Raw genomic sequence first — 57157 nt, 5'->3', positions numbered from 1 at the left:
TCGAGGCCCGCGCGAGATCTCGTACTCCGACGTGCCCGACCCGGTGCTCACCGGACCGGACGGCGTGATCATCCGGGTCACCGCCACCGGTATCTGCGGCAGCGACCTGCACATCTATGCCGGGCACGGGTTCACCGACGGGACCGGTTACAGCGTCGGACACGAAGCGGTCGGCGAGATCGTCGAAATCGGCTCGGACGTCCGAGGTTTCGGGGTCGGTGACCGCGTGCTGGTCCCCGCCTCCGCGGGATGTGACCGGTGCGCGAACTGCCGGATCGGCATCGTCGCCGCCTGCGAGCGCACGCCCGCGGCGATCGACGCCTGCTACGGGCTCGGCGGTGCGCTGTCCGGCTGCCAGGCCCAGTATCTGGCCGTCGCGCACGCCGAAGGCAATGTGGTACGCCTGCCCGCGGGCGTCAGCGACGACGCCGCCGTCGCCCTCACCGACAACGCGCCGACCGCCTGGTACGGCGCACGCCGGGCCCGGATCGCGCCCGGGGAGACCGTGGTGGTGATCGGGCTGGGCCCGGTTGGACTGATGGCGGTGCAGTCCGCGTTCGCGATGGGCGCGTCCCGCGTGCTCGGCGTCGATCTCATCGCCGAACGCCGCAAACAAGCCGCCGAACTCGGCGCCGAACCGATCGACGCCGACGACCCCAAGCTCGCGATCCGCGAGTTGCTGGGCGGCGGCGCGGATGTCGCGATCGAGGCGGTCGGCGCCGACGCCACCATCAAACTCGCGATCAGCGCGGTCGGGCACCGCGGGCGGGTCAGCGTGATCGGCGTCAGCCAGAACCGGGCTTACCCTTTCCATATGCCGCTGGCACAGATCAAGGAGCTGGAGTTCCATATCGGCCTGTGCTCGATCCAATACGAGCTGGCCACCCTGCTACGGCTCACCGCAGCGGGCCGGCTGCGCCCCGAAGCGGTCATCACCCATCGACTCCCGATGTCCGACGGCGCGAACGCCTACCGGCTGTTCGCCGAACGCGCGGACGGCGTGAGCAAGGTCGTGCTGGACCCCGCGCGATGAGCACCGCGTCGCGCAGCAGGACGACGTCGGGCGATGCCGACGTCGTCCCGGCGCGGCGCCGCGGCCGCCCGCCCGCCTCCGCCGCCAACGCCGGTGACACCCGCGGACGTATTCTGCGGGCCGCACGGGAGTTGTTCGCGGAGAAAGGATTCCACGGCACGGGTGTCGCGGAGATCGGCGACCGCGCCGATGTCCAGCGCGGCGCGCTGTACTACCACATCGGCTCCAAAGAAGAGCTGCTCTGGCAGATCCTGCACGACTACATCCAGCTGATGCTGGTCGAGGCGGAACAGATCGTGGCGGGCGAGGACGATCCGATCAGTCAGCTGCGTCAGCTGATCCACAGCCACGTCCGGCTGATCATCGAGCACCGTAGCGAGGTCGCGATCCAGCTGCGCGACGTCACCGCCCTCACCGGCGAGCGCGGCGCCCAACTGCAAGAGCTGCGCGATCGCGTCCAGCAGTGCTGGCAGCGGGTGATCGACACCGGTTACGCCGCAGGTCTGCTGCGCACCGACGACCACGTGGTCACCAACAGCGTGCTCGGCATGCTCAACATGGTGACCTTCTGGTATCGCCCGCACGGCGAACACTCCCCCGCCGAGATCGCCCAGATTCTCGCCACCACGTTCCTCGACGGCGTGGTGACCACCACCGAACCGCACACGAAAGGCTGACCATGGCTTGGGATTTCGAGACCGACCCGGACTTCCAGAAGAAACTGGACTGGGCGGCGGAATTCGTCCGCACCGAGGTCGAGCCGCTCGACTCGCTGTACCCGAATCCGTACGACCGCAGCAACAAAGAAGCCATGGCGCTGATGCGGCCGCTGAAGGAACAGGTCAAGGAACAGGGGCTGTGGGCCTGCCACCTGGGCCCCGAACTCGGCGGCCAGGGCTACGGGCAGATGAAGCTCGCGCTGCTCAACGAGGTGCTCGGCACGTCGTTCTGGGCGCCGTCGGTATTCGGTTGCCAGGCACCGGATTCCGGCAACGCCGAGATCCTCGCCCACTACGGCACCGAGGAGCAGAAGGCGAAGTACCTGGCGCCCTTGCTCGCCGGTGACATCGGCTCCTGCTACGTGATGACCGAGCCCACCGGCGGTTCGGACCCCACCACGTTCAAGACCCGGGCGGTACGCGACGGCGACCACTGGGTGATCAACGGCGAGAAGTGGTTCAACTCGAACGCGCAGTTCGCCAGCTTCCACATCGTCATGGTGGTCACCAACCCGGATGTCAGCCCGTACCAGGGCATGTCGATGTTCATCGTGCCCGCCGACACCCCCGGCCTCGAGATCGTCAAGAACTTCCACGTGCACGGGTTCAGCGAGCACGAGGGCCATCTGCGGTTCACCGACGTCCGGGTGCCCGCCGACCATCTACTCGGCGCGGAGGGCCAGGGCTTCATCGTCGCGCAGACCCGGCTCGGCGGTGGGCGCGTCCATCACGCGATGCGCACGGTCGCGTTGGTGCGCAAGGCTTTCGACATGATGGCCGAGCGGGCCGTGTCCCGGCCGATGCGCAAGGGGCCGCTGGCCGGCCTGCAGATGACCCAGGAGCGCATCGCGGACAGCTGGATCGAGATGGAGCAGTTCCGGCTGCTCGTGCTGCGCACCGCGTGGCGCATCGACAAGGAACAGGATTACCTGAAGGTGCGCAAGGACATCGCCGCCATCAAGGTCGCCATGCCCAAGGTCATGCACGACATCGCCCAGCGCGCACTGCATCTGCACGGCGCCATCGGCGTCAGCACCGACCTCCCCTTCGTCGACATGATGAATTACGCCGAGGTGATGGCGATCGCCGACGGGCCCACCGAGGTGCACAAGATCACCCTCGCCAAGGAGGTGCTCAAGACCTACGAACCCGCAGATCCGGTCTACCCCAGCGGTTACCGCCCCACCCTCCGGGAAAAGGCCCGCGAGCACGTCGCCGAACGCCTCGAACACATCGTCGGCAACCTCTGATCGCGCGGTGACGTAGCGCGTCCGCGCACCGGCCTGCCGAGTCGCAGGTGGGTGCGCGGGCAGGCGCTGTCCAGGCCGATCACGAAGCGCGCGTGGTGAAGTCGACCGGCGCCGGAGTGACGTACGGGGCCATCGGGCTCAGCAGCAGCACCGAGGACATGCGGCGGGTCAGCGCGGTCGGGCCGATGAACGTCAGGCGGCCGGTCCGGATCGCCTGCGCCAGTGAGAGTCTGCCGAGCCACACCTGATACAGCGAACCGACGTCGGAGCTGATCGCCACGTCGACCGGATAACCCGGGTCGGCGTCGCAGACCGACGGGACACCCGACTCGACGACGATCCAGAAACGGTGCGGACGGTCGGTGAACCGGACAGCGAAAATCTGGCGTTTGCCGGGCAGCGCGGAGGTGTCCAGGCGGGTATGCATCCACCACACCAGCACCGCGGGATCGAGCTCCTCCGGCCGCGGGTCGCCGAAACTCCAGCGGGCGCCCCACGTGCCGAAGCCGAACAGGATCCGCTCGAGATCCCGGCCCGCGGCGGTCATCAGATACTCCGAGCCCACCTTGTCGAGCAGTCCGGCACGCTCGAACTGACGCAACCGCTTGGCCAGCAGGCTGCGGGACAGGCCGGGCAGGCCGCGCGCCAGATCGTTGAACCGGGTCGTACCCAGCAGCAGGTCGCGCACGATCAGCAGCGACCAGCGCTCGCCGAGCACGTCGAGCGCGCGAGAGATCGGACAGTACTGGCCGTAGCCCGGTGTCGTCATGGTCACCTCGTATTCGGGGTCCAGATACTGGACCGGCAGAGTCCACTTTCTGGACTATTCGGTTATCGCGGCCGTTCCTACCTTCGAAACATGACGACAACCTCTTCCGACATCCGCATCGACTGGATCGCCCGCGCTCGCGAGGTCGGCGCCGCCCTGCGCCCCGAGGTGGCGGCCAACGACCGCGCGGGCGAACTGTCCACCACCGCCTTCGACCTGCTGCGCAGCACCGGACTGTCCGCCGCGCTGGTCCCCGCCGAGTTCGGCGGCGGCGGTGCGACACATCGCCAGATGGGCGACGTACTGCGCGAACTCGGCCGCCACGACCCGTCCACCGCGGTCGCGTTCGCCATGCACACCCACCTCGTCGCCGCCCAGGTGTGGCGGCACCACCACGGCATCGACACGGCACCGCTGTTCGGCAAGGTGGTCGACGGCGCGATCCTGATCAGCACCGGCGCCTCCGACTGGGTCGCCTCCAGTGGCCGAGCCGAGCGGGTGGAGGGCGGCTATCGGGTGCACGCGCGCAAATCACCGGCCAGCGGTGTCGAGGCGGGTACCGTGCTCGTCACCAGCATCCGGTGGGCGGACGCACCCGAGGGCCCGCACGTGCTGCACTGCGCCGTCCCGATCACCGCGCCCGGTGTACGGATCGAAAAGACCTGGGACACACTCGGTCTGCGCGCGAGCGGCTCGCACACCGTGATCCTCGACGATGTCTTCGTACCCGACGCCGCGGTCTCCCTGGTGCGCCGCGCCGACGCCTGGCCGCCGCTGCTGAACGTGGTGATGGGCGCGGCGATGCCGCTGGTGATGGCCGCCTACCTCGGGATCGCCGACGGCGCGGTCGAACTCGCCGCCGCCCTGGTCGCCGGCCGGGACGACGCGCCCACCTTCCAACTGGCCGGCGAGATGGTCAACGCGCACACCACGGCCGCCGACCTGATCGACGCCATGTTCGCCGGTTCGGACAATCTGCGGTTCGACAACACCGACGCCTATGCCAGCCGCACCCTGAGCCGCAAGACCGCGGCCGCCGACGCGCTCATCCACACCGTCCGACTCGCCATCGAAACCGTTGGCGGACTGGGCTATTCACGCTCCTGCGAACTGGAGATGCGCTACCGCGACATCCACGGCTGTCTGTTCCATCCACTGCCGCGAGCCAAGCAGACCCGGTTCACCGGCCGCGTGCTGCTCGGACATTCGCCGCTCGGATGACGGTGCAGGCCGCGGACCAGTAGGCGCGGCAATCGCCAAGGGCACGAGACATGACGGCTCGCAGCAGCGCTACTCCACGTGAAAACTGCGGCACGGCGCTGCAATACGAGCATCGCGACGTCCTGCAGCGCTGCGATGCGGCCGCACACCGCCGCTGCCGACCGACGGGCGAAAATCCGTCAGGGTTTGTTCACACGTTTTCGCTCGTCAACGCGCGGTTGAAGGCGGGATTGCGGTGTTCAATGGTCGTATTGCTGGAACAGCTCGAAGGAGTACCCATGGTGTCGGCTCGGCGAATTGCGCGCTCCCCCATCACGTGGGCGTTGGCGGTGGTCCTGGTCGTCGGGCTCGGGGTGGGGCTGGCGCTGTTTCAACCGTGGCGGTTGTTCACGAACACCACGGTCGACGAGGCCGCGCCATCGCTCGCCGCACCGGCCGGGGCCGCGCCGCCGGGCGTCCCCGCCGAACCGCGCGTCCTCGCCCGCGGCACATTCATCTCCCATGAGCACACCACGTCCGGCACGGTCGCCGTCCTCCAACTACCCGACGGCAGCCGCGTCCTGCGCCTGGCGGACCTCGACACCTCCAACGGCCCCGACCTGCACGTGTGGCTCACCGACGCGCCGGTCATCGAAGGCAGCTCCGGCTGGTTCGTCTTCGACGACGGCAGGCACCTCGACCTCGGCAGCCTGAAAGGCAACAGGGGCAGCCAGAACTACGCCATCCCCGCCGACACCGACCTGGCGTCGCTCACCAGCGTCACCATCTGGTGCGATCGCTTCAACGTCTCCTTCGGCGCCGCCGAGCTGGGCGCTGCCTGAATCTGGCTACACGGTCAAAACCGTTGGGCCCGTTGCGCGTAGCGCGTCCACGACTTCGGGGGCGGCGGCCTGGTCGGTCACGACGGCGTGCAGGGCGGCGGCGGGGGCGGCGACGGCCAGGGCCGTGCGGGAGAACTTGGCCGATTCCGTGACCGCGATGACCCGCCGGGCGGAGGCGATGGCGGCCTGCTTGACCGCGGCGTCGTCCAGGTCGTGAGCGGTGAGACCGTCGGCGGCGGTCAGCCCGCAGCAGCCGATGACGGCGGTGTCGAACCTGATCGCGGCCAACGATGCGAGGGTCAACGGCCCGGTCAGCGCCAATTCGCCCGGGCGTGGCCTGCCGCCCGGCACCAACAGGGTCACCGCGGGCGCCGCCGACAGCGCGTTCACCGCGTGCAGGGACAGCGGCATCACCGTGAGCCGCCGTGCCGCCAGCACGTGCGCGACCTCGACACAGGTGGTCCCGCTGTCGAGGACCACGGACTCGCCGTCGGCGATCAGACCGGCCACGGCCGCGGCGAGCCGGCGCTTGGTCTCCATGCCCTCCCGCACCCGCAATGCGTACGGCGGTTCCTCGCCGCGCAGCAGCAGGGTCCTGGCACCGCCGCGGTAGCGCTCGAGCACGCCCTGACCGGCGAGGGTCTCCAGGTCTCGGCGAATGGTCATTTCCGAGGCGCCCGTCAGTTCGGCCAGCTCGGCGACGCCGAGACTGCCTGCCGCGCGCACGGCATCGGCGATCTGCGTAAGACGATCTGTGCTCACCACATCGGTATTCAAACATCTTCCATGTTCAAAAATCAACATTTCGAACAGTCAAAGCGTTCGTTATGTTCGAGAACATGCAAAGTACGTTGCGCGCCGCACGAGTGGCCACCTTCGCCTTCTTCGCGTTGAACGGATTCCTGATGGGCATGTGGGTCGTGCACATCCCGGCGATCGAACAGCGGACCGGCATCGGCCACGCGACACTCGGCTGGCTGCTCCTGCTCCTGGGTGCGGGCGCGTTCGCGGGCATGCAGATCGTCGGCCCGCTCGCCGATCGTTTCGGCGCCCGAGTCGTCGTCCCGGCGAGCGCGGCGCTCTGCGCGGCCGCCTTGGTGCCGCCCGGACTGGCCACCAACGGCTGGCTGCTCGGCGCGGCACTGTTCGGACTCGGGCTCGGCAACGGCTGTCTCGACGTCGCGATGAACTCGCACGCCGTCCAGGTCGAACACGGTTATCGGCGCGCGGTGATGTCGGCGTTCCACGCCACCTTCTCGCTGGGCGGCGTGCTCGCCGCGCTGATCGGCGCCCGCACGCTGAGCTGGGACTGGTCACCCGCCACCACGCTGGGCGTCGCGGCCCTGCTCGGGCTCGCCGTCGCGCTGTCCGCCGCGCCGTCCCTGCTTCGGACCGAAGCCGCCGGCACCGCAACCACTTCCGCAATAGGCGGCAAATACAAAGCGACACGGCGGATCTGGCTGCTCGCCGTTCTCGCGTTCCTGCTCATGCTCTGCGAAGGCGTCGCCAACGATTGGAGCACACTGCATCTACGCGATGTGCTCTCCGCCTCCCCCGCCACGGCCGCACTCGCCTACGGCGCCTTCGCCACGGCAATGACCGTCGGCCGCCTGCTCGCCGATCGGCTCAGCACCAGGTTCGGCCCGGTGGCCATCCTGCGCTACGGCGCGGCGACGGCGGCGATCGGCCTGTCCACGGCCGCACTCTCGCCCTGGATTCCACTCGCGCTCGTGGGATGGGCCGTCTTCGGCGCGGGCATGTCCGGATGCGTCCCGCAGCTGTTCAGCGCCGCCGGTCACGCGGACCGAAACGCGGTGGGCGCCAACGTCGCCCGAGTGGCGGGCATCGGATATCTCGGCATGCTGGCCGGGCCCGCGATCATCGGGCCGCTCACCCACTTCGCCGCGCTCGACGTCGTCTTCTTCCTGCCCGTCGCGTTCTGCGTGCTCGCAGCCGCCGCGTCGGGCATCCTGCGCACCCGCTCGACCAGCGCGGACGCGGCCGACACCGGGCAGCGCGCCGCCTGAACCGGGCCGCGAAAAAATGACCCGACAACGGTAGGTCCGTTATGTCACCATGGGATTCGACGATGATCACCGAGTAGCGGTGACGCCCGAGCACGTGGAAAGGAGGAGGTGGCGAATGCGCCCGACCATGCCGAACACCTGTGCGGCCCAGCGCTTGTCGACCGTGAAACCCGGCCGCGAAAACAGCCGCCTCCAAGACGGTCGCTGACCTTCCCCTGCCACCGCATCGCTCGACTCTTCCCGAAACATGGTGATTCCCATGCCCTTCCGCCATGCCGCGTACCCCGCGGCCGTCACCGCCGACAACTGGATACACACCGGCGTGCTGGTGCTCAACGCCTCCTACGAGGCACTCGACGAGATCAGCGCCGACCGGGCCGTGGTGCTGCTCATGGCCGGAACCGCGGAATCGATCGCCGACCGGGTACCGCACTTCACGATCCGGTCCCAACACGTCGAGGTGCTTCTGCCGGAAACCATCCGGCTGCTGCGCTACGTCTACCTCGAGCACAGCGCGCGGGTACACGACGAGAGCCGCGCGACCTGGGCCGGCGTCCTGCGCCGGGACAACCACCGGTGCGGCTACTGCGCCGCCTGGGCCCGCACCGTCGACCACATCCGCCCGCGCAGCCGGGGCGGCCCGAACACCTGGAGCAACCTCGTCGCCTGCTGCGGGCCGTGCAACACGAGCAAGGCCGACCGCACCCCCGAGGAGGCGGGCATGCGGTTGCTCTGGGTGCCGAAGGCGCCCAACCACCGGGCCAAGCAGCAGCGACAGATCTGGAAGCAGCTCGCACGGACCTGACATCCGAGAAAGGAGACCACCACGATGACCGTCCACACCGACACCGCCGCCGTCGTGCAGCTGACCCTGGCGGAGCTGCTCCCGCTCTCGGACTCCGGCGAGTGGCATCGGGCCGCCTGCCGCGGTGACCCGCATCACGAGGCCTGGTTCCCGTACCCGTCGCAGGACTTCGACTACGCGCGCGAGGTCTGCGCGGATTGCCCCATCCGCACCGCGTGCGGCGAATTCGCCGCGCGCACCGGCCAGTCCGGCGTCTGGGGTGGCCACGAGTTCGACCGGGGCCGGATGATCCGCCCCTGACCACCGGCGTCGTGCCCTGTCGGGGCACGACGCCGGGTGTTTCGACACGGCACGCCGACGAGCAGGAGACTCGCCGAGCCCGCAAACCGCAGGTGAACATACACTGTGCACCGTGGGCACTCATCGCAGCGGAACCAGGTCCCGTGGCGTCAGTAAAGGTCCGGTTCTCGCGATAGTGGCCATCGTGCTGCTGGTCGCGGGCGTCTTCGGCTGGTTTCAGTTGAGAGACCGCGCCGCGGACGAGGACAGCGCCGCCGCGGCCGAATGCGTCTCCGGCGCCGCGACGCTGTACGTGACCGCGGATCCGGATATCGCACCGCAGGTCAGGGCGGCCGCGGACCGCTACAACGCGACGAAGCCGAAGGTGCGCGACCACTGCGCGCAGGTGTCGGTCACCACCCAGCCCTCCGCCTCTGTCGTCGCCGCCTTCACCAGCGGCAAACCCTGGGATCAGAATCTCGGCCCGCAACCGGTGCTGTGGATCCCGGACTCGACCCGCTCCATCGAAGCCATGCGTGTCCCGGGCTTGATCGAGGGCACGCCCGCACCGATCGCGGTGAGCCCGATCGTGCTCGCGGTGCCCGACGAATTGCGCGGTGCCCTCGAAGAAGCCAAGTCGTCGTGGTCGGATCTGCCACGCCTGCAACAGGGTTCGCTCAGCGATATCGGCCTGTCCGGCTGGGGCGGCCTGCGCATGGCGCTGCCGCCGGGCGATGCCACCCTCGCCGCCGCCATCGCGGTCGGCTCCGCGGTCTCGGGCGCAGACCCCCTCAACGACCCCGCCGCACAGTCGGGCCAGGTCGTCTCGGCCATCTCCGGCCTCGCCGCCGAGGCACCCGAGGTACCCGACACCGCCGCCGCCTTCAGCGCACTCGCGGGCGCGCCGAAGAACGCCACCGTGCACGCCGTCGCCACCACCGAGCAGCAGGTCAAAAGCCAACCGGGACTTACTGTTTACCGCCCGTCCGGTGCCGCGCCGGTCGCCGACCACCCCGCGGCGCTGATGTCCGGGCCGTGGGTCGACAAGACCCAGAACCTGATCGGCGGCCTGTTCGCCGACTTCCTGCGCACCCCGGAGACCGCACAGACGTTCGCCGCGGCCGGGTTCACCGCCGGTCCGCCCGCCCCCGCGCCCACACCCGCACGCGCGGTCCTGGAGAAGGTCGCGGGCACCCTCGCCAACCCGGTGCTGGGAGTGCAATCGACTGTGCTGGTGGATGTCTCGGCATCCATGTCGACCGCCGACGGCTCGATGACCCGGCTCGCCAACGTCATCGCCGCCCTCAACTCCACGATGACCGTGATGCCGCCCGACTTCGGCCTGGGTATCTGGACTTTCGGCAAGAACCTCGACGACACCAAACCGTACAAGGTACAGGCCGCCACCGCGCCGCTCACCGACGCCCAGCGCACGAAGATCAGCAGTGCACTCGGCGCGCTACGCGCCACCGACGTGCGCGCCGATCAGGCCTACCCGTCCTTGATCGCCGCCTACAAGAACGCGGTGGCCAACTACACCGCGGGACGCACCAATTCGGTGCTGCTCATCACCGACGGACCCGACGACGATTCCTCGGTCACCGGCGCGAAACTCGCGAGCGATATGGCCGCGGCGATCGACAAGGCTCATCCGGTCCGCGTGGACATCATCGTGATCGGCGGCCCGGGCACGCAGACGCTGAAGAGCATCTCCGAACAGAGCGGCGGCACCTACACCCGCCTGGCCACCTCCGACGATCTCACCTTCGCCTCGGCAATCGTGCAGTCGCTGACCACCCCGTAAACGCCGAAACCGCGCCCTTCCGCGGACGCACCCGCTCCGACTTGCCAGAGCGGGTGCGCGACAACGGAAGTGGTGCGGCCCGAATGAGTGCGCCCAGGGGCAGCACTGCCTCAGTCGGCGTACGCCTCCAGCGGCGGGCACGAGCACACCAGGTTGCGGTCGCCATACGCGCCATCGATGCGGCGCACCGGCGGCCACACTTTCGCACGAGCGTGGCCGAGACCCCTTGGGTACACCGCGGTTTCGCGGCTGTAGGGGTGCTCCCACTCGCCCACCAGGCTGGCCGCGGTGTGCGGCGCGCCGCGCAGGGGGTTGTCGGTGACCGGCCAGACGCCCGCGGCGACCTGGTCGATCTCCTTGCGGATGGCGATCATCGCCTCGATGAAATCGTCCAGCTCGTCGAGGTTCTCGCTCTCGGTGGGCTCCACCATCAGCGTGCCCGCGACCGGGAAGCTCATCGTCGGCGCGTGGAAACCGTAGTCCGCCAGACGCTTCGCCACATCGTCGACGGTGACGCCGGTCTGCTTGGTGATCTCGCGCAGGTCCAGGATGCACTCGTGCGCGACCATGCCGTGCTCACCGGTGTAGAGCACCGGGAAGTACTCGTCGAGCCGGCGGGCGATGTAGTTCGCCGAGGCGATCGCGGTCAGCGTCGCGCCGCGCAGACCGTCGGCGCCCATCATCCGGATGTAGGCCCAGGTGATCGGCAGGATCGACGCCGAACCGTACTTCGCCGCCGACACCGCGTGCGAGTCGAGCTCGAGCGGGTCACCCGGCAGGTACGGCGCGAGATGCGACCGCACCGCGACCGGACCGACGCCGGGACCACCGCCGCCGTGCGGGATGCAGAAGGTCTTGTGCAGGTTCAGATGGCTGACGTCGCCGCCGAACCGGCCCGGACGGGCAAGGCCGACAAGCGCATTCAGGTTCGCGCCGTCCACGTACACCTGGCCGCCCGCGTCGTGCACCAGCGCGCACAGCTCGGCGACCTCGTGCTCGTACACGCCGTGCGTGGACGGGTAGGTGATCATGATGCAGGCCAGCCGGTCGGCGTGGTCGGCGATCTTGGCGCGCAGGTCGTCCAGGTCGACGTCACCGTTGTCACGGCACTTCACCACCTCGACGCGCAACCCCGCCATCGCCGCAGACGCCGCATTGGTGCCGTGTGCGCTGGACGGGATGAGGCACGTATCCCGGTGCGTGTCACCACGATCCAGGTGATAGCGCCGGATCGCCAGCAAACCGGCGTACTCGCCCTGACTACCGGCGTTCGGCTGCAGGCTCACCGAATCGTAACCGGTGATGTCGGCGAGCCACTGCTCCAGATCGTGGATCACCTGCAACAGCCCCGGGGCGTCCTCGACCGGCGCGTACGGGTGCACACGGGCGAACCCGGGCCAGGTGATCACTTCCATCTCCGCGGTCGCGTTCAGCTTCATGGTGCAGGAGCCGAGCGGAATCATGCTGCGGTCCAAGGCGATGTCCTTGTCCGACAGCGACCGCAGGTAACGCAGCATCGCGGTTTCGGTGTGGTACTTGGTGAACGCGGGATGCTCGAGGAACGGCGAGGTCCTGGTCTCGATCGTGGCGGCCGGGGCCGGCTCGCGCTGCTCGGAAGACAGTGCGGTGCCGAACGATTCGAGCACCGCAGCCACGTGCGCCGCCGTGGTGGCCTCGTCACAGGCGATGCCGACGTGATCGGCGTCCACCAGCCGCAGGTTGATCCCCCGCGACTTCGCCTTGGCGACAACGGCTTCCGCGCCGCCGGGCACATGGGCCAATACGGTGTCGAAGAAGGTGTCGTGCACGACCGCGCCGTCCAGCCCGGCCGCGATGGCCGCGGCATGTCCGTGTACCCGGCGCGCGATGGCGCGCAGGCCCTCGGCACCGTGGTAGCTCGCGTACATCGCGGCCACGATCGCCAGCAGCACCTGTGCGGTACAGATGTTCGAGGTGGCCTTCTCGCGACGGATGTGCTGCTCGCGGGTCTGCAACGCCAACCGGTAGGCGACGTCCCCGTCCGCGTCCACCGATACGCCGACCAACCGGCCCGGCAGCTGCCTGGCATACGCCGTGCGCACCGCCAGATAACCCGCGTGCGGACCACCGAAACCGAGCGGCACGCCGAAACGCTGGGTGGTGCCGAAGCAGACGTCGGCACCCTGGTCGCCGGGCGAGGCGATCAACGTCATCGCCAGCAGGTCGGCACCGACCGCGACCAGCGCGCCCCGCTCGTGCGCGGCGGCGATCAGCGACGTCCAGTCCACTACGCGACCGGACGCGCCGGGCGCCTGCACGAGCACACCGAAGAATTCACCCTCGGGCAGTTCGCCGCCGGACAGATCGGCCGGCACCAATTCGATGCCCAGCGGCTGGGCCCGGGTGGTCAGCACGGTCTTGGTCTGCGGGAACAGGTCGGCGTCGATGACCAGGCGGACCGACTTGGATCGGCTCGCGCGGTGCAGCAGGGTCATCGCCTCGGCCGCGGCGGTGGCCTCGTCGAGCATCGAGGCGTTGGCGACGTCCATGCCGGTCAGCTCCGACACCATGGTCTGGAAGTTGAGCAGCGCCTCGAGCCGGCCCTGGCTGATCTCCGGCTGGTACGGCGTGTAGGCCGTGTACCACGCCGGGTTCTCCAGCAGGTTCCGCACGAGCACCGGCGGCGTCAGCGTGTCGTAGTAGCCGAGGCCGATCATCGAGGTGGCGACGGTGTTCGAGTGCGCGAGAGCGGCGAGTTCGGCGAGCACCTCGTGTTCGGTTGCCGCGGCAGGCAATCCGGCCAGTCCGGAACCGTCCAGGATGCTGGCGGGCAGCGCCTTGGTGGCGAGCTCGTCGAGCGAGCCGACGCCGACGACGTCCAGGATCCGGGCGATTTCTTCCCGGTCGGGTCCGATATGGCGGTCGGCGAATGAGCGAGTCACGGCAGCTCCCATGGGTCGGGCGGGTCGACGTCGGTCGACGGGTACCAGCCCTCTCCCTCTGTCGTGGCGCCTGAGAGATTCGGTTGCCGCGACCTGAGCCGAGCCCCTTTCCCCGTGGGCGGGCGACTCCGCTCGTAGCAGGCCACCGCTTTCCAGAGACGTCGAAGCCCGTACGGTCCTTTTGCCTGAGAGATTGACGGAGAGGTGCTGCTCCTTCGGCGCCCGGGGTTACCCGGAACTCTCCCGCACGGCGGCGACGCGCCACCAGTTTATGCCGACGCCACGCCGATGTGCGCCACCGGCTCCCTTCCTTGCCGTGTCGTGCTGGTCACGTGCCGTTCGCAGCGGACTCGCTTTGTTGCCGACGAATAGTTAGATGCGCATATCCGAGTAATCTGATGTTTCTGGCATCGCCGAAAAATTGGGTGCTACACAGCACAACACCCCGCTACCCTCGATGACGGGAGGCGGGGTGTTGTGTCGGTTTCAACTCTTAACCGGTCTTGCGGTTCATTCGCGCCTTGCGACGGTAGGACAGCTCGTCCTCCGGCCGCTCGGTCACCGCGGACGCGCGTTCTGCCGGGAAATTGGCGATGGCACCGGTGAGTTCGTGCATGGCGCCGCTGATGGCGATACCGAAGACGCCCTGCCCACCCTGCAGTAAATCAACGACTTCCTCGGGCGAGGTGCACTCGTACACCGAAGTCCCATCCGAGAAGAGCGTGATACCCGCGAGGTCCTGGACTCCCCTGCTGCGCAGATGGTCGACCGCGATCCTGATGTTCTGTAGCGAGATGCCCGCGTCGAGCAGCCGCTTCACGATCTTCAGGACCAGGATGTCCTTGAACGAATACAGCCGCTGGCTCCCCGAGCCGGCCGCGCTGCGGATGGAGGGCACGACCAGTCCGGTCCGCGCCCAGTAGTCGAGCTGCCGGTAGGTGATCCCGGCCACCTGGCATGCACTGGGCACCCGGTAGCCGACTAGATCGTCAGGAACCGAGTCGTCCGGGAACAGGCCTGGCTGTACCACATCCTGCGATTGCTCTGCCACTGACCACTCCCTTGCTTCGCCGACGGCTAGCCTCATCGATGACCCGGCTCCGTTTCGACCACTGCGGTACTGCCGAACTCTGCTGTACTGCCGAACTGGCCAAAACGGACGTGGCCCAACTATCGAGATTACTCTCCTAGATTGTCCAGGGAGCACCATCGTGGAGCCAAACGCGACGCGCGGTTAAAGTCTCAAGCTCTGGTTCAGAGCTGATCCCCCGGTCATCCCGGGAAAACGCCGGGATGCCGGAAAGATCCTGTTCAGCTATCGGTGGCCTTGAAATCGTCGGGTGACACCGACTCGAGGAACTCCTTGAACTTCTCCACCTCGTCCTCGCGCTCGTCCGGCATGACCAGCCCGGCCTCCTCGAGCACCGGCTCCTCGGCATAGATCGGGCAACCCACCCGCAAGGCGATCGCTACCGAATCCGACGGCCGCGCCGAGACGTGCAGATCGTTGTCGAACACCAGATCCGCGTAGAAGGTGCCCTCCTGCAGGTCGACGATGCGGACCTCTTTCAGCGTGTGCCCTAGCTCGGTGATCAGGATCTTGATCAGGTCGTGAGTCAGTGGCCGGATCGGGGTCACCCCCTCTTGCTCCAGCACGATCGCGGTCGCTTCCGCCTGCCCGATCCAGATCGGTAGATACCGGTCCCCCGACACCTCACGAAGCAACAGCACGGGCTGATTCTGTGGCTGTTCGACACGAATGCCGATAACCCGCATTTCACTCATCGCACTGCCTCCCATTTTCGCCAGGCCGCCCGGCACGACCACTGCAGAGCTCGCCGTACCACGAGTCTAGGCGAATGCGGACGGGTGCAGCGATGCGTGTGCACAGCCGAAATCGGCGTGTTGGCCGACCGAAACCTGACACCTCGTTCCGGCCTGGTGATTCGCCGGGATGTTCAGCCGCCCAGCGACGTCCGCACCGACGACTTCACCAGACAGGCGTGCAACGTCAACGACAGCGCCGCCAATTCCCGCACGGTTTCCTCGGCGCGCGCGCGAGCGCCCGCGTCGCGGCTCTTCGCGATCGGCGCGGCGATCTGCGCGACCAGCGCGGCCTCACGGTCGGCGGCGAGTTTGAACGCACGCAGATGCCGTGCCTCCAAACCGAATTCGGCCATCGCCTTGGCGGTCTTGGCCAGGGTTACCGCATCACCGTCGAAGAAGCCGGCGGCGCCGGGGGTGATGAGGTTGGCCCGGATCAGATCGTTCAGGAACGCGTCGTCGATCTCGGCCTTCGCGAGCAGATCCGCGCGGGTGAGCCGGATTTCGTGATCGAAACGCAGATCGTCGGGCGAAATCTCGCTGGGCACCACGCCGAGCCTCCTCGGCGCCGCGGCACCGTTGCTGTTCCCGCCGGACGCGGCAGGATGCCCGGAGGCCGACCCGGTACCGGTCGGCTCCGCGGCACCCGTGCGGCCGGAGTGCGCTCGGGCACGGGCTTCCCGTACCCCGAGCGACGCCGCACCGCTGTCGATCGCTTCGAGTTGTTCCTTGATCACCTTCAGCGGCAGGTATTGATCGCGTTGCGCGGTCAAGACGAACCGCAGCCGTTCACAATCGGCGACGGAGAATCTGCGATAGCCCGAGGGCGTTCGCTCCGGCCGAATGAGACCTTCCGCTTCCAGAAAGCGGATCTTGGAGATGGTGACGTCCGGAAAGTCCGGGCGCAACAGGTCGAGCACGGAGCCGATCGACATGCCTCCGCGTGCCCATTGCGCCGCGCCCGTCACAGTGCCCTATCCCTCGACACAGCACACACTCTCATGACCCCGAGCCCTTCGACCCGACGCCGCGTGCTCATAGGCTCCCTGCACCCGTTTCGCTCACCGACGCCTTCGGTCCGGTGAGGAACACCAGACGGAACTTGCCGATCTGCACCTCGTCGCCGTTCTGGAGTTCCGAGGAGTCCACCGGCTCCCGATTCACATAGGTGCCGTTCAGGCTGCCCACATCGACCACCTGGAACGAATCGTCGTCCTGACGGAACTCGGCGTGCCGACGGCTGACGGTGACGTCGTCGAGAAAGATGTCACTGTCGGGGTGGCGACCGGCCGACGTGGTCGGCTGATCCAGCAGGAACCGCGAGCCCGCGTTCGGACCGCGCTTGACGACCAGGAGGGCCGCACCAACGGGCAGACCCTCGACCCCTTGGACCGGCTGTTCACCGGTCGGCTCTCCGGAGCGCGACGCGTCGACCTCGTTCAGGAAATCCGCGCGGAAGACCGACGTCGTCTCGGCCGCGGTCTCCCCGTAACCCGGGTCTTTGTTCTCGCTCACCGTTTCTCTCCTCCTCGAACCTGATTATCCATGCAAGCAGGTGATACCTGTGGCACCACGACCTGCCGTCGAGTCCCTAGATTCCCGGCAACGACTGCCGGCGGATCTGTTGGCATTGACCGTACCCTGCCAGGGCGTGCCCGTGCAGGTAGAACCGGGAAGGCTGATTCAGCCCCCGATAACTCCTTGATAACCTGCCGCATCCAGCAGTTCACCCAGCGTCGCGTCGAGGCCGGCAGCGTCGGCGACCTCCAACTCGAACAGCCAGCCGTCACCGTACGGATCGGTGTTCAGCGTCTCCGGCTGCTGCACCAATTCCTCGTTCACCGCAACAACTTTCGCGCTCAGCGGCGCGTAGATGTCGGAGACGCTCTTGGTCGACTCGACCTCGGCGATGCTGTCTTCCACCGCGACGTCCTTGTCGGTTTCGGGCAGCTGCACGAACACGACGTCACCGAGCTGCGACTGGGCGTAGTCGGTGATTCCCACCCGAACGCGGGTAGGGCTGAGTCGCCGCACCCACTCGTGCTGATCGGTGTAGCGCAGGTCCTCGGGGGTCTGGGTCACAGCCCGTCCGTCCTTTCCATCGTGATCGTGTGTGCGCAACTCTATGCGAGGGCCGGCCGATAGTCCGACCCGGCGCTGCACCTTACGTGGACCGGTGTGGCACAGCCGGTATCGCGCGTGCGACCGCGATCGCTTTGCCGGTGTAGAGCAGGCCGGTCCATACATACACTGCCGTGCCCCAGACCAGTAGTGCCCCGCCGAAGGCCCGTCCGAAACCATCGAGTGCCCAATCCATCTCCCCGGCCAGCAACCAGGGCAGCGCGGACATCAAGGCGAAGGTTGCCGCCTTGCCCAAATAGATGACATCGGGCGGCGGCAGGTCGCGCCGCTTGTAGATGGACAGCGTCAGCGCGAGCACCGCCTCGCGGCCGATCAGCAGCACCGCGACCCACACCGGGAGCAGACCGCGGATCACGAAGGCGGCCAGCGTCGTCACAAGGTAGAGCCGGTCGACGAACGGGTCGAGCAGCGCGCCGAGCCGGGACGACTGATCGAGCAGGCGGGCCAGCTTGCCGTCCAGGAAGTCCGTGACACCGCTGGCGATCAGCAGCGCGAACGCCCAGCCGTCGGCCCGCTGCACCAGCATCAGCCACAGCAGCAGCGGAACGCCGAGCAGGCGTAGCACGCTCAGGACATTCGGGACGGTGAGGATGCGGTCGGCGAAGATACCGCCGAGCACGCCGTCGCTGGCGGCGCGTTCCTCCGGTTCCGTGGTGCCCGATTCGGTTGTCACGCCCCGTGCTTACCGCACCGACCCCGCTCGACGCCATCCAGGCGCGCCGCATTCGGCGATATCCGCGTGCGACGATGGTGTGCACCACAGCTCGTCGGTGAAAGAATGAGTATGAAATTATCTCATCCATCGGCGCGGCGCGGACCTGCCGAACGGTTGGTGACGAGAGGAAGTCATGCCCACATTCGACTACGACGTGGTGGTGATCGGATCCGGTTTCGGCGGCAGCGTGAGCGCCCTCCGGCTGACCGAGAAAGGGTATCGGGTCGGCGTGCTCGAGGCGGGCCGGCGATGGAACGCCGAGGACATCCCGAAGTCCAATTGGAATGTCCGCAAATCCATCTGGGCGCCCCGGCTCGGCCTGACCGGGCCGCAGCGGATCAGCGTGCTCGGCAAGTGCGCGGTGTTCTCCGGCGCCGGGGTCGGCGGTGGCTCGCTCATCTACGGCAACACCCTCTATGAACCGCTGCCCGACTTCTACACCGACAAGCAGTGGGCGCACATCACCGACTGGCGGGCCGAACTCGCGCCCTACTACGACCAGGCGCAGCGGATGCTCGGCGTGGCGCCGAATCCGCGGCTGACCCCGGCCGACGACGTGATCCGGGAGATCGCGAGCGACCTCGGCGTCGGGCACACCTTCCACCCGACGAACGTCGGAGTGTTCTTCAACGAGGACGATCCGGGCACCGAGGTCGACGATCCCTATTTCGGCGGCGTCGGGCCGCGCCGGCGCGGCTGCGTGCACTGCGCGCAGTGCTTCACCGGCTGCCCGCACAACGCCAAGAACACCACCACCACGAACTACCTGTACCTGGCCGAACAGGCCGGCGCCGAGGTGCACGAACTCACCACGGCCACCGCGGTGCGCCCGCTCCCCGGCGGCGGCTACGCGGTCGAGACGCAGCGGTCGGATCGGTGGATTCGCAAGCAGCGCAAGACCTTCACCGCCGAGCAGGTGGTGTTCGCGGGCGCCGCGCTCGGCACCCAGAAGCTGCTGCACAAGATGCGCGACGACGCGGTGCTCCCCCAGCTCTCGCCCCGGCTCGGCGAGCTCACCCGAAGCAACTCCGAGGCGATCCTCAACGTGGTCAGCCGCGCGCGCCGGGACTTCGCCGAGGGCATCGCGATCACCTCCTCCATCCACCCGGCCGAGGACACCCACATCGAGGTGTGCCACTACGGCAAGGGACAGAACGCGCTGTTCCCGATGTCGGTGCCGATCGTGGACGGCGGCGCGTTCCGATTCCTGCGCTTCCTGCTCGCGATCGTGCTGCATCCCTTGGTCTTCCTGCGCAGCCTCAATGCCAGGCACGCCTCGGAGAAATCGGTGATCCTGCTGGTCATGCAGTCGCTGGACAATTCGCTGACCTCGTTCCGCAAGCGCGGGCAGTTGAAGACGAAACAGGGCACCGGCGAGCCGAACCCGACCTGGATCCCGATGGCGCACGACATCGGCCGGCGCTTCGGCGAGAAGGTCGACGGCGATACGCACGGTCTGGTGATGGACGTATTCAACATCCCGGCGACCGCGCACTACATCGGCGGCTGCGTCATCGGTGACACGCCGGACACGGGCGTCGTCGACCCGTATCAGCGGGTGTTCGGCCATCCCGGACTGCACATCGCGGACGGGTCCGCGGTCACCGCGAATCTGGGCGTCAATCCGTCGCTCACCATCACCGCGCAGGCCGAGCGGGCAATGGCGTTCTGGCCCAACAAGAACGAGCAGGATCCGCGCCCCGAACTCGGCGCGGCCTACCGCCGGATCGCGCCGGTGGCGCCGAAGCACGCCGTCGTGCCCGCCGCCGCGCCGGGCGCGTTGCGCCTGCCGATCGTCCCGGCGGATGCGGCGCAGCCGCCGGTCTCGGCCACCTGAGCGCCTGATCGACCCCCGCGGCGGGCATCGGGGCGCGATCACCACGCGCGATCCCGCCCCGACCCCGATCGGCAGTGACGTCGACCATCGGAGGTGCCCAGAATGACAGTTACCAGCTAGCGTCAGTCATCGTGTCGGAGAACGGTATCGATTTGCGCTCGTACACCCCCGCGGCGGAGGTACGCGCGCGCGGGCGGGCGATTCGCCAGCAAGTCCCGGTGATCGCGCGCGATCGGGCAGCCACCAGCGTGCGGCGGCCGGGCGTGCTCGACTTCATCGAGGCGAGCAATGCCGGGCGGCTGCCGCATCTGGTACCGCTGCGGATCGGGCGGATGATCACCTCGCCGTTCACCTTCTACCGCGGGGCCGCCGGGCTGATGGCCGCCGATCTGGCCGGCGGACCGGACAGCGGGCTCGCCGCACAGATCTGCGGTGACGCACATGCAGCCAATTTCGGCCTCTACGGCACGGCACGCGGCGAAATTATCATGGACATCAACGATTTCGACGAAACCGTGGTCGGTCCCTGGGAGTGGGATCTGGAGCGGCTCGCGGCCAGCCTGGTGCTCGCGGGCCGGGAAAGCGGTGCCGACGAGCAGGATTGCCGTCGGGCGGCCTGCGACGCCGCGCGCGCGTACCGCCTGGCCGCGGGTCAGCTCGCCGATCTGCCGTTCATGACCTCGTGGACCGCGCTGCCCGACGAGTCGATCCTGAGCGCCGCGAAGGCCGAGGACCTGATCGACGACTTCAAGAAGGCCGCCAAGAAGGCCCGCAAGAACACCAGCGCCAAAGTGGTCGCGAAATGGACCGAGCATCTGGAAGATCACGAGACCGGCATCCGCAAGCACCGATTCGTCAGCGACCCACCGATTCTCACCGAGGTGGACGAGCGGGTGGCGGCGGCGTTCACCGGCGGACTGGAGCGCTACGCGGGCACCCTGCGGGAGTCCCGCCGCCATCTGCTCGCGCGATTCGCGGTGTCCGACATCGCGTTTCGGATCGTCGGCACCGGCAGCGTCGGGTTGCACAGCTACGTGGCGTTGCTGCACGGTAACGAGGGCGAGTCAGTGGTCCTGCAGATCAAGCAGGCCAATCCGTCCGCGCTCGCGCCGTATCTGCCCGCCGCCCCGGCACGCCACGAAGGTGAGCGAATCGTGCAGGGCGCCAGACACGTTCAATCCGAGACCGATATCCTGCTGGGCTGGACCAGCGTGGACCCCACCGGGGACGGCGTCGAATTACCGTTCATCGTGCGGCAATTCCGCAACCTGAAGGGCAGCATCGACCCCGCCGGACTGTCCGCCGACGATCTCGACGACTACGGCAGGCTGGCCGGCGCGCTGCTGGCCCGCGCGCACTCCCGCTCGCTCGATCCCCGCCTGCTGGCAGGCTATCTCGGCGACGACGAGCGGTTCGAGGAGGCGGTCGCGGCCTTCGCGGTCCGCTACGCCGATCGCACCGAAGCCGATCACGCCGTGCTGGTCGAGGCGGTGCGCAGCGGCAAGATCGCGGCCGATCCGGCGGAGTGAACGCGCACCAACACGCCGACTGTTGCCATGAGGGCGACGAACCCGGCGCCGGACCTCGTATCCTGTGAGCTGTCGAGTGTCGACGTGAAGGGCGGTCGTCAATGCTGGTGCGAGTGCAGAACGCCGCGGGCACCAATGCCGAGCGCGCGCTGATCGATTGGCTGCGCACCTGGAAGGACCCGGGCAGCCCCAAGGGCGTCGCCACGATCAACTGCAGTCTGTTCCACAAGGATCGGCTGCATCAGTTCGACGCGGTGATCTGGACGCCGACCAGCTGCGTGGTGATCGAGGCGGAGGCGTTGGTGGCGCGGCAGGACGGCGTGCTGGAGATCCCGCTGAACGGCGCGTGGACGATCAACGGCGAGCCGGCCGCGATGGAGGGCCGAGACCGGCGCACGCCGCTGGAGAAGTCGCGCGAACACACCTTCGCGCTGCAGAACTGGCTGGCCGATCGCGGGCTCGGCCAGCGCGCAGTACACGGGCTCGCGCTCGTCGTCCCGCTGCGCGGAGCGCAGCTGAAGATTCAGCAGGCGTGGAGCGACCCGAGCTTCGACGTGATTCTCGGCGAGGACCCCGCGCGGCTGCGGCACTATTTCGATGTGCTGGCCGAGCAGGAGAAGCACCTGTGGACGGCCAACGATGTCGCGGTCGCGTTCCGCGGTCTCGGCATCCTGCCCTACCTGCCCGCCCCGCAGGAACTGCTCAACGAGGGCTTCCTCGGCCCGATCGACATCACGCTGTGGCACGGCGGCCCGAATCAGGCGCAGGCAGAGGCGTACGCGGAAGAACTGGCCCAGGCCGAGCGGGAGGCGAGCAAGCCGATCTACGCGGTCCAGGCGCCCTGGTACAGCCCGTGGAAGCTGTATCCGCGGGAAACCCGGGACATGGACTTCGGCCGGGCCTTCATGCGGATCACCCTCGCGGTGGGCATGCTGATCGCGTTCGCGTGGCTGCTGTGGTTCGTCATCAGCGCGGTGCTGACCTACGGTCCGTAGTCGTGGGTCGGCGCTTGTGGCCGCGTCATGGCTTGCGCGCCAAAGCGATTCGGGGCGTCTCGGGTGCGGGATCGCCGAGTTGCGCATCGCGTTCCACGACCAGCGCGACGTGCAGCCGGGACGGGCAGTCGAGCTTGAGCATCACCTGACGGACGTGGTTCACCACGGTCCATTCGGAGATCCGCAGCTGGGTCGCGATCATCCGGTTGGTCATCCCGGTCGCCACCAGTGTCGCGATCTCGCGCTGCCGGTTGGTCAGGGCGGCCAGCGGGGAGTCCTCCGGGTCGGGCAGCGTGGGCGCGCGCCGCGCGTAGGCGACCGCTTCGGTCAGGGTCAGCTCCGCCGCCAGGCGCTGGATCTCACGGAACTTGCTCTCACCCACCGCGTTCCGGTTCTCCGCCAGGCTCGGCGCGGGATCGCCCGCGCCGAGCAGCGGGATGCCGTGCGTGGCCCGGAGGTGGCGGGCCGCGAGGAACAGGGTCAACGTCGGTTCGGCGTACTCGACACCGACCGCGTCGTAGGCACGGGCACAGCCTTCGAGTGCGACGATCGTCTGCAGCACGTGGGTGGACAGGTCGTCGTTCGCCAGGTTCTCCCGGTACAACGCTTGGGCGCGATCGGCGGTCAGCGGCCCGATCTGGCTGCGCGCCAAGGTGTTCAACCCGATCAGGCGCGGGGTGCTGTCCAGCTGCCGGACCCGATCCCGGATCTCGGACCAGGCCGCGGCATCGCGCCGCGGCGGGTCGGGCAGCGCCGCCAGGCGCATGGACAGTTCGATCCACATGGGCCACGGGCCGCCGAGTTCGTCACGGTAGCGCGCCGCCATCCGCAACAGGTCCCGGGCGGTGTCGTGCTCCCCCACCGCGGCCAGCGCCACCGCCAGCGGCACGGCGGTGCGGGCCGCGTCCAGGGGACGGTCGAAACGCCGGTATGCGGCAACGGAACTGGTGAGCAGATCGACGGCGCGGCGCAGCCGGCCCGAGCGCCCCGCCCAGACGCCGAGCACCTCGAGGCACAGCGGCGCCGTCACGCCGGGCGTGAGCGTCGTCCGGTCGCTCATCTCCAGCGCCTTGGCCAGCACCGATTCCAGCTCGGCCTGATAGCCGTGCTGGATCCACGCCGATTCCAGCACCGCCGCGAGCCGGACCGCCTGTTCGGGTTGGCCGGTGTCGATCAGATAGTGCAGTGCGGCGAGGAAGTCCACGATCAGGCGGCCTGCGATGTCCAGCGCGGCGCCGCGTTGCGCGAGCTGCTCGAACTGCGGGCCGATGGTCTCGGCGAGCTGACCGAGGCGGCGCACCTGATCCGCACGAATCTCCTTGGCCCGCAAAGGGTCCGCGCGCAACGCATGCCGGCAGTAGGCGCGTACCGGCGCGAAGAGCCGGTAACCGTTGCCGCGCGGGCCGCTCACCGTGTGGTCGAGCAGGCTGCGCTGCACCAGGTCGGCCAGCGCTGCCGCGGCCTGCTCCTCGCCGATGCCCACTGCGAGACAGGCGGTGTCGGTGTCGATCACCGACTCGTACAGCGAAAGCCGCAGCAGCAGCTCGCGTGCCTCGGGCGCGAGGTCGCGCAGACCCCACTCGACCGCGCCGGGCAGGGACCGATGCCGGGCGGGCACGTCTACATACCCGGGTGAGAGCAACTCGCCGCCGGCTTTGATCTGCTGCAGGGTGCGCACGGGGCCGATCCGGGCGATGGTGCCCGCCGCCAGCTCGAGCGCCAGCGGCACCCCGTCCAGCTCGCCCACGATCTCGTCCACGATCAGCCGATCGGCCATGGTGGCCGACCCGCGGTAGTGACTGTCGATGCTGTCGAGCAACAGTTCCGCGGCGAAGGAGGAGCCGGGGTAGTAGTCGCCGCTGCCGGTGTCGGTGGGCAGCGGGCGCACGCACAGCACGCACTCGCGGTAGAGCTTGAACGGAATCCGGCTGGTAGCCACAATGATCAGGTTCGGGCAGCACGCGAGCAAGCGCACGAGGTCGGTGGAGATCCGCTCGACCACCTGATCACAGTTGTCGAGCAACAGCACCAGGGAGTGCTCGCCGACCCGGTCCACGAGCACGTCGAGCGCGGCGTCGGGCCCGGGTGTCACGGCAGCCGAGCCCGGCAGCAGGCGACTCGCCGACGCCAGCACCGCCTGCCAGACACCACCCGGGTCGTCGCCGTCCACGAGATCGACCGCCACCCGGCGACGTCCATCGAGTGTGGTGTCCGACAACGCTTCCCGGGCGAGCGCGGTCTTGCCGACGCCGGCCGTCCCGGTGAGGGTCAGCAGCCGAACGCGCGGATCGCTGAGCAGACGCCCCATTTCGGCCAGCTCGGCCGTCCGTCCGACCACCGTCGGAAGCCGATAGGTGCCGGCCAGCGACTGCTGTACATCATCGCCCACCATGGGTACCTCTCAGTCACTGCCCCGGCACCGACGACCATCACAAATACGCCAGAGCCCCATTGCATCCAGGCCGACCGAGCCGAGATCCTCGATCTACGAACCCTTTTGTTCGCCGATCGAACACGACGATACCAAGCCGGCGCAACCCTGCGGGCGGTTCAGCGCATCTTTCCCGTTTCGACCGAGTTCGCCTGCCGCCGTTCCGGTTTCGGGCACAGCACCATTGCGGACAGGTTGGGTCGAGTGACCATTGACATCCGGGGCGGGTGTGGATATCGAGCCGTCCGCCGGTGCGATCCTGCCACTGACTATCGTCGATCGGTGCCCGGATCGCGACAAGACGTCATTCCACGGGGCGTACCCGCCCTCGGCGGCATCGCGGTGGGCGCCACCGTGACCGGCGCGCTGCCCGCGACCTTCCCACCCGACGGCGGCCCCACCGCGCTGGATCGCACGCTGGCCGCCCCGATCCATTCCGCACTCGACGCCCGGCCCGGCCTCGCGGAACTCTTGGTCGCACCGAGCAACAGCTATATCTTGCTACTGCTGCTGGCAATCGCCGCCGGGTGGTTCGCCTACCGACGGCAATGGCGCAGCGCCGCCCTCATGCTCGCGGTTCCCGGCCTGGCGGTCGCGCTCAACGCATGGGTGTGGAAACCGCTGTGGCACCGGCATCTCCACGACTATCTGGCCTACCCCAGCGGCCACACAGTGCATCTGGTCGCGATCGCAACCACGCTCTTCGTGCTCGTCGATTCCCCACGCGCGCGGCTGAGCACGGTCGCCGTCGCGATACCAGCCCTGCTCGCGGCGGCGGTCGGGATGATCGGACTGGACTATCACCTGCCCACCGACATCATCGGCGGCACGGCGGCCGCGGTGGCAATGGTGCTGACGCTCTGCTGGGCGGCGCGACTGTTCCCGGGCGAACCCGCGCCCCAACGCAATTCGCCCTGATTCCGTCCGAAGGGATTGCACACCGGACAAATCCGGCTAATCTCTACTACCAACCGTAGTAGTCGTTCGAGGGGATCACATGAGCAAGCTGCAGGGCAAAGCCGCCCTGGTCACCGGATCGAGTCGCGGCATCGGGCGCGGGATCGCCCGCCGCCTAGCCCGCGATGGCGCGTTGGTGGCGGTGCACTACTCGAGCGACGAGGTGGCGGGCAAGGAAACCGTGCGACAGATCGAGAGCGCGGGCGGCTGCGCATTCCTGGTCCAGGCCGACCTCGCCACAACGGAGGCGATACCGGAGCTGTTCGCCGCGCTCGAGGTGGAACTGCGCGTGCGCACCGGCGCGCCGACGCTCGACATCCTCGTCAACAACGCGGCACACACCGGATTCGAGGTCGCGACCCCGGACGACGTCACCCCCGAGCTGTTCGATCGCACCATCGCGGTGAACGCCCGAGCGCCGTTCTACCTGACCCTGCGCGCGCTGCGGCTGATGCCCGAGGGTGGGCGGATAGTCAACATCTCCTCCGGTCTGACCCGTACGTCCTTCCCGTCGCAGATCTGCGACGCGATGAGCAAAGGCGCGCTCGAGCAGATCACCGTGCAGCTGGCCCGCTACGTCGCGCCACGCGGAATCACGATCAACACGGTCGCGCCCGGCGTGACCGATACCGGCGGGCCGGTCTTCGCCGACCCCGCGGCCGTCGCGGAACTCGCCGAATGGTCCGCGTTCAACCGGGTCGGCGAGGTCGGCGACATCGCCGACGTGGTCGCCTTCCTCGCCTCCGAGGACGCCCGATGGGTCACCGGCTCCTACATCGACGCCACCGGCGGCACCCTGCTCTGACCCCGTTCCCATGGTGCGCGCCAGGAAAGGATGGTAGAACTTGTTCTAGTTTCGGCGATGGGAGCGCGTACGGTGCGGTACGGAATTGTGTTGTTCACCAGCGATCGGGGCATCACGCCCGCGGAGGCGGCGGTGGCCGCCGAAGGTGTCGGTTTCGATACCTTCTACGTGCCGGAACACACGCACATTCCCGTGGTGCGGGCCGCGGCGCACCCGCAGACGGGTGACGCGAGCCTGCCCGACGATCGCTACCTGCGCACGCTCGATCCCTGGGTCGCGCTGGGTACCGTCGCCGCGGTCACCAGCCGGATCGGGCTCTCGACGGCGGTCGCGCTGCCCGCCGAACATCATCCGATCACGCTGGCGAAAACCATCGCCTCGCTCGACCACCTGTCCGGCGGACGCGTCAGCCTCGGCGTCGGATTCGGCTGGAACACCGACGAACTCGCCCATCACGGCGTCCCCCCGAACAAGCGCCGGACCGTGCTGCGTGAACACCTGGACGCGATGCGCGCCATCTGGACCGAGGAAGAAGCCAGCTTCGCCGGCGAGTTCGTGCAATTCGGCGCAAGCTGGTCCTGGCCCAAGCCGGTGCAGAAACGCATCCCGGTGCTGCTCGGCGCGGCGGGCACGGAGAAGACCTTCGGCTGGCTGGCCGACAACGCCGACGGCTGGATCACCACGCCCACCGAAACCGGCCTGGACTCGAAAATCGCACTGTTGCAGCGTGTCTGGCGCGACCACGAGCGCGCGGGCAACCCCGAGATCGTCGCCCTCGCGGGCCGCCACAACGCCGAACAGTTGGCGCAGTGGGCCGACTTCGGTGTCACCGAAGTCGTTTTCGGCATGCCGGATCGTTCGCCCGACGAGGTGCGGGCCTACCTCGCGCGGCTCGCGGGAAAGCTCGGAATCGGGTGAGAGCCCGAACGGTGCACGCCCCCTGATCAGCCGCACCACTTCTTCGGGGCGCTCGGGTGGGGATGCCCGGCCCGCGCGGGCCGGGCACACCGGTTCAGCGCAGGTCGCGGCGGCGGAAGGCGATCAGGCCCGCCGCGAGCAGCACGGCGGCGACGCCCAGCAGCCACAGCACCGGCGCGATCTCGAATGGCGCACCGGGCAGCTTCGGCGGATGGACGAACGGCACCAGATCCACCACCCACTGCGGCAACCCGTCGAGTGAACCGACGAAGAAGATGACGACCAAGACGCTGAGCACACCCCAGGCCACCGGAGTGAAGCGCGGCGCGAAGCCGTACAGCGCCACGGCGATGCCGGTGAACACCCAGACCGCGGGCACCTGGACCAGCGCCGCACCCAACGTATCGGCCACCTTGCCGATCAGATCACCGTCCGTCGCCCCGTACACCACCCCGATCGCGAGACCGGCGACGGACAGCAGCAGCACCGGACCGAGCAGCGCGAAAGCGATGTGGCTCAACGCGTATCGCTCGCGGCCCACCGCACCTGCGAGGGTCGCTTCGATCCGCTGACTGGACTCCTCGTCGTGCAGCCGCAGCGTGGCCGAGAGCGAGTAGGCGGCGGCGCCGGCCGCGAGCAACGTGAGTGCCAGCGTGACGAACGAATCCTGCAGCATGGTCGAACCGCCCATCCGGGTGATGGCGTCGTGCACGGTGTCGTTGTCGCCGAGCATGTCCCCGACGCTCTTGATCGCGCCGCCCATCAGCAACCCGTACAGCAGGAACCCGACGGCCCAGAACACCATGGACCCGCGTTGCAGCCGCCAGGCCAGGCCGAGCGGGCCGGCCAGCGACGGTGCGGCGCTCGGCGGCCCGGGCCGCTCCGCGACCAGACCCGAGCCGGTATCGCGGCGACTCAGCAGTAGATAGGCGGCCGCCACGGTGAGCACCGCGACCAGCAGCAGCGGAATGAGGACCCACCAGCGTTCCTGTGCGAACGCGCGCATCTGGATGCACCACCCCAGCGGCGAAAACCAGGACAGCACACCGTTTCCGGCGTCACCGATGGCGCGCAGCGCGTACGCCGCGGCCAGCGCGCCGAGCGCGATCCCCCGGGCGATCCGCGAGCTGGTACTCACCTGCGCGGCCGCGGCGGCCACTCCGGCCCAGGCGAGCCCGGAGCCGGCCAGCGTGGCCGCGTAGGCCACCGAGCCCGCAATCGGCAGATCGTTGCTGTACAGCATTGCGGCAGCGATGATTCCGACGAGCACGCAACCCGCGGTGGTCAGCACCAGCGCGGCGGAGAGACCGGCGTAGCGCCCGATGCTGGTCGCCCCCACCAGCTCGGCCCGTCCGGTTTCCTCTTCCACCCGGGTGTGCCGGATGACGGTGAGGATGGTGGCGATCGCGATCATCGCGAAGAACGGCCCGGCCTTCCACAGGTACATCGAGCCGGGCTCCGTGCTGAACACCGGCCCGTACATGGCGATCAGCGCGGGGCTGTCGGTGATCGTCTTCGCGTAGTTCGCCAGGTCGGCGGGCGAGGAGTAGACGCCCTTGGTCGCCGAGACATAGAACGCGGGCAGCATGCCGAACGCGATCACCCACAGCGGCAACACGATTCGATCACGGCGCAGGTACAGGCGCAGCAATTGGCCGGTGCCGGTGAAGTCGGCCGAGCCACGCGCGGCGGGGGCGGCGTGGTGCCTGCCCACGGCAACGGTCGTCATGCCCGTACCTTCTCCCCGCTCTGCGCCGCGGCGGCGGCCGAGTCGTCGGCGCCGACGTGATAGTGCCGCAGGAACAATTCCTCCAGAGTCGGCGGAGCGCTGGTCAGGCTGCGCACGCCGGTATCGCCCAGCACCCGGATCAGTTCGCCGAGATGTTCACCGTCGACCTGGCAGCGCAAGGTCTTTCCGTCCCATTGGATGTCGCCGACGCCGGGCAGCCGACCGAGATCACCAGGGTCACCGACCAATTCGGCCGTGATCGAGGTACGCGACAGGTGCCGCATCTGCGAGAGCGTGCCGCTTTCCACGGTCCGTCCCGCACGGATGATGGTCACCCGGTCGCAGAGCACTTCGACCTCGGAGAGAATGTGACTGGACAGCAGCACCGTGGTACCGCGATCCTTGGCCTCCTGTACGCATTCGCGAAAGACCTGTTCCATCAACGGATCCAGGCCCGAGGTCGGTTCGTCCAGCAGCAACAAGCGCACGTCCGAAGCGAGCGCCGAGATCAGCGCGACCTTCTGCCGGTTGCCCTTGGAGTAGGTGCGCGCCTTCTTGCGGGGGTCCAGGTCGAAGCGCTGGATCAGCTCCTCGCGGCGTTCGGCGTTGATACCGCCGCGCATGCGGGCGAGCAGGTCGATGGTCTCACCACCGGACAGCGACGGCCAGAGCGTGACATCGCCTGGCACATAAGCGAGTTCGTGGTGCAAGGCGACCGCATCGGCCCACGGGTCGCGGCCGAGCAGCTCGGCTCGTCCGGCGGTGGCGCGCAGGATACCGAGCAGCACCCGGATGGTGGTCGACTTACCCGCGCCGTTCGGGCCGAGGAAGCCGTGGATCTCCCCTGCTGCGACGGTGAGATCCAGGCCGTCGAGCGCGGCTACATGGCCGAACGTCTTACGGAGATCGGCGATTTGAATGACCTCGGACATCAATACTCCTTGGTGAAGGTGTCCAAAAGCGTGGGGTCGGTGAGAATGCCCTGGGTGTAGAACTCCAGGGCCGGAGGGGTGAGCTCTTCGGTCAGCTCACGAATGGCCTTACGGAAATCGAGCTTTTCGCCGGGCTCGTGATGCATCTGCATCCAGAGCAGCGTCGCGCCGACATTGAGCGTCATCAGATATCTGGCCCGCGCAGCGGGATCGCGGCTCGGCTTGATCGCGCCCGCCTCGACGCCCTGCTGGATATAACCCTCGGCGTCCTCGACCATGTGCTCGAAGAGCGATCTCGCCATGGGGCCCCCGGCTTGCAGACTGCGGACCATGTAGGCGACCAGCGGTGCGTACTCCTCGATCTCGGCGAGGGCGGCGAGCATGCCCTTCGCGACGCTGCCCGCGGTGATCGTCTGGACCTTCTTGTCGCGGATCAGCTGCTGCACGCGCGCGTCACACGCGGCGCGCAGGCCGTCCTTCGAGCCGAAGTGGTGGTTCACCAGTCCCGGTGACACGCCCGCCGCCTTGGCGATGGCCCGCACCCCGACCTGGAAGCCCTGGTCGCCGAAGACCTCGATCGCGGCGTCGCGTATTCGGGCCGCGGTGGTCAGATCCGAGGCGGGTCCTTGCGGTAGGGGCTGTTCGCTAAACACATGTTCAATATACTAAACACGTGTTCAACCCACCACAAGAGCCTGCCCGGAATGTCGTGTCAACAGTCACGGTTTGCCCGGCTCACATCGGGCTACTGTCGAGTTATGACTACCGGCACCGGCACCGCAACGACCGCAGATCACCTACGCGCAGCGCTCGACGGACCGTGGGGCGAGATCCGGGAGCAGGCTCGCGTCCAGCTCGCGGACGACAAGTTCGCCGGAGATTCCTACCTCGACTACAAGGCCGCGCGGGCTCGGGTGCTCGAGCAGATGCGGGCCATCGCGACGATGGGCTACGCCGAGCGCGGCTTCCGCCGGGAGAACGGCGGCACCAGTGAGCCGGGCGCCGCGGTCACCGGACTCGAGATGCTCGCCTACGCGGATCTGTCGCTATGGGTGAAAGCCGGTGTGCAGTGGGGCTTGTTCGGCGGCGCGGTGGAGAACCTCGGCACCGAGCGCCACCGCGAGTACATCAAGCGACTGCTCTCGCTGGACCTGCTCGGCTGCTTCGCGATGACCGAATCCGGGCACGGCAGCGACGTCGCCAATCTCGAGACCACCGCGACCTACGACCCCGAGACCCAAGAGTTCGTGGTGCACTCGCCCACCCCGTCGGCGCGGAAGGACTACATCGGCGGCGCGGCCGAACACGCAAGGATGGCAGCGGTTTTCGCGCAGCTCGTCACCCAGGGCAAGAACCAGGGCGTGCACTGTCTGCTGGTGCCGATCCGGGACGAGGCGGGCGCGGACCTGCCCGGCGTGACCACCTTCGACGATGGCCTCAAGGGCGGGCTGCCCGGTGTCGACAACGGCCGCATCGTGTTCGACCACGTGCGGGTGCCGCGCGAGAACCTGCTCAACCGCTACGCCGACGTCGCACCGGACGGCACCTACAGCTCCGAGATCGAGAACCCGAGCCGCCGCTTCTTCACCACGCTCGGCACGCTGGTGCGCGGGCGGGTCAGTGTGGGCGGCGCCGCCGCGGCCGGTGCGCGGGTGGGGCTGAGCATCGCCGTGCGCTACGCCGAAAAGCGCAGGCAGTTCTCCGATCCGGACAGCGGACAGGAAACCGTGCTGCTGGATTACCGCAGCCATCAGCGCCGGTTGCTGCCGCTGGTCGCCAAGTCCTACGCGCTCGCCTTCGCGCAGAACGACCTCGTCCGCCGCATGCACCTGGTGCAGACCGGGCAGGACCTCAACCCCAGCTCGCAGCGCGCGCTGGAGAAGCGCGCCGCGGGCCTCAAGGTCGCGCAGACCAGGCACGCCACCCGGGCCATCCAGGAATGCCGCGAAGCCTGCGGCGGCGCAGGCTATTTGACCGAGAACCGGCTCGTCACCCTGAAGGCCGACACCGACGTGTTCACCACCTTCGAAGGCGATAACGTGGTGCTCACCCAGCTGGTCGCCAAGGAACTGCTCACCGCGTACTCCGACGAGATCCGCGACCTCGACGCGCTCGGCTGGGTCAAATTCGCCGCCACCATGGCGCGCGACGAGGTGCGCAAGCGCTCGGGCGTGCGTCAGCTGATCCAGACCCTGCGCGACGGCTCCGACGATACGGTCGACGACGGCGACCTGTCCCGCCGCGCGGTGCAACTGCAACTCTTCGCCGACCGCGAGGACTACCTGGTGCGCACCGCCGGTCACCGCCTGCGCGCCCGCGCCGAGGACACCAGCCCGTTCGAGGCCTTCAACAACGCGCAGGACCACATCCTCACGGCGGGCACCGCGCACATCGATCGGCTCGTCCTGGAAGCGTTCATCGAAGGCATCGAGGACATCCACGATCCCGACGCGCGCGCCCTCGCCGAAACGGTGTGCGACCTCTTCGTGTACTCGACGCTGGAGGAGAACTCCGCCTGGTACATCATGCATCGCTTCATGTCCGTCGAGCGGGCCAAGGGCGTGCGCCGCGGGGTCAACGAACTCGTCGACCGGCTGCGGCCCGACGCGCTGACCCTCATCGAAGGCCTGGGCGTGCCGGAGTCGATGCTGCGCGCCGCGATGCTCGACGACGCGAGCGTCTACGAACGCGGGTGAACCGGCTGCTCATCGGATGCGCTGCCACTGATCAGTTTTCGAGAAGCATTGCCCGGTGCCTGCTTCATAGCATTGGAAGCAACGCAGCACCGATCAGGAGGACATCCGATGAGCACCACCACCGCCCAGGTCACCGGCACCGCCACCAAGTCCTACGAGGGTTTCACCGCCGAGGAACGCGACGCGATGAAGCAGCGCGCCAAGGAGCTGAAGTCGGCTGCCCGGCGCACCTCTCGCGGAGCCAAGGCGGACGGCGAAGCCGAAGTGCTCGCCAAGATCGCGGAGATGTCGGACGCGGACCGGGCGACCGCCGAACGAGTGCACGCGCTCGTCAAGGCCAACGCGCCGGCGCTCACGCCGCGGCTCTGGTACGGCATGCCCGCGTACGCCGCGGACGGCAAGATCGTCTGCCACTTCCAGCCCGCGGCGAAGTTCAAGACCCGCTACTCGACCTTCGCGTTCAGCGATCCGGCGCACCTCGACCAGGGCACCATGTGGGCGAGTTCGTTCGCGATCACCGAGCTGACCGCCGAGGACGAGGCTACTCTCGGCGCGCTCGTGCGCAAGGCCGTCAGCTAGGCCCTAGGCACGTGGTCGATCAGTCCGCGCGGAGTTCTTCGATCCGCTGCCGCAGTTGGTCGAGCAGCTTGTCGGGATCGTCGAAATCCGCCGGGTCGATCGGGGCGCCGAAATGGATGGTCACCTGCTGGTGGCGGTCGAAGGCCGGGCCGTCGCCGCGCGTGCGCCGCATCGGCAACACCCGGTCGGTGCCGGTGGTGCCGACCGGAATGATCGGAACACCGGTCGCCAGCGCAAGTTTTGCCACGCCCGGCTTGTAGGGTTCGTGCTCGCCGGGCGCGACCAGCCGTCCTTCCGGATAGATGAGCAGCACGCCACCGTGCCGGAGAATCTGCTCGGCCTGCGACAGCGCGGCCTGCCCGGATTCGCTGTCGCGCCGTAGTACCGGAATATGACCCAGGCGGCGCACCAGCCAGCCGACCACCGGCCACGACCACAGCTCCGCCATGGCGATCGCGATTGCCCGGCGGCGCAGCGCGCCCCACAAGAACACCGCGTCCAGCATCGAGATGTGGTTGCTCGCCACGATCACCGGACCGGACGTCGGTATCGACTCGCGGCCGAGCACCGTCACGCGCACGAACCGCGACCAGGCCAAGCCACGTAACACCCGGCGTACCAGCTTCGTGGTCACCCACGCGCGCTTACCCAGTCCCTTCGGCCGCCGCCGTGCACTGTCCATCTGTTCCCCCACACTCCTCGCCGGCCTCATCCCAGCCTACCGAGGACCACCGACAAGCCCAGCCCACCGATAATCGTTTGCCTGCCTTGCGAAGATGGCTGGCATGCGTTTGTCCTATACCGATTTCGGTGGTGCCGGGATGCCGCTGCTCGCGCTGCACGGCAGCTTCGGGCGCGCAACCATCTTCACCCGCCTGGCCGCGGACCTGTCCGGGCGCGCCAGGGTGATCGCGCCCGACCTTCGCGGCCACGGCCACAGCGACCGAGCCGACAGCTACACCTGCGCGGACTTCGTGGCCGACGTGGCGGAATTGCTCCAGCGGCTGGCCCCGGGTCCGATTGCGGTGCTGGGTCATTCACGCGGTGGTATCACGGCCTATCAGCTGGCCGCACGCCATCCCGAATTGGTGTCGCGCTTGATCGTAGAGGACGTGGGTCCGGTGATGCGGCGACCGGAGGTCGAGCATCCCGTCCTCGACGTGCGGGGCTGGCCTGCGGCCGCGGCATCGAAATCGGAACTGGCCGAGGCGCTTCGCGCGCGTGGCATCTCCGATCCCGGCTACTTCATGCAGAGCGCGGCCGCTTCCGAGGACGGCCGCTGGCACTGGCTTTTCGACTGGACCGACATGATGGCCGTACAAGAGGGCGGTGTCGGGGACTGGTGGGCCGACTGGCTCGGTTCGACCTGTCCGGCGCTGGTCCTGCGCGGTGAGCACAGTCCGATGCTGCCCGCGGACCTCGCCGCGGCGATGGTCGCCCGGCGTCCCGGCGCTCGCCTGGTCGAGTTCGGCGGCGCCGGGCATTGGGTGCACGACGACGCGCCCGCTGCCATGGCCGAGACTGTCGCGTCTTTCCTCGACGAGCCGAGCCCTGCAGTCCACTGAGGTCGACAAGACGACGCCCCCGGCGGAAGCCGGGGGCGTCGTCTGTGTTCAGTTATCGAATCGCGTTCAGCCCTTGATCAATTCGGGGGCGGCGGGATCGGCGTCGTCGACCGAGGAGTGGTCGACGTGGTCGGCGGCGCGGCTGGGCAGCAGCACCGCCATGACGATCACGATCACGGACAAGGCCGCGGAGACGAGGAACGCCAGCCGCATCCCGTCGAGGTGCGCGGTGGCGATCTCGACACCGTCCTCCACCAGCTGGCTGCTGCGCGCCGACATGATCGTCACCACGAGCGCGGTGCCGAAGGCCGCGGCCACCTGCTGCAGGGTGCCCAGCATCGAGCTGCCGTGCGAGTACAGGTTGTGCGGCAGCGCGCCGAGCCCGAGGGTGAAGACCGGCGTGAAGGTCGCGGCCAGCGCCACCATCAACAGCACGTGCAGGGCGATCAGCTGCCAGTACGGCATCGACATCGAGATCTGGGTGAACCCGGCCAGTGCGACGGTGATCGCGATCGCGCCGGGGATCACCAGCCAGCGTCCGCCGAAGCGGTCGAACAGCCGGCCGACCGTCGGACCGAGCAGACCCATCGCCAGACCGCCCGGCATCACCAGCAGGCCGGTCGCCAGCGGGCTCAGACCACGCAGGTTCTGCAGGTACAGCGGCAGCAGGATCATCGAGCCGAGCATCGCCATGAACGCGACCGACATCAGCACCAGCGCCTTGGTGTAGGCACCGGCCAGCAGCACCCGCAGGTCGAGCAGCGGGGTGCCGTTACGCTGCAGCCGCAGCTGCCGGAAGACGAAGGTGGCGATGAGCGCCGCGCCGACGGCCACGATCAACGCGGGCTCGCCGAGGTTGTCCGCCTCGAACTTGCTGAGTCCGTACACCAGGCCACCGAAACCGAGGGCGGCGAACACGACGCTGGCCCAGTCGATGGCGCCGGCTTCCGGTTCACCGACGTTCTCCAGCTGGCGCAGACCGAGCCAAGTGACCACGCCGGTGATCGGCAGCACCAGCACGAAAAGCCAACGCCACGAACCGACCTGGAGCACGAGCCCGGAGATCACCGGACCCATCGCGGGCGCCACCGAGATCGCGAGGGTGACGTTGCCCATCACCCGGCCGCGGTCCTGCTCGGGTACCACGGTCATCAGCGTGGTCATCAGCAGCGGCATCATCACCGCGGTGCCGCCGGCCTGAATGATCCGGCCGATCAGCAGCACCGCGAACGACGGAGCCACGGCCGAGAGCGCCGTGCCCGCGAGGAACACGCTCATCGCGACGGCATAGGCCTGCCTGGTGGTGACCCGCTGCAGGAACCAGCCGGTGGTCGGGATGACGGCCGCCATCGTGAGCATGAACGCGGTGGACACCCACTGCGCGGCGCGCTCGGTGACATCCAGATCGGCCATCAGACGCGGGATCGCGTTGATCATGATGGTCTCGTTGAGGATCACCACGAAGGTCGCGAGCACCAGCACCCGGATGACCAGCGGCGTCCGTCCTTTCGAGACAGAAACGGATGGGGCGGCGGGCATCGATACCTCCGGTGCAGCATGGACATTGACAAAGACAAGTGGCGGAGGATGTTCGAGCTCCGGTGCCACAGTGGTTGTGACGGGACCGGTAGCTCGAACTGATCGGCCGCGCACAAGTATTCCGGTCGGCACCGACACAAATCACCCGAATTTTCGGCGCGGCGACCCGCGGCACAGGCCAAAGCTGCAGCTCAGAGTGGCCGCCGAGCGGCGGTCAAGATCGAATCGTGACCCTGGTCACCCCGCCGCGTCCGTGTGGGCGCGCGATTTGCTCCGCAGTGCGACTCAGTCCGCGGCCGACCCCAGCGCCAGGACGAACAGGGCGATCTGGTCGGCGTAGTGAGCGATGAATTCGGAGCTGCGCGGATCGGTCCCGCAGCCGCCCTCGAGCGCCGTCGGCGCCGCGACATGAGCACGACGAGCACTCTCGGTCCCGAATCAGGCATGCGCGCAGCGGACAACCCTCAGCGCTCGGGACCGTCGGCGTTGCGGGCTTCGATCATTATGCTTGCCAAAACCTCTGCGGCGGTGAGGGGTTCGCGGTCTCGTGGGATTGCGAGGTGCATGCGCCAGGTCAGGTCGGGTTCGGTGAGAGGGACGGAGCGGATCTGCGGGTCCGTGCCTTCGTAGGCCGCGGGGACGATGGCGACGCCGAGTCCTTGGCGCACGTAGTCGACCACGACGCGGCCGTCGCCCAGTTCGATGGAGACGTTGCGGGTGCGGTCGGCCGCCGCGAAGGCTCGGTCGACCACGGCCCGGCTGCCGAAACCCTGGGGTAGGTCGACAAAGTTCTCGCCGTCGAGTTCCGTCAGCGCGACGCTGCGCCGGGCGGCGAGCGGATGGGCGGCCGGGACGAGCAGGCGCATCGGGAAGGACTTCAGCTCGGTCAGGCGCAGCTTCCGGCCGAACGGGCCGGGATCGGAGAGGATCGCGAGATCCAGCTCCCCCGCGACCACGGCGGCGGCGAGGTCGTGCGAGCCGCCGGCGCGATGACTCAACCGCAGCCGCACCTCCGGATGTTTCGCATGCATTCTGCCGAGCACCGCGGGCAGGTCGAACCACGGCACCGAGGACATCAACCCCAGCCGGACCTCCCCGCCGACGACGCCGCGGACCCCGTCCACCGCGTCGATCGCCTCCCGTACGCCGCCGATGATCGCCCGCGCCCGGGGCAGCAGCACCTCACCGGCTTCGGTCAGCGCCACCTCGCGGGACGTGCGCCGCAGGATCTCGGTGCGCAATTCCCGCTCCAGCGTTTTGATGGCCGCGGACACCGCGGACTGGACGACGTGCAGCCGCGCCGCCGCCCTGGTGAAACTGCGCTCCTCGGCGACCGCGACGAAGTATTCGAGATACCTGAGCTCCATCCGTCAACTATCACATTTGGTGATAGCTAAGAGAAGAATCAATCGTTGGACATGAACGTTCACGCGCTCGACCATGGATTCCGGCGGCCGGACCCGGCCTGGACACCACGGAAGAGAGTGCACGCGATGTCGACCACGTCTGTCCATACTCACGAGAAGCCCCGCACCGAACAGCCCGACTCACGCCGGCACGACACCGGCTTCTGGCTCGTCACCGTGGCGTTCTGCGCGGCCGTCGCGCTCGCGATGGTGCCGACACCGCTGTATCCGCTCTACGCGCAGCAGCTCGGGCTCTCCCCGCTGACGATCACCGTCGTCTTCGCCGTCTACGGCACCGGCGTGATCGTCAGCCTGTGCACCGTCGGGCACGTGTCGGACTGGATCGGCAGGCGGCAGGTGCTGACCCTGGCGATGTCGGCGGAGGTGCTGGCCGCTCTCATCTTCATCCTGCCGCCCCAGCTGCCACTGCTGATCGCCGGACGGTTGATCACCGGCCTCGGGGTCGGCGCGATCACCGCGACCGCAACCGCCTACCTGCACGAATTGCATGCGCTGGCCCGGCCCCGCGACAGTGCGAGACGCTTCGAAATCGCCTCCCCCGCAGCCAATATCGGCGGACTCGGGGTCGGCGCGCTGGTGGCGGGCGCACTCGCCCAGTGGGCGCCGTGGCCGCTGCGGACCACGTATGTGGTGTTCGCTGTGCTCCTGGTGCTGCTCATCGCGGCGTTGATCCGGTTCGTCCCCGAGACCGTGTCCGTGCCGCGCTCGCTGCGACCGACGTACCGTCCGCAGCGCGTGTCCGTCGTCGGGTCCCGGCTGGGCTGGACCGTCGCGGTGCTCAGCATCTTCGGGGCGTTCGCCGCGTTCAGCCTCTTCGCTTCGCTGACCCCGGCGTTTCTCGCCGGGACGCTGGGCCAGCCGTCGCGCCTGTTGGCGGGCGGCGTGGTGTTCCTGGTGTTCGGCAGCGCGCCCGTCGCTCAGCACACGGCCATGGCGTTGACAGTGTCGACCCGCCTGCTGTCCGGTCTGCTGGGCGCCCTCGCCGGCCTGGCGCTGCTGGTGGCCGCCATGCTGCTGGGCAACCTGCCGCTGTTCCTGGCCGCCGGCGTGGTGACCGGCGCGGGCGCGGGCGTCCTGATCCAGTCCGCCGTCGCCCGCACCGTGCGCACGGCCGCCCCGGCGAACCGGGGTGCCGCGGTGGCCGGACTGTTCCTGATTGGCAACGCGGGTCTGGTCTTTCCCGCGATCGGCATGGGCGTCGCCACTCAATTCGTCGACACCCGAATCGCGATGTCCGGTTTCGCGGGCGTGCTCGTCGCACTGCTCTGCGGTGTCGTGGTCGGCGCCCGCAGGATGGGCGGTACAGAAGGCCATTGAGCCGCGTGCGGCCGGCGCGAAGATCGGGGATTCGCGCCGCCGACACGCGGTGAGCGAGCTCATGTGCCAGCCCGGATGCGAAGGTCGCCGAAAGGTGACTACGTTCGCGTGCATGGAATCAGACACGCTCCCGGGAGGCGACAGCACGGAGACGCGGGTCGATCACCTCGGTCGGCGGCGTCTGTTCCGACGTGGACGGCGGGTGCCGGTGGTGAGCCAGGCGGTCGGCCTGTTGGTCGCCGATCGGCAGGCCATCGCCGACACCATCGTCGCGGCGCCCGCGCCGTTGCAGCCGATCGATCTGACCGACGACGCGCGCGTCGCCGAGGTGCTCGACCTCGCCGTGCGCGTCGGCGAGGTGGTCATGGCCTCCGGCACCGGCGTCATCGATACCACCACCCAGGTCCAATTCATCGCTGCCACCTATGGTCTGGCGCGCTGCCATGTCGATGTCACCTACGACGCGATCAGGATCTCCGCCGACCGCGGCCCCCGGCTGCCCCCGGCCAGCACGATGCGGATCGTGCACTACCGCTCGCTCGACTTCACCCGGCTCGCGGCGGTGGACCGGCTCACCCGGCGCATCCGCAGCGAGGTGGTCGACCCCGAGGAAGCGCGCGCCGCGCTGGACGCGATCACCTCGGCGCCGCACCCGTACCACCGCTGGATGGCCACCTTCGGCTGGTCGCTGCTCGCGGCCGCCATCGCCGCGCTGCTCGGCGGCGGGATCGTCGTCGCCGCAGTCAGTTTCGGCACCACGCTGGCGATCGACCGGGTGAACCGGGTGCTGAATCGCTACGGTCTGCCGTTCTTCTTCCAGCACATGGTGGGCGGCGCGATCGCGGCGACCCCGGCCATCGTGCTGGCCACGCTGGCCGAACCGCTCGGCATCGAGGTCGATCCGTCACTGATCATCGCGGCCGGAATCACCGTGCTGCTCAGTGGATTACAACTGGTCGGCGCGGTACAGGACGGAATAACGGGCGCGCCGATCACCTCGACGGCGCGCATGCTCGAGGTGCTGATGATGACCGGCGGCATCATCGCCGGCATCGCGCTGGCGTTGCGGATCGGTGACACCATCGGCGCGACGGTGCCGCAGATCCAGCTGACGCCGGGGCCCGACCTCACCGATCTGCCGATCAAGATCATCGCCGGTGCCGTCGCGGCCCTCGCGTTCGCACTCGCCTGCTATGCGGAGAAGCGCGCGCTCGCCGCCGCGGCGGGCAGCGGTGCGGCGGGCACGATCTGCTTCCTGCTCGTGCAGCAAGCCGGGTTCGGCCCGGTGCTCGCCTCCGGCGCCGCCGCGACGGTGATCGGCATGGCCGGTGGTCTGATGGCCCGCCGCGCGCTCACGCCCCCGCTGGTCGTCGCCGTCGCGGGGATCACGCCGCTGCTGCCCGGTCTCAAGTTGTATCGCGGGCTCAACGCCGTGCTCAACGATCAACTCGCGACCGGCGCCAACCAGTTGCTCGCGGCCTTCGGCGTCGGCTGCGCCCTGGCCGCGGGCGTCACGCTCGGCGAGTGGTTCGACCGCACAGTGCGCCGACCGCGCATCCTGCGACGCTTCGGCGCGCTGCGCCGCCCGACCGTGCGACGCATCCGGCCCGGCGGACGGTGGCGCAGGCCCGCGCCCACCCAGTGAGGCAAGCACCTGCATTTCGGGAAAAGTACCGGTAAGGTCGTACCGAGTTAGGGTAGCCATACCTGGCCACCCGGGGTGCTGAAGTGAGGTGGTCCGGTCATGTCGGAAGCGACACCGTTCTCGACGCAGATCCGTAGCGCCACGGCGCGCCAGCACGCCGACGCGGAGAACTCCCGATTCCTCAGCGATATGCTCGGCGGCGCGCTCGGCGTCGACTCGTATCACCGCTACACCGGCCAACTCTGGTTCGTCTACCGCGCGCTCGAGGCGCGGTGGGACGCGCTCGCCGTCGATCCGATCGCCGGCCCGTTCATCCGCCCGGAACTCGCCCGCACCGCCGAACTCGAACGCGATCTGGCGCACCTGATCGGCCCGCACTGGCGCGACGCACTGACGCCGCTCCCCGCGACCGCCGCCTATGCCGCGCGGATCGATGAGTGTGCCCGGGATTGGCCCGCGGGCTACATCGCGCATCACTACACGCGCTACCTCGGCGACCTCTCCGGCGGACAGGTCATCCGCGGTACTGCCGAGAAACTGTGGAACCTGCCGCATCGCGGCGACGGCGTCCGCTTCTACGTGTTCGACGGCGTCGGCAATCCGGCGGCGTTCAAACGCGAGTATCGCGGTCTGCTGGATCAGTTGCCGCTCGACGATTTGGCACGCCGCCGGGTACTCGACGAAGGGCAGCGGGCGTTCGCCATGAACGCCGCGCTCTTCCAGGAACTCGCCGCGGAGTTCCCCGCCGCGCAGTAGCCGCTCAGTACGCGCCCGCGCCGCGGGTGACCGCGCCGATCGTGCGCGCGATGAGCAGTAGGTCGAGCACCATCGACCAGTTCTCGACGTACGAAAGATCCAGTCGCACAGAGTCTTCGAGCGAAAGATCGGATCGTCCGCTGACCTGCCACAGACCGGTCACCCCGGGTTTGACGAGCAGCCTGCGCCGCATCTCGCCGTCGTAACTGTCGACCTCGCGCTGCACCTGCGGACGCGGCCCGACCACGCTCATCTCCCCGCGCAGCACGTTGAAGAACTGCGGTAGCTCGTCCAGGCTGAACTTGCGCAGCACTTTGCCGATGGGGGTGATCCGCGGATCGTCCTTCATCTTGAAGAACACCGGGTTACCGCCGTTGCGTGCGATGAGCGCGTCCACGGCGGTATCCGCCTCGACGTACATGCTGCGGAACTTGATCATCTGGAAAGGCTTGCCGCCCCGTCCGATCCGCTCCGAGCGGTAGAACACCGGGCCCGGGCTGGTCAACTTCACCGCGAGCGCGATACCCAGCATCGTCGGCGCGATCGCGAGCAACACCGCGGCCGCGAACAGCACATCGAAGACCGCCTTTCCGGTCGACTTCGCGCGATCGTATTGCGGTTTCGCGATGTGCAGCATCGGCACGCCCGCCACGAACCGGTTGGTCAGCCGGGTGCCCGCGATATCGACCACGCCGGGCGCGACGATCAGCTCCACACCGAGCGGGTCGAGTTCCCATGCCATCCGGCGTAATTCGACCGGACCCAGATGGTCGGTCGCGGTGACCGCGACGGTGTCGGCGCCGCTGCGGCGGACCGCGTCGAGCACCGTGCGGTCGTCGCCGACGACCGAGAACAGATGGTCAGACGGCCCGCGCAGGTACTCGGTGATTCCGTTGAGCCCGTCCGGAATACACACACCGACCACCCGGTACCCCGATGCCGGATCGGCCGCGAAGGCATTGGCCATCGCCTGGGCCGCCTCCGCACATCCGACCACGAGCACCGAGGTGCGGTACTCCCCGCGCCCGCGCAACTGACGAGCGTGGATCCGCCACAGCAACCGGCTCAGCATCAGCCCGAACAGACCGAGCGGTAGCGCTATCGCCAAATAGCCTCGGGCGAACTCGATCTGGAACACCAGCGACAAGATCGCCAGCACCCCGAACAACCGCAGCGTGGCCGCCACCAGCCGGCGGTATTCCTCGCTGCCGCTGCCGACCACCTGCGGCGACCGAGTGTTGCCGACGGCCAGGAACCCGGCCCAGGTGAGCGCGAGCGCGCCGGAGACCACCGTGTAGCCGATCTCGTACGGCAGATGCCAGGCCAGCGGCGGCGCCGCCGGCCCGCCGAAACGGATGATCTGAGCCAACGCCATCGCCGTCACGATCACGCCGAAATCCGTTGCGCCCAAGCGCCGTATGTATTCAGCCTGCCAGCGTTCCCGTTCCGAACGCGGCCGACTGTGCGGCGATCGACGGATCGCCAGATCGTCGTCGTCGGCGAGCTCGAAGCTCATGAACACGCACCTCCCCGTGGGAGAAAAGGAAGAAGCCCCCCGATCCGCGTTGACCGGTCCCCGCTGCACGATCTCGACCGCCCCGGGTGTCCCCTCATTCGGCGGTCAGATGCAGATTGTTACAGAACACAATCCGTTTCACATGTCGAATCAACAGGGCGGCAAAGTGTTCCACGGAGTAGCCGACAAAGGGGCGGTCGGTATTTCGCCCAGGTTTGTTTACCTCCGCTCGTAAGCATGGGCGCAGGTCACGAACCCTCGCTACCCGCAGGCGAATTCATCCCACCACGGCGAATCCACCAAACCCGCGGATAGCCGCCCGGAAGCTGCCGCCGAAAACCGGTTGAAAAGTACCGGAAATTACTTCGAGCCCAGTCGATTTCACCAGCGCCACGCGGGACTTTCGTTGTAACGTCTCACTGGATCGGGTCGACGTCAGGGGTGCGCCGACAATGTGCCGGTTATTCGACTCTTGGCAAAGGTGGGCTTCGTGCTATGTCGTCTGTGTGACTCCGAGCGATTGACGAGCGTGCTCGATCTCGGAGCGACACCACCGTGTGAAAAGTTCCTCACGGCAGCCGAACTCGATCTACCGGAATCAACCTACCCGCTACACCTTCGGTTGTGTGCGGACTGCATGTTATTGCAGATTCCCGCGTTGATCACGCCCGAGGACACCTTCACCGAATACGCCTACTTCTCCTCGTTCTCCGACAGTTGGGTGCGCCACGCCCGGACCTTCGTCGGCGAGGCGATCGACCGGCTCGAACTGGGCGCCGATTCGTTCGTGGTCGAGGTGGCCAGCAACGACGGCTACCTGCTGCGGCATCTGGTCGCGGCCGGTGTGCCCTGCCTGGGCATCGAACCGTCACTGAACGTCGGCGACGCCGCGCGCGCGGCCGGCGTGCCCACCGAGACCGCGTTCCTCGACGAGGAATCCGCGGCCCGGGTGCGCGCCGAACACGGGCCTGCCGATCTGGTGGTCGCCAACAACGTCTACGCCCACGTGCCCGATCTGCGCGGCTTCACCAGCTCGCTGCGTACCCTGCTGGCCGACGACGGATGGCTGTCCATCGAGGTGCATCACGCACTGAACCTGTTGCGGCTCGGCCAGTTCGACACGATCTACCACGAGCATTTCCAGTACTACACGCTGCATTCGGCCCAGCGCGCGCTCGCGACCGCGGGCCTGGCGGTGGTCGACGTGGAACTGCTGGCCTCCCACGGTGGTTCGCTGCGGGTGTGGGCCCGGCCGGTCACCGTGGCCGCCGCGCCGAGCCGACGCGTCGGCGAGGTCTTGCGCCTGGAACGGCATGCGGACCTGGATCAGGTCGAGGGCTATCGCCAACTGCGGCCACGCACCGAGGCGGTCCGGCACGAGCTGCTGCGGTTCCTGCTCGACCAGCGTGCCGCGGGCAAGCGGGTGGTCGGCTACGGCGCACCGGGCAAGGGCAACACGCTGCTCAACTACTGCGGCATCCGGCCCGACCTGCTCGAGTACACCGTCGATCGAAACCCGTACAAGCACGGCCGATTCACCCCGGGCACGCGGATTCCGATCCACCCGCCTGAGCGGATCGAGCTGGATCACCCCGATGTCGTGCTCGTGCTGCCGTGGAACCTCGAGGCCGAGCTCACCGAGCAGCTGCGCCACATCGCTTCGTGGGGCGGTGAATTGGTGTATCCGCTACCGGCACTGCACCGTGCCGACCTGACCGGTCACAACGACGTGCACAACACACTGAATTCCGAAATGACAGGGAGGGGAGCACGATGAAGGTTGTGCTGTTCTGCGGTGGCTACGGCATGCGGATGCGCGACGGCACCGACGACATGATTCCCAAACCCATGCAACTGGTCGGTCCGCGACCGCTGCTCTGGCACGTGATGCGCTATTACGCGCATTACGGCCACACCGAGTTCATCCTGTGCCTCGGCTACGGCGCCCAGCACATCAAGAATTTCTTCCTCACCTACCAGGAGTCGGTGTCCAACGATTTCGTCATCCGGGACGGCCGGGTCGAAATGCTGAGCTCCGATATCAGCGACTGGCAGATCACCTTCGTCGACACCGGGCTGGAATCGGCGATCGGTGAGCGGTTGCGCAGGGTGCGCGAGTATCTGGGCGACGACGAACGCTTCCTGGCCAACTACGCCGACGTGCTCACCGACGCGCCCCTGGACGAGATGGTCGCGAAGTTCACCGCCTCCGGCGCGGCCGCGTCGATGATGGTGGTGCCGCCGCAGTCCTCGTTCCACTGCGTCGACATGAAGCCCACCGGCGAGGTCAAGGAGATCATGCCGGTCTCGCGAATGCCGCTGTGGGAGAACGGCGGCTACTTCGTGCTCAGCCAGGAGATCTTCGATCTGCTGCCGCCCGGCGGCGATCTGGTCGCCGACGCCTGCGCGACGCTGGCCGGGCAGGGTCGCCTGTTCGGCTATCAGCACCTCGGCTTCTGGAAACCCGCCGACACCTTCAAGGAGCGCGCGGAGCTCGATCAAGGCTATCGGTCCGGTGCCCGGCCGTGGATGGTCTGGGAGCGGGTGTGATCGGACTCAGTGTCGGTGCGGTGCGTGAGATCGCCGTACTCGGCGCGCACTGCGACGACATCGCCATCGGCTCGGGCGCGACGCTGCTGACGCTGGCGCGCGCCCATCCCGGCTTGCGGGTGCGGGCCCTGGTGCTCTCCGGCGGCGGCACCGAACGAGCCGCGGAGGAACAGCGCGCGTTGGCGGCGTTCTGTCCGGGCGCGCAGGTGCGGCTCACCGTGCTGGACGTGCCCGACGGTCGCGCACCGGCGCACTGGGACCGAATCAAGACCGAACTCAACAGTTTTCGCGCCGAGTGCACCCCCGATCTGGTCTTCGCGCCACACCGCGGTGACGCGCACCAGGATCATCGGCTGCTGGCCGAACTCGTGCCGACCGAGTTCCGCGACCAGTTGGTGCTCGGCTACGAGATCCTCAAGTGGGAAAGCGACACTCCCGCCCCCGTCGTCTTCCATCGGCTCAGCGCCGAACTGGCCGAGGAGAAGGCGATGCTGCTGCTGAAACACTATCCGTCCCAAGCACATCGGGACTGGTTCGACCAACAGGCGTTCACCGGCCTCACCCGGCTGCGCGGCGTGCAGTGCCGGGCCGGACATGCCGAGGCGTTCCTGCTCGACAAGGCCGTCATCGATTTCGGAGGTTCGTAGCCATGCGGGTGTTGCTCACCGGACACCAGGGATATCTCGGCACGGTCATGGTGCCGGTGCTGCGCGCCAACGGGCACGAGGTGATCGGGCTCGACGCGGGCTTCTTCGCCGACTGCGTGCTCGGCGAGGCGCCGGACGATCCGCCCGGCCTCGCGGTGGATCTGCGCGACGTGACCGTCGAGCAACTGCGCGGGTTCGACGCGGTGATCCATCTCGCCGCGCTGTCGAACGATCCGCTCGGCGCGCTCGCACCCGAGATCACCTACGCCGTCAATCATCACGCCTCGGTCCGGCTGGCCCGGCTCGCCAAGGAGGCGGGGGTGCGCCGTTTCCTCTACGCCTCCACCTGTTCGGTATACGGTGCGGCGGGCGCGGATCTGGTCACCGAGGACGCACCGCTGCGTCCGATCACGCCGTACGCGCAGAGCAAGGTACGGGTCGAGGACGATGTGGCGGCACTCGCCGATTCCGGCTTCGCGCCGGTATTCCTGCGCAATGCCACGGCATTCGGCTTCTCGCCGCGGTTACGCGCCGATATCGTGCTGAACAACCTCGTCGGCTACGCCACCCTCACCGGCGAGGTGAAGGTGCTCTCCGACGGGACGCCGTGGCGGCCGCTGGTGCATGCCCGCGATATCGCGTGGGCCTTCGCCAACTGCCTCACCGCGCCCGCGAACGCGATCCACTGCCGCGCTTTCAATATCGGCAGCGAGGCCAACAACCTCACCGTCGCCGATATCGCCGCGGCGGTCGTCGAGGCGGTGCCCGGCTCGCGGTTGAACATCACCGGCGAGAGCGGCGCCGACCCGCGCTCCTACCGCGTGGACTTCTCGGCGGCCCGCGCCGCGTTCGGTTTCCGCGCGCTCTGGACCGTGCAGGCGGGCGCGGACGAGCTGTTCCAGGAGTACACCGCCCGCGGGCTCACCTACGACGATTTCTTCCAGAAGTTCACCCGGCTGCCGCATTTGGAGCGACTGCACCGGGCCGGTGTGCTCGACGCGACGATGCGCCGGATACCCACCGGAACCACCCATGTCCCCGCAAGCTAGCCAGGACACCCCGGCACAGCGTTGCGCACCGGTGCGCGCGGCGCGCGAGCACTCGTGCCGCGCCTGCCGCGGCAGCGCGCTCAGCACCGTGCTCGACCTCGGTACCGTGCCCGCGGCCGACTTCTTCCCGCCCGCGCACGCGCCGGTCGGCCTGGCCGAGTCGGCGCATCCGTTGCGGATGCAGCTGTGCGCCCACTGTGGCCTGGCGCAGCTCGCCGAGGACGACACCCGGACCGAGGAGCCGCGCGGTATCGAACCGGCGGCCTTGCGCGCACAGGCGGCCGATGCCGTCGGCAAGGTCGCGGCCGCCGGGCTGCTGCGCGGAAAGACGGTGCGCGAGTTCGGCAGTCCGCACGGCGGCACCTGGCTGCCCTTGCTCGCCGAGCGGGGCTTGTCCCCCACCGAGTCGGCAGCCGCGGTGGTGCTCGACTGTTTCGGCGTCATGCACGAGCCCGACCAGCGCGCGGCCTTCGCCACGCGCGCCGCCGCGACCGCGCCGGACGGTGTGCTGCTCGTCCAATTCCACGCGCTGGCCACCATCGTCGAAGGCTGCCAGTGGAACGCGCTGCGGCACGGTCACTTCGCCTACTATTCGCTGGCCGCACTGCAACGGCTGCTGCGCGCCGCCGGGATGAGCCTGGTCACCGCGTGGCGGTTCGACCTCTACGGCGGAACGGTGCTCGCCGCCGCCCGGCACGGAATTCACGAGCCCGACCGCGTCGTACGGGAAATCCTCACGCGCGAACGAGAATTCATCGCGCCCGACACGATCCGCGGGCTGCAACGTGCCGCCGACACGCACGCCGACGCGTTGCGCCGCTGGCTCGAACGCCATGCCGCACAGGGTGATCGGGTCTACGCCTACGGTGCGGCGTCCCGCGCGGTCGCGGTGTTCAGTCTGGCCGGTGTGCATCGCGGGTTGATCGCCGGCGTGGCCGACGCCGCCGCGGCCAAACAGGGCAGGCGGATGCCGGGCACCGACGTGCCGATCATCTCGCCCGACGAACTCGTCGCCGCCCGTCCGGATCTCGTGCTGCTGACCTTGCCCGATCTACTACCCGAGGTCCGGGCCCGCTATCCGGAACTCGACGGCTGCTGGATCGTCGACGACCCGGCCGAGCCCACCGCGGAAGGCGGCTGACATGCCTCGGATTCGCTGTCCACCACTGGCTTTGGCTTCGGTTTCCGCCACGCGCTTGATCTGACATGATTCGAATACCGAGCACCTGACCGCCCTGATGACGGACGAGTTTCGTTGCTCCCGCGTGCCGGGGAGCGGGCCGCCGAGCGAACAAACCGCCCGGCCGGGTGCGTGCAGAAGGGGATGAACCAGATGAGGGACTTCACGCAGCATCGCGGCCGAGACCTGCGCATGCTCGCGATCACCACCGCCGTCGCTACCGGCCTGATCTTCGGCGCGGGCGCCGCGGGCGCGGTCGTCGACAGCACCAACCAGATCGTCGATCAGAAGGATCGGTCGATCGAGGCGATCCAGTCCGATACCCGGATCGACTTCGTGCCGCCGTTGGACGGAAATCCGTTGACGCGCGAGTGGTTCCACAACGGCGAGGCGTCGTTCAAGGTCGCGGGCCCGCACGCGCAGGACTGGAACGGGCACATCACCATCGGCTACCAGGTCGGCTATCCCGCGACGCTGAGCGGGCGTTTGAAGTTCGGCTACTCGACGCCCGGACTCGGCGTCGACCTCGGCGGCGGTGACGGCGGCATCCTCAAACTCGACGGGCTGATTCCCCGCGCGGGCGTGGAGATCGAGGTCGGGTTCGGTCCCGGCATCAAGACCGTGGAGTGCGCCGGCGGCGATATCTCCGGCACCTCCGGCTTCATCCGGATGGCCGGGTTCCACGGCACCGTGACGGGCGTGATCGGGCAGACCACCATCCGCCCGTTCGTGCGGGTGGTCAGCGCCAGTGGCGACACCGTGATCACCTACGGGCGGCTCTGGACCATCTGAGGTGCGGCCGGTGTGGCGCCCCTGGGCGAGCGCCACACCGCCGGCGGTCAGACCAGCAGGTCCGGGCGATTGCGGACCGTGGCCACCGTGCGAACCCGCAAGCGGTACAACGCCGCTCGGGCCAGCCGGGTGTCACCCGCGAGCACGTCGCCGCGGCTCACCAGGTTCGGGTAGTCGCCGGCGATCCGGTGGTGGAACCGGTACATGTCGGTCAGCTTGCTCACCGTCGAGGTACGGCTGCACAGGTTGAACGACGAATTGCGCCACGCGGCGAGTATTTCGGTCATTCCGAAGAAGACGCCGAACGACGACACCCGCGCGAACAGGTCCACGTCCATCGGGAACACCAGATCCCCGCGCAGGCCACCGACCAGGTCGAAATGCTTGCGGTAGAACATCGCTGCCGCCGTCGGCCCGAAATCGGCGGGTCCACGCCGCACGATGGCGCGCGCCAGGGCCCGCGCCGTCTGCCTGCCGAGCAGTCCCGGCAAGCCGAGTCCGGTCTCGAGCAGCCCGCCGTCCTCGTCGATCACCTCGAATCGGCTGGACGAGATCGCGATGCCCGGGTCATCGGCCATCACCGCGAGCTGCGCGGCCAGCGCGCCGGGACGCAGCACGTCGTCGGCGCAGACCACCTTGACCAGGTCGCCACGGGACGCGCGGATCACCTTGTTCCAGTTGTCCCCGATCGGCAGTACGGCATCGTTGCGTAGCACCCGGATCCGCGGGTCCTCGAACGAGCGCGCGATCGCACCGGTGTCGTCGGTGCTGGCGTTGTCCAGCACCACGAGCTCGAACTCCGCGTCCTGGTCGAGCACCGAACGCAGCGTCGTGGCGAGCGTGCGCGCGGAGTTGTACGCCGGAACACATACCGACAGGGCGGCCATGAGTCATCCCCCTAGCTGATGGCCCGGACGTACCGGGCCGCTGTCCACCAGCCGGAATACCCGCTCGAGCCCGGCTCTGCTGGCGTCGATCTGTTCTATCGCCTTGCGCTGCAAGGGCTCCCGTACCAGCGGCGCATCGTGCCAAGACCGCTGCACGGCCTCGGTCAGTTGCGTCTGCAGCGCGGGATCGTTCAGGTGCACGATCCGCAGCCCGGTGCCGAACATCTGCGCCAGACCGTGGAACTTGTCGTCGTAGTACTCCGATGCGGTGATGCCGACCGCTGGGATGCCTTGCGACAGCGCGAAGACCGCGAGATGGTAGGCGCTCGTGACGAGCACTCGGCAACCCGCGACCTGACGCGCGACGTCCTGGGGCGTGCCGCCGCGGCCGACGGCGGGCCGCGCGAGCTGCGCCCCCGCCATCAGCGGCAGCGTGGAAAGCCGGTCCTCGGAGGCATATTCGGAGATGATCAGCGGGACCACCGCGGCTCGATGGTGGGCCGCACAGGTGCGCACCACCCGGCCGAGCGTCTCCTGCGCGGCCACGCCGACCGGGGAGTAGTCCGCAACCCGCAGGCACAGGCCGATATCCGCGCCGATCCGAGCCTGGCGCAACCGGTAGGCGAACTCGACCGCGTCGTCGCCGGTGACGAGCACCCGCTCGGGCGCGACACCCATGCGCGACAACAGCTCCGGGCCTCGGCGCCGCTCGCGCAAGGCCACGAAGTCCACGCCGGGTAACACCTCGCCTGCCCGGCGTAGCAGCTCCGGGTCGCGTAGCGGACCGAGGCCCTGGCCGACGAGGGCGGTCGGAATGCCACGGCCGCGGGCGTATTCCAGCAGATTCAGTGTGCGGTGCGCCTGATAGCGGTCCACGTCGGTCATGTAGCCACCGCCGAGCGCCAGCACCAGCGACGCCTGTTCGACCGCAGCGGGTATCTCGACGGGGAAGGCGCTGTCGGCCGGCACCGTGACGTGTTCGGTGATACCGGGACCCGCGGTCCGGCGCTTCGCCGCCGAGCGCAGCGCGCGCAGCCGGTCCTTGGGTCCGTCGGTGGCGGCCCGCCAGTGCAACGCCGCCGGACCGCCCAGTTTCGTTGCGGCCCTGCGGGATAACCGCGCCGCCCACCCGTCACCGCGCCACGACCAGTCCGGGCCGCAGAGCGGCTCCGCCGTCGGCAACAGCGCCCGCAGGATGCCGGGTTGGTGGGTGAGCACCCCGATCCTGGCGCGCGGCCATCGGTCCCGCAGCCGTTCGACCGTCACCGCCATCATCGCGATATCGCCGCGGTTGCGCAGCCAGTATTCGCCGTTCTCGACCAGCACCCGAATATTGCCCTCGGCAAGTTCGGCGCGCTCGGCCGCGGAACCCTCGGTCCCCACTGTGCATATCCTCCCGCCAGCCCCCTGCCGGGTCGGCCCGTGCCGAGCACGAACTCGTTGTGAAATCTACCCCACGCTATGCATCGCGGCTACCGTACCGGGAGTTACCGGAAAACCGCGCGCTACTCAATCGCTTGTGCCGGAACGCCCTTCGGGCCGACCGGACTGTTTGGTTATCCGCCCCGTGTAGAGCGCCACCAACGACGCCGCGGCGAATGCCGTGCAATAGTCGACGAGTTCGTCCATCGGTACGTCCAGTCGCCCGCCCTCTTTCTCGACGAGCACGCGTTCGAGCATGCCGACCACCGAGAGCGCGTAGATGTCCACCAGCTCGGCCGGCGGCTCGGTCTCCGGCCGCGCCGCGGTGGCGGTCCGGGCCACCAGCCGGGCGAAACGCCACAGCGCTTCGCGCATCCGCTGTTCGGCCCCGGCCCCGGCCCCGGCGGGCTCGACGAACACGATCCGCATCTTGCGCGCGTCCTCGGCCAGCGCGGTGAGGTACGTGCCGATGCCCGCGCGCAGTTTGCGGGTGCCGGTGGCGGGCACCGCGTCCACGGCCACGGCCACCGCCGCGAACAGCTCATCGATCACCTGGTCGAACACCGCCGCGAACAACTCCGCGGTGCCGCCGAAGGATTCGTAGAAATATCGGTCGGTGAGTCCGGCGGCGCGGCACAGGTCCTTCACGCCGGTGGCCGGATAGCCCCGGGTTCCGAACAGCTCCAGGCCTGCTGCCAGCAGTTTGTCGCGACGTGCCGCCACCCGGTCGGCCGCGCCGACGCCTCCGTACGGCCGTACCGGGCGGCGCTGTTTCGGCGTACCGGTCATCGCTCGCTCCGCCTCGTCATCTACGCATTGTCTCCCATCGCGCGCGGCCATCTGCTAAAGATGACTATCACAATAGTCAGTTTTGCGAACGGGGTCGGGCAGTGACACCTCACCAACGGAACAGTGCGGTCAGCAGGCGTTCGGTCTTACGTGGCGCGGCGGGCCTGGCCGGTGCGGCCGGCTTGGCGGCGACCGCGGGCACCGCGGCAGCGCGGGAGCCACGCCGGCGAAACGGGCCCGCGCGCAACACGGTCGCGGTGCTCGGCGCCGGCATCGGCGGACTCACCGCGGCACACGAATTGGCCGAGCGGGGTTTCGAGGTGACCGTCTTCGACCGCAAAGAACTCGGCGGGAAATCCCGCACCATTCCCCTGCCCGGCACCGGGATCGGCGGCCGGGCCCCGCTGCCGGGTGAGCACGGAGCGCGCGGGTTCACCTCGTTCTATCACAACGTGCACGACACGATGCGCCGCATTCCGCTGCCCGGCACCCGGAACTCCGTCTACGACAACCTGATTCCGTTCTCGGTCAACGATCCCCGCTACCCCAGGGCAGGCAATCTTCCCGACGGCTTCCCACTGATGTTCGGCTTCTACTTCGACCCGCGCCAGGCGCTGACCCCGGAAGGATTGCAGCGCATCTTGATCGAAGTGTTCATGAAGAACAACCTCATTCCGCTGCCCGAGGCGATCCACATGGCCGGGCGGGTCATCACCTATCTCACCTCCAGCGAGGAGCGGCGCTTCGCGCAGTGGGAACACCTCAGCTGGTGGGACTATGTCGGCGCGGCACAGCGATCCGCGCAGTTCCAAGCCCTCGCCGCAACGGGTTTGACCCGGGCGCTGGTGGCGGCGAAGGAGTATGTCGCGAGCACCCGGACCATGGGCAACATGATGGAGAGTTTCTTCATCGCCCTGCTGCAGGAACTCTCGGGCGGCCCGAAGGTCTATCAGGTGCTCAACGGCCCGACCAACGAGGCCTGGCTGGATCCGTGGATCGCGCTGCTGCGCGAGCTGGGCGTGCGGTTCCTGCCCGGGCACGCCCTGGACGGCTTCGAGGTCGCGGGCGGCGAGATCGGCGGCGCGCGTATTCGCACCCCGGACGGCTCGACCACCCTGCACCGAGCCGACTGGTATGTCTGTGCCGTGCCGACAGATCGGGCACAGCGCCTGTGGTCGCCCGAGATGCGCAGTCTCGAACCGAGTTTGGCGCGCATGGACGAGCTGACCGTCGACTGGATGACCGGCATGCAGATGTTCGTCAGCGAGAAGCTCGAGCTCGGCGCGGGCTACAACATCTATCTCGACGCGCCGTGGCGACTCACCTCGTACACGCAGCGCGCGTTCTGGGACGTCGACTATGCCGCGAAATACGGCGACGGCCAGGTCGTCGACGGTCTCACCATCGATATCGCCGACTGGGATACTCCGGGCATCCTGTACGGCAAGACCGCCAAACACTGCACCCGCGCGGAGATCTACCAGGAGACCTGGGCTCAGCTCACCGCCGCGCTCAACGACGACGGGCGCGTCCAGCTGAAGGACGGCATCGTGCGCGACTGGCTGCTCGATCCCGGTATCAGCTGGCAGGACGGGCAGAACCACAACGACGAACCGTTGCTGGTCAACACCGTAGGCTCCTGGGCCGCCCGGCCCACCGCGCACACCAGGATCCCCAATCTGTTCCTCGCCGCCGACTATGTGCAGACCAACTTCGATCTGGCCACCATGGAGGGCGCCAACGAGGCGGCACGCACCGCGGTGAACGCCTTGCTCGACGCGGCCGGCTCCCCCGCCGCCCGGGCCCAGTTGTTCACCCGCGCCGCGATACCCGCGTTCGAACCACTGCGCCAGATGGACGCCGCGCGCCTGCGCGCCGGGCAGCCGAACCTCTTCGATCTGGGTTGACGAATTGTTGCTCGCCGACTGGCCGACCCGAAGGCCCCCGGTCCCCTAGACTGCTGCGGGAGAGGCGAGTTCACCGACAGCGACTCGTCCCGCCATCACCGCCAGTAGGGGGCATGGGTGACGGGAAGTTCCGGGATAGTTCGGGTCCACATGACGGGATCGGAGTGGTTCACGTCCGCGCCCGGCGGGCTCAATCGGTATTTCACGGAGCTGTTCCACGCCCTCGCGCGGCACCCGGAGATCGCGGTGTCCGCGGCCGCCTTCGGCACCGCCGCGCCGGGCGCTCCGAACGCCCGATCCTGGGGCGGCACAGGCGGTTCCACGCTGCACCGGACGCGCGCCGCGTTGCTCGACCGCGCCGGACTGAGCCGCGCGACGGTGCTGGACCGGCACTTCTGCCTGTACGGACCGGTCGCCATGTCCCGACATGGCCGCCTACCGCTGGTCGTCCACTTCCACGGCCCGTGGGCCGCGGAGAGCCGGATGACCGGACAGCACCCCGCGGCCGTGCGCGCCAAGTATCTGCTCGAACGGCTCCGATACCTCGGCGCGGACCGATTCGTGGTGCTGTCCAACCACTTTCGTGAGGTACTACATACCGACTACCGGGTTTCCCCCGATCGGGTCGCGGTCATCGCACCCGGTGTCGACCTCGATCGTTTCCAGCCCGCCCCGATCCCCGCCGACACCGCGACGCGCACGGTGCTGTGCGTGCGCAGACTCGAACGCCGTATGGGTATCGACACGCTGCTGCGCGCGTGGCCCGCCGTCCTCGCCGAGCATCCGGACGCCCGGCTCGTGATCGTCGGCACCGGCACCGCGGAGCACGAACTCCGTTCGGCGGCAGCGACTCTGCGCGATACCGTCCAGTTCGCCGGACCCGTCGACGACCAACGGCTGACCGAACTGTACGAACTCGCAACGCTGACCGTGGTGCCCACCACCACCCTCGAGGGATTCGGGCTGATCGCGCTCGAATCGCTCGCGGCGGGGCGTGCGCCGATCGTCACCGACTGTGGCGGACTTCCGGATTCGGTGCACGGCCTGGACCCCTCCCTGATCGTGCCCGCGGGCGACGCCGAGGCCCTCGGCGCGCGGCTGGTCAGCGCACTACACGGTGGCCTGCCCAGCCCGCAGCAGTGCCGGGCGCACGCCGAAACGTTCTCCTGGGATGTCACGGCGCGGCGGCACCTCGCGCTGTACCGGGAGATCAGCCGATGACCAAGGCCCTGTTCCTCGCGCACACCGCGGCACCGTCGGGCGCCGAATTGGCCACCCTGCGCCTGCTGTCCGCGCTGCGGGAGCTCGGTGGTGTGGATATCGCCATGGCGTATACCGACGATGGCCCGATGGTCGAGCGCATGCGCGCCCGCGGGGTCGAAACCCTGTTGCTGCGTGGCCGTTTCGAGAGCAGGGCGATGACCATCGGGGCTGGACCGGTACGACTCGTCGCCGGTTTCGCGGCGCTGCTCCGGCTCGGCTGGACGGTCGGCGGCGCCGCGCGACGGCTCGGCACCGGCGTGCTCGTCGCGGAGAGCAGCAAAGCACTCGTGATGGGGATCGTCGCCGCGCGGCGCGCCCGCATTCCGCTGGTCTGGCAGGTACACGACCGAATCGCCGCCGACTACTTCGGCCGGCTGCCCACGCTGGTGCTGCGCCTGCTGGGTCGCTGGTGCTGCGCCGGCTATCTCGCCAACAGCCGCACCACGCTCGACACCTTGCCGGTCGGAGGCAAACCCGCGCTCGTGGCCTATCCCGGCGTCGAACCCGCCGTCGGCACAACGCGTTCCGCGCAGCGCGCGCCCACCGAGACGGTGGTCGCCGTGCTCGGCAGGCTCGCCCCGTGGAAGGGCCAGGACGTGCTGCTGCGTGCCCTGGCGGCGACGAAGACGCGCCCGCACCGGATCTACCTGATCGGCGGCACCTTCTTCGACGAGCAGGCCTACCGCACCGAGCTGGAACGGCTCGCCCAGGACCTCGCACTACCGGTCACCTTCACCGGTCACGTCGACGATCCTGCCGAATACCTCTGCGACACAGACATCCTCGTGCACTGCTCGGTCCTGCCGGAGCCGTTCGGTCAGGTGATCGTCGAAGGCATGCAGGCGGGCTGCGCCGTGATCGCCACCCGGCCGGGCGGTCCCGCGGAAATCATCACCCCGGACGTCGACGGTCTGCTCGTCGACGGCGGGTCCGCGCACCAGCTCACCACGGCCCTGGACACCCTCATCGCCGACCCCGCGCTACGCACGCGCCTCGCCGACGCGGGGCGGCTGCGCGCCGCGGACTTCGGCAGTGCCGCGACGGCCCGCTCGGTCGCCGCTTTCCTCGATGCCATCGCACAACGCAACGACGCCGCGGGCACCCCCTCTTCCTCGGAGCGAACCCCGAATGGCTGAACACGCCGCGCCGAACAGCCCCGACCGGGCGC

At 68.5% G+C, this 57157-nt stretch carries 50 protein-coding genes and 1 riboswitch (1 of these 51 cut by a window edge); of the genes, 30 read left to right on the top strand and 20 right to left on the bottom strand.

The annotated features are described in order from the left end of the window. The 3 genes in view from NBRGI_RS34430 to NBRGI_RS34420 are tightly spaced (at most 2 nt apart) and all read left to right on the top strand, a layout consistent with a single transcriptional unit that may run on beyond the window. Window positions 1-1033, top strand: the 3' portion of a protein-coding gene (locus NBRGI_RS34430; protein WP_029901353.1) for a zinc-binding dehydrogenase. 17 nt of this gene lie to the left of the window's left edge; only the last 1033 of its 1050 coding nucleotides appear in the window; the start codon falls outside the window, past its left edge; it ends in the stop codon at window positions 1031-1033. After that, the gene (locus NBRGI_RS34425; protein WP_029901352.1) at window positions 1030-1710 is read left to right on the top strand and encodes a TetR/AcrR family transcriptional regulator; all 681 of its coding nucleotides are present in this window, start codon (window positions 1030-1032) and stop codon (window positions 1708-1710) included. Before NBRGI_RS34430 ends, NBRGI_RS34425 begins: the two co-directional genes overlap by 4 nt. A gap of 2 nt (window positions 1711-1712) precedes the next feature. Then, on the top strand, window positions 1713-3002 hold the full coding sequence (locus NBRGI_RS34420; protein WP_029901351.1) for an acyl-CoA dehydrogenase family protein: 1290 nt from the start codon (window positions 1713-1715) through the stop codon (window positions 3000-3002). 79 nt (window positions 3003-3081) lie between these two features. On the opposite strand, the gene NBRGI_RS34415 is transcribed toward NBRGI_RS34420, so the two are convergent. Continuing rightward, the gene (locus NBRGI_RS34415; protein WP_029901350.1) at window positions 3082-3771 is read right to left on the bottom strand and encodes a winged helix-turn-helix transcriptional regulator; all 690 of its coding nucleotides are present in this window, start codon (window positions 3769-3771) and stop codon (window positions 3082-3084) included. Window positions 3772-3861: 90 nt separating this feature from the next. Here NBRGI_RS34415 and NBRGI_RS34410 point away from each other — a divergent pair, with 90 nt between their 5' ends. Both NBRGI_RS34410 and NBRGI_RS34405 read left to right on the top strand, forming a co-directional pair. Next, the gene (locus NBRGI_RS34410; protein WP_029901349.1) at window positions 3862-4992 is read left to right on the top strand and encodes an acyl-CoA dehydrogenase family protein; all 1131 of its coding nucleotides are present in this window, start codon (window positions 3862-3864) and stop codon (window positions 4990-4992) included. 50 nt (window positions 4993-5042) lie between these two features. After that, window positions 5043-5813, top strand: coding sequence for a DM13 domain-containing protein (locus NBRGI_RS34405; protein WP_370627895.1), 771 nt, complete (start codon window positions 5043-5045; stop codon window positions 5811-5813). A 6-nt stretch (window positions 5814-5819) separates the two neighbouring features. On the opposite strand, the gene NBRGI_RS34400 is transcribed toward NBRGI_RS34405, so the two are convergent. After that, on the bottom strand, window positions 5820-6578 hold the full coding sequence (locus NBRGI_RS34400) for a DeoR/GlpR family DNA-binding transcription regulator (RefSeq protein WP_029901347.1): 759 nt from the start codon (window positions 6576-6578) through the stop codon (window positions 5820-5822). A gap of 74 nt (window positions 6579-6652) precedes the next feature. Here NBRGI_RS34400 and NBRGI_RS34395 point away from each other — a divergent pair, with 74 nt between their 5' ends. From NBRGI_RS34395 to NBRGI_RS34380, 4 genes are all read left to right on the top strand, one after another. Further along, window positions 6653-7840, top strand: a complete 1188-nt coding sequence (locus tag NBRGI_RS34395; protein ID WP_036561951.1) for an MFS transporter — start codon at window positions 6653-6655, stop codon at window positions 7838-7840. Between the two features lie 259 nt (window positions 7841-8099). After that, window positions 8100-8645 carry an HNH endonuclease gene (locus NBRGI_RS34390; RefSeq protein ID WP_029901345.1) on the top strand — a complete coding sequence of 182 codons (546 nt, stop codon included), beginning with the start codon at window positions 8100-8102 and terminating at the stop codon, window positions 8643-8645. 24 nt (window positions 8646-8669) lie between these two features. Further along, entirely contained in the window at window positions 8670-8945 is a 276-nt protein-coding gene (locus tag NBRGI_RS34385) for a WhiB family transcriptional regulator (protein ID WP_014984402.1), read from the top strand. A 112-nt stretch (window positions 8946-9057) separates the two neighbouring features. After that, on the top strand, window positions 9058-10728 hold the full coding sequence (locus tag NBRGI_RS34380; RefSeq protein WP_029901344.1) for a substrate-binding domain-containing protein: 1671 nt from the start codon (window positions 9058-9060) through the stop codon (window positions 10726-10728). A gap of 110 nt (window positions 10729-10838) precedes the next feature. Here NBRGI_RS34380 and gcvP read toward each other — a convergent pair whose 3' ends face one another. The 7 genes from gcvP to NBRGI_RS34345 all read right to left on the bottom strand — a co-directional run bounded on the left by gcvP (window position 10839) and on the right by NBRGI_RS34345 (window position 18234). After that, entirely contained in the window at window positions 10839-13661 is a 2823-nt protein-coding gene (gene gcvP, locus NBRGI_RS34375; protein ID WP_029901343.1) for an aminomethyl-transferring glycine dehydrogenase, read from the bottom strand. 151 nt (window positions 13662-13812) lie between these two features. Next, a riboswitch (glycine riboswitch) is annotated at window positions 13813-13905 on the bottom strand. Between the two features lie 237 nt (window positions 13906-14142). Then, window positions 14143-14736 (bottom strand): MerR family transcriptional regulator, encoded by a 594-nt coding sequence (locus tag NBRGI_RS34370; protein ID WP_029901342.1) that lies wholly within the window; start codon window positions 14734-14736, stop codon window positions 14143-14145. Window positions 14737-14960: 224 nt separating this feature from the next. Beyond that, window positions 14961-15434, bottom strand: a complete 474-nt coding sequence (locus NBRGI_RS34365; RefSeq protein ID WP_014984398.1) for a bifunctional nuclease family protein — start codon at window positions 15432-15434, stop codon at window positions 14961-14963. A 173-nt stretch (window positions 15435-15607) separates the two neighbouring features. Beyond that, complete coding sequence (gene ftsR / locus NBRGI_RS34360; RefSeq protein ID WP_029901341.1) at window positions 15608-16408, bottom strand: transcriptional regulator FtsR; 801 nt, start codon at window positions 16406-16408, stop codon at window positions 15608-15610. Between the two features lie 100 nt (window positions 16409-16508). Beyond that, window positions 16509-16988 carry a glycogen accumulation regulator GarA gene (garA, locus tag NBRGI_RS34355; RefSeq protein ID WP_014984396.1) on the bottom strand — a complete coding sequence of 160 codons (480 nt, stop codon included), beginning with the start codon at window positions 16986-16988 and terminating at the stop codon, window positions 16509-16511. Between the two features lie 168 nt (window positions 16989-17156). Continuing rightward, the gene (gcvH, locus tag NBRGI_RS34350; RefSeq protein ID WP_014984395.1) at window positions 17157-17555 is read right to left on the bottom strand and encodes a glycine cleavage system protein GcvH; all 399 of its coding nucleotides are present in this window, start codon (window positions 17553-17555) and stop codon (window positions 17157-17159) included. An 82-nt stretch (window positions 17556-17637) separates the two neighbouring features. After that, window positions 17638-18234, bottom strand: a complete 597-nt coding sequence (locus NBRGI_RS34345; RefSeq protein WP_029901340.1) for a CDP-alcohol phosphatidyltransferase family protein — start codon at window positions 18232-18234, stop codon at window positions 17638-17640. Window positions 18235-18463: 229 nt separating this feature from the next. Between NBRGI_RS34345 and NBRGI_RS34340 the strand changes: the two genes are divergently transcribed. The 3 genes from NBRGI_RS34340 to NBRGI_RS34330 all read left to right on the top strand — a co-directional run bounded on the left by NBRGI_RS34340 (window position 18464) and on the right by NBRGI_RS34330 (window position 22691). Next, entirely contained in the window at window positions 18464-20167 is a 1704-nt protein-coding gene (locus tag NBRGI_RS34340) for a GMC oxidoreductase (RefSeq protein ID WP_029901339.1), read from the top strand. 131 nt (window positions 20168-20298) lie between these two features. Then, window positions 20299-21696 (top strand): DUF2252 domain-containing protein, encoded by a 1398-nt coding sequence (locus NBRGI_RS34335; RefSeq protein WP_029901338.1) that lies wholly within the window; start codon window positions 20299-20301, stop codon window positions 21694-21696. 101 nt (window positions 21697-21797) lie between these two features. Beyond that, window positions 21798-22691 (top strand): nuclease-related domain-containing protein, encoded by an 894-nt coding sequence (locus NBRGI_RS34330; RefSeq protein WP_029901337.1) that lies wholly within the window; start codon window positions 21798-21800, stop codon window positions 22689-22691. Window positions 22692-22716: 25 nt separating this feature from the next. Here the strand turns inward: NBRGI_RS34330 and NBRGI_RS34325 are convergent, their stop codons facing one another. After that, window positions 22717-25080, bottom strand: coding sequence for an ATP-binding protein (locus NBRGI_RS34325; protein WP_158439970.1), 2364 nt, complete (start codon window positions 25078-25080; stop codon window positions 22717-22719). Between the two features lie 324 nt (window positions 25081-25404). Between NBRGI_RS34325 and NBRGI_RS34320 the strand changes: the two genes are divergently transcribed. From NBRGI_RS34320 to NBRGI_RS34310, 3 genes are all read left to right on the top strand, one after another. After that, window positions 25405-26040, top strand: a complete 636-nt coding sequence (locus NBRGI_RS34320) for a phosphatase PAP2 family protein (RefSeq protein ID WP_235211193.1) — start codon at window positions 25405-25407, stop codon at window positions 26038-26040. A gap of 79 nt (window positions 26041-26119) precedes the next feature. Beyond that, window positions 26120-26884: an SDR family oxidoreductase gene (locus NBRGI_RS34315; protein ID WP_029901334.1), complete on the top strand. Its 765-nt coding sequence runs from the start codon at window positions 26120-26122 to the stop codon at window positions 26882-26884. Between the two features lie 72 nt (window positions 26885-26956). Beyond that, complete coding sequence (locus NBRGI_RS34310) at window positions 26957-27802, top strand: LLM class F420-dependent oxidoreductase (RefSeq protein WP_029901333.1); 846 nt, start codon at window positions 26957-26959, stop codon at window positions 27800-27802. Between the two features lie 94 nt (window positions 27803-27896). Here NBRGI_RS34310 and NBRGI_RS34305 read toward each other — a convergent pair whose 3' ends face one another. The 3 genes from NBRGI_RS34305 to NBRGI_RS34295 are packed head-to-tail and all read right to left on the bottom strand — an operon-like array spanning window position 27897 to window position 31116. Continuing rightward, window positions 27897-29531, bottom strand: a complete 1635-nt coding sequence (locus NBRGI_RS34305; RefSeq protein ID WP_029901332.1) for an ABC transporter permease — start codon at window positions 29529-29531, stop codon at window positions 27897-27899. Further along, on the bottom strand, window positions 29528-30463 hold the full coding sequence (locus tag NBRGI_RS34300) for an ABC transporter ATP-binding protein (protein ID WP_029901331.1): 936 nt from the start codon (window positions 30461-30463) through the stop codon (window positions 29528-29530). Before NBRGI_RS34300 ends, NBRGI_RS34305 begins: the two co-directional genes overlap by 4 nt. Beyond that, entirely contained in the window at window positions 30463-31116 is a 654-nt protein-coding gene (locus tag NBRGI_RS34295; RefSeq protein WP_029901330.1) for a TetR/AcrR family transcriptional regulator, read from the bottom strand. Before NBRGI_RS34295 ends, NBRGI_RS34300 begins: the two co-directional genes overlap by 1 nt. Before the next feature lie 105 nt (window positions 31117-31221). Between NBRGI_RS34295 and NBRGI_RS34290 the strand changes: the two genes are divergently transcribed. After that, window positions 31222-33159 carry an acyl-CoA dehydrogenase family protein gene (locus tag NBRGI_RS34290; RefSeq protein ID WP_029901329.1) on the top strand — a complete coding sequence of 646 codons (1938 nt, stop codon included), beginning with the start codon at window positions 31222-31224 and terminating at the stop codon, window positions 33157-33159. 108 nt (window positions 33160-33267) lie between these two features. Then, entirely contained in the window at window positions 33268-33738 is a 471-nt protein-coding gene (locus NBRGI_RS34285; protein WP_029901328.1) for an iron chaperone, read from the top strand. 19 nt (window positions 33739-33757) lie between these two features. Here the strand turns inward: NBRGI_RS34285 and NBRGI_RS34280 are convergent, their stop codons facing one another. Beyond that, window positions 33758-34420, bottom strand: a complete 663-nt coding sequence (locus NBRGI_RS34280; protein ID WP_036561929.1) for a lysophospholipid acyltransferase family protein — start codon at window positions 34418-34420, stop codon at window positions 33758-33760. Between the two features lie 103 nt (window positions 34421-34523). Here NBRGI_RS34280 and NBRGI_RS34275 point away from each other — a divergent pair, with 103 nt between their 5' ends. Then, on the top strand, window positions 34524-35303 hold the full coding sequence (locus NBRGI_RS34275) for an alpha/beta fold hydrolase (protein WP_081878350.1): 780 nt from the start codon (window positions 34524-34526) through the stop codon (window positions 35301-35303). A gap of 66 nt (window positions 35304-35369) precedes the next feature. On the opposite strand, the gene NBRGI_RS34270 is transcribed toward NBRGI_RS34275, so the two are convergent. Further along, on the bottom strand, window positions 35370-36842 hold the full coding sequence (locus tag NBRGI_RS34270) for an MDR family MFS transporter (RefSeq protein ID WP_029901325.1): 1473 nt from the start codon (window positions 36840-36842) through the stop codon (window positions 35370-35372). Window positions 36843-37306: 464 nt separating this feature from the next. Next, a complete protein-coding gene (locus NBRGI_RS34265) occupies window positions 37307-38209 on the bottom strand; it encodes a LysR family transcriptional regulator (RefSeq protein ID WP_029901324.1) in 903 nt (300 codons plus the stop codon). Between the two features lie 126 nt (window positions 38210-38335). Between NBRGI_RS34265 and NBRGI_RS34260 the strand changes: the two genes are divergently transcribed. From NBRGI_RS34260 to NBRGI_RS34250, 3 genes are all read left to right on the top strand, one after another. After that, window positions 38336-39586, top strand: coding sequence for an MFS transporter (locus NBRGI_RS34260; protein ID WP_036561948.1), 1251 nt, complete (start codon window positions 38336-38338; stop codon window positions 39584-39586). A 112-nt stretch (window positions 39587-39698) separates the two neighbouring features. Continuing rightward, window positions 39699-41231, top strand: coding sequence for a threonine/serine ThrE exporter family protein (locus NBRGI_RS34255; RefSeq protein WP_029901322.1), 1533 nt, complete (start codon window positions 39699-39701; stop codon window positions 41229-41231). Window positions 41232-41330: 99 nt separating this feature from the next. Next, window positions 41331-41987: a biliverdin-producing heme oxygenase gene (locus NBRGI_RS34250; protein ID WP_029901321.1), complete on the top strand. Its 657-nt coding sequence runs from the start codon at window positions 41331-41333 to the stop codon at window positions 41985-41987. Between the two features lie 4 nt (window positions 41988-41991). Here NBRGI_RS34250 and NBRGI_RS34245 read toward each other — a convergent pair whose 3' ends face one another. Further along, the gene (locus tag NBRGI_RS34245) at window positions 41992-43503 is read right to left on the bottom strand and encodes a sugar transferase (protein WP_029901320.1); all 1512 of its coding nucleotides are present in this window, start codon (window positions 43501-43503) and stop codon (window positions 41992-41994) included. Window positions 43504-43993: 490 nt separating this feature from the next. On the opposite strand from NBRGI_RS34245, the gene NBRGI_RS34240 reads away from it, so the two are divergent. The 6 genes from NBRGI_RS34240 to NBRGI_RS34215 all read left to right on the top strand — a co-directional run bounded on the left by NBRGI_RS34240 (window position 43994) and on the right by NBRGI_RS34215 (window position 49721). Beyond that, window positions 43994-45280, top strand: coding sequence for a class I SAM-dependent methyltransferase (locus tag NBRGI_RS34240; protein ID WP_051728247.1), 1287 nt, complete (start codon window positions 43994-43996; stop codon window positions 45278-45280). Continuing rightward, window positions 45277-46053 carry a sugar phosphate nucleotidyltransferase gene (locus tag NBRGI_RS34235; protein ID WP_029901318.1) on the top strand — a complete coding sequence of 259 codons (777 nt, stop codon included), beginning with the start codon at window positions 45277-45279 and terminating at the stop codon, window positions 46051-46053. The genes NBRGI_RS34240 and NBRGI_RS34235 overlap by 4 nt, the downstream gene beginning before the upstream one ends. Further along, the gene (locus NBRGI_RS34230) at window positions 46050-46700 is read left to right on the top strand and encodes a PIG-L deacetylase family protein (protein WP_029901317.1); all 651 of its coding nucleotides are present in this window, start codon (window positions 46050-46052) and stop codon (window positions 46698-46700) included. The genes NBRGI_RS34235 and NBRGI_RS34230 overlap by 4 nt, the downstream gene beginning before the upstream one ends. A 2-nt stretch (window positions 46701-46702) precedes the next feature. Then, window positions 46703-47749, top strand: a complete 1047-nt coding sequence (locus tag NBRGI_RS34225; RefSeq protein WP_029901316.1) for an NAD-dependent epimerase/dehydratase family protein — start codon at window positions 46703-46705, stop codon at window positions 47747-47749. Next, window positions 47733-48890 (top strand): methyltransferase C-terminal domain-containing protein, encoded by a 1158-nt coding sequence (locus NBRGI_RS34220; RefSeq protein ID WP_235211192.1) that lies wholly within the window; start codon window positions 47733-47735, stop codon window positions 48888-48890. Before NBRGI_RS34225 ends, NBRGI_RS34220 begins: the two co-directional genes overlap by 17 nt. A 192-nt stretch (window positions 48891-49082) precedes the next feature. Then, window positions 49083-49721: an MspA family porin gene (locus NBRGI_RS34215; protein WP_228831954.1), complete on the top strand. Its 639-nt coding sequence runs from the start codon at window positions 49083-49085 to the stop codon at window positions 49719-49721. A 47-nt stretch (window positions 49722-49768) separates the two neighbouring features. Here NBRGI_RS34215 and NBRGI_RS34210 read toward each other — a convergent pair whose 3' ends face one another. The 3 genes from NBRGI_RS34210 to NBRGI_RS34200 form a co-directional block, all read right to left on the bottom strand. Continuing rightward, window positions 49769-50608, bottom strand: coding sequence for a glycosyltransferase family 2 protein (locus tag NBRGI_RS34210; protein WP_029901313.1), 840 nt, complete (start codon window positions 50606-50608; stop codon window positions 49769-49771). 3 nt (window positions 50609-50611) lie between these two features. Further along, window positions 50612-51991 carry a polysaccharide pyruvyl transferase family protein gene (locus NBRGI_RS34205; RefSeq protein ID WP_051728244.1) on the bottom strand — a complete coding sequence of 460 codons (1380 nt, stop codon included), beginning with the start codon at window positions 51989-51991 and terminating at the stop codon, window positions 50612-50614. A gap of 126 nt (window positions 51992-52117) precedes the next feature. After that, window positions 52118-52819 carry a TetR/AcrR family transcriptional regulator gene (locus tag NBRGI_RS34200; protein ID WP_029901311.1) on the bottom strand — a complete coding sequence of 234 codons (702 nt, stop codon included), beginning with the start codon at window positions 52817-52819 and terminating at the stop codon, window positions 52118-52120. A gap of 101 nt (window positions 52820-52920) precedes the next feature. Between NBRGI_RS34200 and NBRGI_RS34195 the strand changes: the two genes are divergently transcribed. From NBRGI_RS34195 to NBRGI_RS34185, 3 genes are all read left to right on the top strand, one after another. Then, window positions 52921-54726 (top strand): hydroxysqualene dehydroxylase, encoded by a 1806-nt coding sequence (locus NBRGI_RS34195; protein ID WP_029901310.1) that lies wholly within the window; start codon window positions 52921-52923, stop codon window positions 54724-54726. Window positions 54727-54876: 150 nt separating this feature from the next. Further along, window positions 54877-55947: a glycosyltransferase family 4 protein gene (locus tag NBRGI_RS34190; protein ID WP_029901309.1), complete on the top strand. Its 1071-nt coding sequence runs from the start codon at window positions 54877-54879 to the stop codon at window positions 55945-55947. Further along, window positions 55944-57125, top strand: a complete 1182-nt coding sequence (locus tag NBRGI_RS34185; protein WP_029901308.1) for a glycosyltransferase family 4 protein — start codon at window positions 55944-55946, stop codon at window positions 57123-57125. The genes NBRGI_RS34190 and NBRGI_RS34185 overlap by 4 nt, the downstream gene beginning before the upstream one ends. Window positions 57126-57157: the final 32 nt, after the last annotated feature.

It is taken from the genome of Nocardia brasiliensis IFM 10847 (assembly GCF_000710915.1).
Classification (GTDB): domain Bacteria; phylum Actinomycetota; class Actinomycetes; order Mycobacteriales; family Mycobacteriaceae; genus Nocardia; species Nocardia brasiliensis_A.
This window is presented reverse-complemented; position numbering and strand designations above follow the sequence as displayed.

What these genes read in the sequence shown, in the direction of transcription:
- NBRGI_RS34410 (WP_029901349.1), top strand. Translation starts at nt 3,862, where the DNA reads ATGACGACAACCTCTTCCGACATCCGCATCGACTGGATCGCCCGCGCT.
- NBRGI_RS34270 (WP_029901325.1), bottom strand. Translation starts at nt 36,842, where the DNA reads ATGCCCGCCGCCCCATCCGTTTCTGTCTCGAAAGGACGGACGCCGCTG.
- NBRGI_RS34220 (WP_235211192.1), top strand. Translation starts at nt 47,733, where the DNA reads ATGTCCCCGCAAGCTAGCCAGGACACCCCGGCACAGCGTTGCGCACCG.
- NBRGI_RS34265 (WP_029901324.1), bottom strand. Translation starts at nt 38,209, where the DNA reads ATGGAGCTCAGGTATCTCGAATACTTCGTCGCGGTCGCCGAGGAGCGC.
- NBRGI_RS34340 (WP_029901339.1), top strand. Translation starts at nt 18,464, where the DNA reads ATGCCCACATTCGACTACGACGTGGTGGTGATCGGATCCGGTTTCGGC.
- NBRGI_RS34255 (WP_029901322.1), top strand. Translation starts at nt 39,699, where the DNA reads ATGGAATCAGACACGCTCCCGGGAGGCGACAGCACGGAGACGCGGGTC.
- NBRGI_RS34290 (WP_029901329.1), top strand. Translation starts at nt 31,222, where the DNA reads ATGACTACCGGCACCGGCACCGCAACGACCGCAGATCACCTACGCGCA.
- NBRGI_RS34280 (WP_036561929.1), bottom strand. Translation starts at nt 34,420, where the DNA reads ATGGACAGTGCACGGCGGCGGCCGAAGGGACTGGGTAAGCGCGCGTGG.
- NBRGI_RS34420 (WP_029901351.1), top strand. Translation starts at nt 1,713, where the DNA reads ATGGCTTGGGATTTCGAGACCGACCCGGACTTCCAGAAGAAACTGGAC.
- NBRGI_RS34200 (WP_029901311.1), bottom strand. Translation starts at nt 52,819, where the DNA reads ATGACCGGTACGCCGAAACAGCGCCGCCCGGTACGGCCGTACGGAGGC.
- NBRGI_RS34330 (WP_029901337.1), top strand. Translation starts at nt 21,798, where the DNA reads ATGCTGGTGCGAGTGCAGAACGCCGCGGGCACCAATGCCGAGCGCGCG.
- gcvP (WP_029901343.1), bottom strand. Translation starts at nt 13,661, where the DNA reads ATGGGAGCTGCCGTGACTCGCTCATTCGCCGACCGCCATATCGGACCC.
- NBRGI_RS34315 (WP_029901334.1), top strand. Translation starts at nt 26,120, where the DNA reads ATGAGCAAGCTGCAGGGCAAAGCCGCCCTGGTCACCGGATCGAGTCGC.
- NBRGI_RS34305 (WP_029901332.1), bottom strand. Translation starts at nt 29,531, where the DNA reads ATGACGACCGTTGCCGTGGGCAGGCACCACGCCGCCCCCGCCGCGCGT.
- NBRGI_RS34285 (WP_029901328.1), top strand. Translation starts at nt 33,268, where the DNA reads ATGAGCACCACCACCGCCCAGGTCACCGGCACCGCCACCAAGTCCTAC.
- NBRGI_RS34210 (WP_029901313.1), bottom strand. Translation starts at nt 50,608, where the DNA reads ATGGCCGCCCTGTCGGTATGTGTTCCGGCGTACAACTCCGCGCGCACG.
- NBRGI_RS34385 (WP_014984402.1), top strand. Translation starts at nt 8,670, where the DNA reads ATGACCGTCCACACCGACACCGCCGCCGTCGTGCAGCTGACCCTGGCG.
- NBRGI_RS34245 (WP_029901320.1), bottom strand. Translation starts at nt 43,503, where the DNA reads ATGAGCTTCGAGCTCGCCGACGACGACGATCTGGCGATCCGTCGATCG.
- NBRGI_RS34225 (WP_029901316.1), top strand. Translation starts at nt 46,703, where the DNA reads ATGCGGGTGTTGCTCACCGGACACCAGGGATATCTCGGCACGGTCATG.
- NBRGI_RS34395 (WP_036561951.1), top strand. Translation starts at nt 6,653, where the DNA reads ATGCAAAGTACGTTGCGCGCCGCACGAGTGGCCACCTTCGCCTTCTTC.
- NBRGI_RS34425 (WP_029901352.1), top strand. Translation starts at nt 1,030, where the DNA reads ATGAGCACCGCGTCGCGCAGCAGGACGACGTCGGGCGATGCCGACGTC.
- NBRGI_RS34300 (WP_029901331.1), bottom strand. Translation starts at nt 30,463, where the DNA reads ATGTCCGAGGTCATTCAAATCGCCGATCTCCGTAAGACGTTCGGCCAT.
- NBRGI_RS34370 (WP_029901342.1), bottom strand. Translation starts at nt 14,736, where the DNA reads ATGAGGCTAGCCGTCGGCGAAGCAAGGGAGTGGTCAGTGGCAGAGCAA.
- NBRGI_RS34405 (WP_370627895.1), top strand. Translation starts at nt 5,043, where the DNA reads ATGACGGCTCGCAGCAGCGCTACTCCACGTGAAAACTGCGGCACGGCG.
- NBRGI_RS34235 (WP_029901318.1), top strand. Translation starts at nt 45,277, where the DNA reads ATGAAGGTTGTGCTGTTCTGCGGTGGCTACGGCATGCGGATGCGCGAC.
- NBRGI_RS34390 (WP_029901345.1), top strand. Translation starts at nt 8,100, where the DNA reads ATGCCCTTCCGCCATGCCGCGTACCCCGCGGCCGTCACCGCCGACAAC.
- NBRGI_RS34365 (WP_014984398.1), bottom strand. Translation starts at nt 15,434, where the DNA reads ATGAGTGAAATGCGGGTTATCGGCATTCGTGTCGAACAGCCACAGAAT.
- NBRGI_RS34415 (WP_029901350.1), bottom strand. Translation starts at nt 3,771, where the DNA reads ATGACGACACCGGGCTACGGCCAGTACTGTCCGATCTCTCGCGCGCTC.
- ftsR (WP_029901341.1), bottom strand. Translation starts at nt 16,408, where the DNA reads ATGTCGATCGGCTCCGTGCTCGACCTGTTGCGCCCGGACTTTCCGGAC.
- NBRGI_RS34250 (WP_029901321.1), top strand. Translation starts at nt 41,331, where the DNA reads ATGTCGGAAGCGACACCGTTCTCGACGCAGATCCGTAGCGCCACGGCG.
- NBRGI_RS34260 (WP_036561948.1), top strand. Translation starts at nt 38,336, where the DNA reads ATGTCGACCACGTCTGTCCATACTCACGAGAAGCCCCGCACCGAACAG.
- NBRGI_RS34215 (WP_228831954.1), top strand. Translation starts at nt 49,083, where the DNA reads ATGAGGGACTTCACGCAGCATCGCGGCCGAGACCTGCGCATGCTCGCG.
- NBRGI_RS34190 (WP_029901309.1), top strand. Translation starts at nt 54,877, where the DNA reads ATGACGGGATCGGAGTGGTTCACGTCCGCGCCCGGCGGGCTCAATCGG.
- NBRGI_RS34185 (WP_029901308.1), top strand. Translation starts at nt 55,944, where the DNA reads ATGACCAAGGCCCTGTTCCTCGCGCACACCGCGGCACCGTCGGGCGCC.
- NBRGI_RS34275 (WP_081878350.1), top strand. Translation starts at nt 34,524, where the DNA reads ATGCGTTTGTCCTATACCGATTTCGGTGGTGCCGGGATGCCGCTGCTC.